43 protein-coding genes are annotated in these 57,671 nt (G+C 40.8%); 37 read left to right on the top strand and 6 right to left on the bottom strand.

Annotated features, from left to right (window positions below):
- Window positions 1-237: 237 nt before the first annotated feature.
- Window positions 238-1,320 (bottom strand): tyrosine-type recombinase/integrase, encoded by a 1,083-nt coding sequence (locus AACU25_RS35520; RefSeq protein ID WP_096585075.1) that lies wholly within the window; start codon window positions 1,318-1,320, stop codon window positions 238-240.
- A 279-nt stretch (window positions 1,321-1,599) separates the two neighbouring features.
- On the opposite strand from AACU25_RS35520, the gene AACU25_RS35515 reads away from it, so the two are divergent.
- The 12 genes from AACU25_RS35515 (at window position 1,600) to AACU25_RS35460 (ending at window position 19,797) form a co-directional block, all read left to right on the top strand.
- Entirely contained in the window at window positions 1,600-2,091 is a 492-nt protein-coding gene (locus AACU25_RS35515) for a hypothetical protein (RefSeq protein WP_096585072.1), read from the top strand.
- A gap of 334 nt (window positions 2,092-2,425) precedes the next feature.
- The gene (locus AACU25_RS35510) at window positions 2,426-2,869 is read left to right on the top strand and encodes a DUF6932 family protein (RefSeq protein WP_096585445.1); all 444 of its coding nucleotides are present in this window, start codon (window positions 2,426-2,428) and stop codon (window positions 2,867-2,869) included.
- A complete protein-coding gene (locus AACU25_RS35505) occupies window positions 2,866-4,329 on the top strand; it encodes a helix-turn-helix domain-containing protein (RefSeq protein ID WP_096585069.1) in 1,464 nt (487 codons plus the stop codon). The genes AACU25_RS35510 and AACU25_RS35505 overlap by 4 nt, the downstream gene beginning before the upstream one ends.
- 13 nt (window positions 4,330-4,342) lie before the next feature.
- Window positions 4,343-4,981, top strand: coding sequence for a DUF4186 family protein (locus AACU25_RS35500; protein WP_096585066.1), 639 nt, complete (start codon window positions 4,343-4,345; stop codon window positions 4,979-4,981).
- Between the two features lie 8 nt (window positions 4,982-4,989).
- Window positions 4,990-6,000, top strand: coding sequence for a radical SAM family protein (locus tag AACU25_RS35495; RefSeq protein ID WP_096585063.1), 1,011 nt, complete (start codon window positions 4,990-4,992; stop codon window positions 5,998-6,000).
- Window positions 5,997-7,298 carry a hypothetical protein gene (locus AACU25_RS35490; protein ID WP_096585060.1) on the top strand — a complete coding sequence of 434 codons (1,302 nt, stop codon included), beginning with the start codon at window positions 5,997-5,999 and terminating at the stop codon, window positions 7,296-7,298. The genes AACU25_RS35495 and AACU25_RS35490 overlap by 4 nt, the downstream gene beginning before the upstream one ends.
- A gap of 61 nt (window positions 7,299-7,359) precedes the next feature.
- Window positions 7,360-7,803: an ASCH domain-containing protein gene (locus tag AACU25_RS35485; protein WP_190445656.1), complete on the top strand. Its 444-nt coding sequence runs from the start codon at window positions 7,360-7,362 to the stop codon at window positions 7,801-7,803.
- Window positions 7,800-8,381, top strand: coding sequence for an AAA family ATPase (locus tag AACU25_RS35480; RefSeq protein WP_096585054.1), 582 nt, complete (start codon window positions 7,800-7,802; stop codon window positions 8,379-8,381). Before AACU25_RS35485 ends, AACU25_RS35480 begins: the two co-directional genes overlap by 4 nt.
- A gap of 256 nt (window positions 8,382-8,637) precedes the next feature.
- Complete coding sequence (locus AACU25_RS35475) at window positions 8,638-11,676, top strand: hypothetical protein (protein ID WP_096585051.1); 3,039 nt, start codon at window positions 8,638-8,640, stop codon at window positions 11,674-11,676.
- The gene (locus AACU25_RS35470) at window positions 11,673-15,344 is read left to right on the top strand and encodes an ATP-binding protein (protein ID WP_096585048.1); all 3,672 of its coding nucleotides are present in this window, start codon (window positions 11,673-11,675) and stop codon (window positions 15,342-15,344) included. Before AACU25_RS35475 ends, AACU25_RS35470 begins: the two co-directional genes overlap by 4 nt.
- A gap of 236 nt (window positions 15,345-15,580) precedes the next feature.
- Entirely contained in the window at window positions 15,581-16,024 is a 444-nt protein-coding gene (locus AACU25_RS35465) for a hypothetical protein (RefSeq protein WP_096585046.1), read from the top strand.
- A 152-nt stretch (window positions 16,025-16,176) separates the two neighbouring features.
- The gene (locus AACU25_RS35460; protein WP_096585043.1) at window positions 16,177-19,797 is read left to right on the top strand and encodes an ATP-binding protein; all 3,621 of its coding nucleotides are present in this window, start codon (window positions 16,177-16,179) and stop codon (window positions 19,795-19,797) included.
- Window positions 19,798-20,034: 237 nt separating this feature from the next.
- Here the strand turns inward: AACU25_RS35460 and AACU25_RS35455 are convergent, their stop codons facing one another.
- From AACU25_RS35455 to AACU25_RS35440, 4 genes are all read right to left on the bottom strand, one after another.
- Window positions 20,035-20,340 carry a DUF3155 domain-containing protein gene (locus AACU25_RS35455; RefSeq protein WP_190445657.1) on the bottom strand — a complete coding sequence of 102 codons (306 nt, stop codon included), beginning with the start codon at window positions 20,338-20,340 and terminating at the stop codon, window positions 20,035-20,037.
- On the bottom strand, window positions 20,309-20,599 hold the full coding sequence (locus AACU25_RS35450; RefSeq protein ID WP_096585040.1) for a GIY-YIG nuclease family protein: 291 nt from the start codon (window positions 20,597-20,599) through the stop codon (window positions 20,309-20,311). The genes AACU25_RS35455 and AACU25_RS35450 overlap by 32 nt, the downstream gene beginning before the upstream one ends.
- A 97-nt stretch (window positions 20,600-20,696) precedes the next feature.
- Window positions 20,697-21,809 (bottom strand): hypothetical protein, encoded by a 1,113-nt coding sequence (locus AACU25_RS35445; RefSeq protein ID WP_096585037.1) that lies wholly within the window; start codon window positions 21,807-21,809, stop codon window positions 20,697-20,699.
- Between the two features lie 72 nt (window positions 21,810-21,881).
- Window positions 21,882-22,469, bottom strand: coding sequence for a hypothetical protein (locus AACU25_RS35440; protein ID WP_096585034.1), 588 nt, complete (start codon window positions 22,467-22,469; stop codon window positions 21,882-21,884).
- A 240-nt stretch (window positions 22,470-22,709) separates the two neighbouring features.
- Here AACU25_RS35440 and AACU25_RS35435 point away from each other — a divergent pair, with 240 nt between their 5' ends.
- From AACU25_RS35435 to AACU25_RS35410, 6 genes are all read left to right on the top strand, one after another.
- Window positions 22,710-22,970, top strand: coding sequence for a hypothetical protein (locus AACU25_RS35435; RefSeq protein WP_010994011.1), 261 nt, complete (start codon window positions 22,710-22,712; stop codon window positions 22,968-22,970).
- A 164-nt stretch (window positions 22,971-23,134) separates the two neighbouring features.
- Window positions 23,135-23,566, top strand: a complete 432-nt coding sequence (locus AACU25_RS35430) for a hypothetical protein (protein WP_096585031.1) — start codon at window positions 23,135-23,137, stop codon at window positions 23,564-23,566.
- Between the two features lie 73 nt (window positions 23,567-23,639).
- Window positions 23,640-24,764 (top strand): RNA-guided endonuclease TnpB family protein, encoded by a 1,125-nt coding sequence (locus tag AACU25_RS35425; protein ID WP_096585029.1) that lies wholly within the window; start codon window positions 23,640-23,642, stop codon window positions 24,762-24,764.
- A gap of 253 nt (window positions 24,765-25,017) precedes the next feature.
- The gene (locus tag AACU25_RS35420) at window positions 25,018-25,434 is read left to right on the top strand and encodes a hypothetical protein (RefSeq protein ID WP_321206604.1); all 417 of its coding nucleotides are present in this window, start codon (window positions 25,018-25,020) and stop codon (window positions 25,432-25,434) included.
- Between the two features lie 399 nt (window positions 25,435-25,833).
- Window positions 25,834-26,808 carry a hypothetical protein gene (locus tag AACU25_RS35415; protein ID WP_096585026.1) on the top strand — a complete coding sequence of 325 codons (975 nt, stop codon included), beginning with the start codon at window positions 25,834-25,836 and terminating at the stop codon, window positions 26,806-26,808.
- A complete protein-coding gene (locus AACU25_RS35410) occupies window positions 26,798-28,786 on the top strand; it encodes a RecQ family ATP-dependent DNA helicase (protein WP_096585024.1) in 1,989 nt (662 codons plus the stop codon). The genes AACU25_RS35415 and AACU25_RS35410 overlap by 11 nt, the downstream gene beginning before the upstream one ends.
- A 107-nt stretch (window positions 28,787-28,893) precedes the next feature.
- Here the strand turns inward: AACU25_RS35410 and AACU25_RS35405 are convergent, their stop codons facing one another.
- Window positions 28,894-31,728, bottom strand: a complete 2,835-nt coding sequence (locus AACU25_RS35405; protein ID WP_096585021.1) for a DEAD/DEAH box helicase — start codon at window positions 31,726-31,728, stop codon at window positions 28,894-28,896.
- A 524-nt stretch (window positions 31,729-32,252) separates the two neighbouring features.
- On the opposite strand from AACU25_RS35405, the gene brxE reads away from it, so the two are divergent.
- The 19 genes from brxE to AACU25_RS35310 all read left to right on the top strand — a co-directional run.
- Complete coding sequence (gene brxE / locus AACU25_RS35400; RefSeq protein ID WP_096585018.1) at window positions 32,253-32,834, top strand: BREX-6 system BrxE protein; 582 nt, start codon at window positions 32,253-32,255, stop codon at window positions 32,832-32,834.
- 5 nt (window positions 32,835-32,839) lie between these two features.
- The gene (locus AACU25_RS35395; protein ID WP_096585016.1) at window positions 32,840-33,697 is read left to right on the top strand and encodes a BrxA family protein; all 858 of its coding nucleotides are present in this window, start codon (window positions 32,840-32,842) and stop codon (window positions 33,695-33,697) included.
- Complete coding sequence (locus AACU25_RS35390) at window positions 33,694-34,326, top strand: BREX protein BrxB domain-containing protein (RefSeq protein ID WP_096585014.1); 633 nt, start codon at window positions 33,694-33,696, stop codon at window positions 34,324-34,326. Before AACU25_RS35395 ends, AACU25_RS35390 begins: the two co-directional genes overlap by 4 nt.
- Before the next feature lie 37 nt (window positions 34,327-34,363).
- Window positions 34,364-37,984 (top strand): BREX system P-loop protein BrxC, encoded by a 3,621-nt coding sequence (brxC, locus tag AACU25_RS35385; protein WP_096585011.1) that lies wholly within the window; start codon window positions 34,364-34,366, stop codon window positions 37,982-37,984.
- A gap of 30 nt (window positions 37,985-38,014) precedes the next feature.
- Window positions 38,015-41,998, top strand: coding sequence for a BREX-6 system adenine-specific DNA-methyltransferase PglX (gene pglX / locus AACU25_RS35380; protein ID WP_096585008.1), 3,984 nt, complete (start codon window positions 38,015-38,017; stop codon window positions 41,996-41,998).
- Window positions 41,995-44,847: a BREX-6 system phosphatase PglZ gene (gene pglZ, locus AACU25_RS35375; RefSeq protein WP_096585005.1), complete on the top strand. Its 2,853-nt coding sequence runs from the start codon at window positions 41,995-41,997 to the stop codon at window positions 44,845-44,847. The genes pglX and pglZ overlap by 4 nt, the downstream gene beginning before the upstream one ends.
- 41 nt (window positions 44,848-44,888) lie before the next feature.
- Window positions 44,889-46,208 carry a BREX system ATP-binding protein BrxD gene (gene brxD, locus AACU25_RS35370; RefSeq protein WP_096585003.1) on the top strand — a complete coding sequence of 440 codons (1,320 nt, stop codon included), beginning with the start codon at window positions 44,889-44,891 and terminating at the stop codon, window positions 46,206-46,208.
- 2 nt (window positions 46,209-46,210) lie between these two features.
- The gene (locus AACU25_RS35365; RefSeq protein ID WP_096585002.1) at window positions 46,211-48,322 is read left to right on the top strand and encodes a DEAD/DEAH box helicase; all 2,112 of its coding nucleotides are present in this window, start codon (window positions 46,211-46,213) and stop codon (window positions 48,320-48,322) included.
- A gap of 172 nt (window positions 48,323-48,494) precedes the next feature.
- The gene (locus AACU25_RS35360; protein ID WP_096584999.1) at window positions 48,495-49,334 is read left to right on the top strand and encodes a hypothetical protein; all 840 of its coding nucleotides are present in this window, start codon (window positions 48,495-48,497) and stop codon (window positions 49,332-49,334) included.
- 1 nt (window position 49,335) lies between these two features.
- The gene (locus AACU25_RS35355; RefSeq protein WP_096584996.1) at window positions 49,336-50,598 is read left to right on the top strand and encodes a BREX system ATP-binding domain-containing protein; all 1,263 of its coding nucleotides are present in this window, start codon (window positions 49,336-49,338) and stop codon (window positions 50,596-50,598) included.
- A 4-nt stretch (window positions 50,599-50,602) separates the two neighbouring features.
- On the top strand, window positions 50,603-51,799 hold the full coding sequence (locus AACU25_RS35350) for a BREX system ATP-binding domain-containing protein (protein WP_096584993.1): 1,197 nt from the start codon (window positions 50,603-50,605) through the stop codon (window positions 51,797-51,799).
- A complete protein-coding gene (locus tag AACU25_RS35345) occupies window positions 51,796-53,889 on the top strand; it encodes a DEAD/DEAH box helicase (RefSeq protein WP_096584990.1) in 2,094 nt (697 codons plus the stop codon). The genes AACU25_RS35350 and AACU25_RS35345 overlap by 4 nt, the downstream gene beginning before the upstream one ends.
- A gap of 465 nt (window positions 53,890-54,354) precedes the next feature.
- The gene (locus tag AACU25_RS35340; RefSeq protein WP_096584987.1) at window positions 54,355-54,753 is read left to right on the top strand and encodes a hypothetical protein; all 399 of its coding nucleotides are present in this window, start codon (window positions 54,355-54,357) and stop codon (window positions 54,751-54,753) included.
- 22 nt (window positions 54,754-54,775) lie between these two features.
- Window positions 54,776-55,327 (top strand): hypothetical protein, encoded by a 552-nt coding sequence (locus AACU25_RS35335; RefSeq protein WP_096584984.1) that lies wholly within the window; start codon window positions 54,776-54,778, stop codon window positions 55,325-55,327.
- A gap of 8 nt (window positions 55,328-55,335) precedes the next feature.
- Window positions 55,336-55,590 carry a hypothetical protein gene (locus AACU25_RS35330; RefSeq protein ID WP_096584980.1) on the top strand — a complete coding sequence of 85 codons (255 nt, stop codon included), beginning with the start codon at window positions 55,336-55,338 and terminating at the stop codon, window positions 55,588-55,590.
- Window positions 55,587-55,805: a hypothetical protein gene (locus tag AACU25_RS35325; protein WP_096584978.1), complete on the top strand. Its 219-nt coding sequence runs from the start codon at window positions 55,587-55,589 to the stop codon at window positions 55,803-55,805. The genes AACU25_RS35330 and AACU25_RS35325 overlap by 4 nt, the downstream gene beginning before the upstream one ends.
- 10 nt (window positions 55,806-55,815) lie before the next feature.
- The gene (locus AACU25_RS35320) at window positions 55,816-56,658 is read left to right on the top strand and encodes a phage terminase large subunit family protein (protein ID WP_096584976.1); all 843 of its coding nucleotides are present in this window, start codon (window positions 55,816-55,818) and stop codon (window positions 56,656-56,658) included.
- 4 nt (window positions 56,659-56,662) lie between these two features.
- Window positions 56,663-57,229, top strand: coding sequence for a hypothetical protein (locus tag AACU25_RS35315; RefSeq protein WP_096584973.1), 567 nt, complete (start codon window positions 56,663-56,665; stop codon window positions 57,227-57,229).
- A 22-nt stretch (window positions 57,230-57,251) separates the two neighbouring features.
- On the top strand, window positions 57,252-57,671 hold a 420-nt coding region (locus AACU25_RS35310), incomplete at its 3' end, for a hypothetical protein (protein ID WP_339382129.1).

Below are 57,671 nucleotides of genomic sequence, written 5' to 3'. Positions count from 1 at the left end.
TCACAGTTGAAAGATGCTAGCTTCTTTGTTCTCCCTGTATTGCTCATATCTAGGTAATGTCTAGGTATTATCTAGGTAAAATTATCCGCGGACAGGAACAACTGAGCGTGTTTCCATCTTGATAACTACCTTGACACTATCATGATGAGCGCATGAGTGCGATGGCCTAACCGCCCGGCGGAGGCGATGCCTTCTGGAGTGGCTTCCCCGTAGGGGTACATTTACGTTTTTTATTTTTTACCGATGTTTGCTTTTTCTACGCAGTGCGTGAGAAGTCCCAACACGCCCAACATGGTGAATGTACTTTGCAGTTGTCGCCGGGGAAGCATGGCCCAAATCTGCTTGCAAGTCAAAATCAGAAGCTCCATTTTTTTTAGCCAGCGTCGCGTGAGTGTGGCGGAGAAAGTGGGCACTGAACTTAATTCCCGCACAAGCAGAAATTTCCTCCATCATCAGTCGCAACCCGCGATCGCTTAAAGGTTTACCCCTATCCCGCCGACTGGGACTAGGAAACACCGGCCGATCATTGCTGGCATCCCCACGATAATCCAGTAACACCTCACTCGTCTCCGGATCGAGACTAATAGTTCTAGTTTTATTTCGTTTCCCCGTCACAGTTAACAACAGACAATCTCCATCCTCCCGAAACTGCCGCCAAAATAACCCCGGCGTAATTACGCGCTTACCATAATCAGAAGTTTGCCGGGCAATTTCTCCCGCCCTCACCCCACTGTAAAAGATGAGAGTAAACAGCAGCCAATGCATCTTATTAGTATTGTGTTGCAAGTCTACTTCAATCGCCGCTTTTTCCAACTTAGCAATCTCGCGTTCCGAGAGAATCCGCTCTGCGAGCTTATCATCCCACTGGATGCTTAAGTCCTTGCCCAAGTCGATAGCAAAATAACCAATAGAAGCTCTAGTACCCCACTCCCACAAACTTTTAATCGCCGCCGTGTATTTAGCCGCAGTATTTTTACTAATTCCATAAGTATTTTTCTTTCCCCGTACTGGCTTTTCATCCTTGAGCCAAGCCAGATAAGCGTGTAGATGGAATAACGTTACCATCCTTAAATCAGATATCCCAAACCGCGACTGCATATAATCGACAAGCTCATAACCAATTTGCCGATATGCCCGTCGCGTTTGGTCGCTTTTGATAGTGACAGAATGTACCCATAGCTCAATTAGCTGTTGTGTCGAATTAATTTTCTGGCGGTTGGGAAAATAATAATCCACAAGCGCGACACGAGCTTCATCAAGCGGTAGAGTCACCACCTCCACAGCAAGTGATTCCACGCTTTTGACGGGTAAATTTTCCATAATAAAATTCCCCAACCCCCACTGATAATTATGATGCCGAGAACTGTAATTCCCGGTATCTTTATGATAGTTGTTTCCCAAGCACCACAAAATTACTCATTGAAAATAATCTATATCGTATATCCGCGGATATCCCATATGCGATGATGGTAGTGAGAAGAGTAGGGGAAGTAGAGGTAGATGGGGAGGTGGGGGGAGTAAGTAAATATTAGAACTTGAAGCAAATGGTTAAAGAACTGGTTAGAAATCACTTCTCCACAACAAAAGCGCGAGGAACTGGTGGAATATCCGCAGATAAATATAAAACTTCTGTCTGAAGAAGACCGGGAGTTGGTGAAGCAGGCCAAGCAGCGTGCTGAGGAGTTGCGCTTAACTTTTAAGGAGTTTGTGCTGGATTGTATTAGAAATGCACTCTTTGAAGAGAGTGCGGATGGTGTAAGTGCAACTGCTGCTGAAATTGAAGCTTTGAAAGCTCAAATCGCCGCCCTGGAAGAGAAGGTGAATATTCCTTCTGCGACCAAATCGGAAGTACATACCCTCCAAGAGCGGTTAAATCAATTGCGGGTGGGGATTTCAAATGAAATTAAGAAAGATAGGGAGCAACTTGCTTCTTTAACGCTGGCGATATCCCGACTTGAAAGCCAAATTGAACAGCTAATACCTTCCTTAAATCTTCAAGTGGATGGCGAAGGTAATGCCGACAGTGATAGCGACTGGCTTTTTGGGGAAGGCTCAGGTAGTTTGGGTGGAGAAGATGTTGAGGGTTTTTGAATGTGCCCTCCATCAGTTGGGCAACTCACTGGAGTTAACCGTGCATCAATACAGGTTAATAGAGTAATATTCTGTGGGATATTTGCTGTACCCATTGAAATTGTCCCAGCCAAACCAAGAGAAGAAATGTTCCTCAGTACTAGTGTCGTTAACTGTAGTGTCAAAAGCATTTAAGTCACTCACAGCACCACACGTCCGATTCTCTTGGGACGGGATTAAAAAGATATAGCCCTTCTTCAGCTATTCGACAAGATAGCTTTGAAATTTTTGCAGTTTTTTGGCAACACAACAAAAAAGTTGTGCTAAATTAAAAACACAACAAAAAAGTTGTGACATGATACCAACGTTTAACTCTGATGGAAACTTGCCTCCAGGAGTGCATTGGACTAAATGGCAAGAATTCGTGGAACGATTTGGCACGACACCACGCCGACAGCAACTTCTCAAGGGACTGAAGTCTGCCATAGATTCACTGTCAAAGGCAGGTTGCCCAGTGATTTATATTGATGGCAGTTTCGTAACGGAGAAGGAAAATCCTAATGATTATGACGGCTGCTGGGATGTTACAGGTGTTGATCCCTACCTACTTGACCCCATTTTGCTTAACTTCGACAATGGTCGAGCTGCCCAAAAAATTAAGTACCAAGGAGAACTCTTCCCAGCGCAAACATCAGAAAGTATTACTGGAAAAACATTTTTAGAGTTTTTTCAGGTTGATAAGAACACTGGCAACCCCAAAGGCATTGTTGCCATAGATTTGCGGAGGGCATGGCTATGATCAAGAACGAGCGGCAGTACCGCATAACAAAGGCCCAAATAGATAAGTTCTCGCGTGCATTAGAAGAACTTGCTAAACAATCACAATCTAACCAAAAGGTGCATCCAATACTGCAAAAGGCTCAAGTGGATGCGTTACAGAGCCAGCTTACCGATCTGCGTAAACAATTAGAGGAATACGAGGCATTAAAGTCAGGTCAGCGAGCAGTACTTGAGATTGAATCATTAGAGGAAATACCACGCGCCCTGATCAAAGCACGCATTGCGGCTGGACTAAGCCAAAAAGATTTGGCTGAACGACTTGGACTCAAAGAGCAGCAGATACAACGTTATGAAGATACCGAATATTCCTCTGCAAGCTTCGGGCGATTAGTCGAGGTAAGTCAGGCGCTTGGAATTAAGGTGCGAGAAGATGTTTTCTTGCGTAGTGTCCAAGGTTCACTAACTACGCTGTTTCAGCGTCTAAATCAAGTTGGAATTGACCGCAATCTTGTGCTGAGACGATTGCTTCCTCAATTAACAGCGGCGAATATACAAACAGAAAAGTTAACTGAAGAAGAAGAAAGTAGCTTAATCTTCCGTATTGCCACACTTTTACAGCGAGTTTTCAAATTGACACCAACTGAAATTTTTAGCTCCAGTCCATTGCAGCTAAACACAGCAGCATTGGGAACGGTTCGTTTTAAAGTTTCTGCACGGACAGATGAACGCCGTCTAAGCGCATATACAGTTTATGCCCATTTTCTGGCTCTCCTCTTACTGGAAGCGACATCAGATTTGCCCAAGAAGCGAATTCCTACAGATGCTAATGAAGTTCGAGAAGCAATTATTTCAACTTATGGAAGCCTAACATTTAAAAATGCGTTGCAGTACCTTTGGAGTCTAGGTGTACCAGTGTTACCCCTGAAAGACCCTAGTGCGTTTCACGGAGCTTTTTGGCGTGTGGGAGGACGCAACGTGATTGTTCTTAAACAACAAACGTCATCTGCTGCACGTTGGCTTTTTGACCTCCTTCATGAACTTTTTCATGCTGCACGGGAACCTGATTTAGATGAACGTACTGTTGTCGAAGCTGAAGAGACGGCTATTGAGCGACGGGAATCTCAAGAAGAGATGGAAGTAAATCTAGAGGCTGGGAATGTTGTGCTAAGTGGCCGTGCTGAGGAACTGGCTCAGATGTGTGTAGAAGCAGCAAACGGTAGCGTTGAGCGATTAAAGAAAGTTGTCCCTCAAATTGCTAACAGAGAGAACGTTCCATCTGATTCACTTGCCAACTATATGGCATTTCGTTTGTCACTTCAGGGTATTAACTGGTGGGGAGCAGCAACAAATCTCCAATCTCTAGATCAAAATCCTTGGCAGATTGCGCGTGACTTCCTTCTTGAACAAACTAATTTCGGACGACTAAATGAAGTGGATCAAAACTTACTTTTGCAAGCACTGTCTGATATAGATAATTGAGTCTAAGCGTTTTATGACACAAAACCAAACAATAACCCTCAAGCCACTCAAAATTTCTTGCACTAGCAGCGACTGTGATAACGGATTGCACTGTTTCAAAAACAGTCAGAAAAAGAAAGTAGCTGACCAAATTGGTCAATGCCATTCATGCGGTGCAGACCTGGTTGATTGGAGCCGAGTCCAAAAACGCGATTTGAGTGATGTAAATTACACTTTTGCGGCTCTCAAGCGTGAACTAATTCGCCACTATTTTTGGCACGTTGAAATTAGCCAAAAAGCTATTAATCATGCCCGCCGCAAAGGAAAAAGCGGGATGCGGGATGCAGTCGAGAAGCGGATTCGCAAATCAGTAGGTTCAGCAGAACCCGCTTATGATGGTCGCCAAACACCGGGAGCCGATTCAGATAAAGCCAATGCCATTCACTATGCCCAACACGCTACAGCTTGTTGCTGCCGTAAATGCATAGAGTATTGGCATAACATTCCTCTCGGTCGGGAGTTAACTGAGGAGGAAATAGGATATTTCTCAGATTTGGTGATGCTTTACATTAACGAGCGATTACCGTTTCTCACAGAAAATGGGGAGGAAGTACCACGACTAAAACCTCTGCGCTGTGAAGAAAGTTCGTCTACAGAAGACGAAGGGGGGTAAAAGTATCAGTGGCAATCAACACAGAAGCTTTGTCAGCTCGTTATCGATCTGCGTCAGTTGATTTAGAAGGTAAGCGCCTCCTAATCACAAACTTTCTTAACACGGAGCAAGAAAAGGATTTAAGCGAACCTCCTAACTGTGGTGGGATCGGACGCATCCGACATTTCCGACGTTCCGCCAGCACAAATTGGCCTTCTAATCCTTTGCCCATTGACCCGGCTTGCAAGGCGCTTAGTCTGCCATCAACTGATACGATTCGAGCGCAGGTTTTTCAATACGCGGCGTGCAACTGGCGCTGTTGGTACTGTTATGTCCCCTTTGACTTGCTTAAAGCCAATCCTGATTACTCGGACTGGTTGAGTCCCGCTAGCTTAATTAACCATTATCTCGACCAGCCTGACCCTCCACCCATCATAGATTTGACTGGTGGACAGCCTGATCTCGTCCCCGAATGGGTGCCTTGGATGATGGCTGAGATTAAAAGCCGTGGGCTTGAAGGCCAAATCTACCTTTGGTCTGATGACAATCTCAGCAACGATTATTTCTGGAAATATCTTTCTGATGCAGACATTGAACTCATCGCCACATACCCCAACTACGGTCGCGTTTGTTGTTTCAAGGGTTTTAACGCCGAGTCATTTGCGTTTAACACCAGTGCAGAGTCTGCGTTGTTCGACCAGCAATTTCATCTAATGAAACGGCTGTTGACACTGGGTATCGACTTATATGCTTACGCCACATTCACAGCGCCGTCGGCAGTTGGGGTAGCAGAAGATATGCGTCGCTTTGTCGATCATCTGCAAATGCTTGATGAGAATCTCCCTTTGCGGACAGTGCCGCTACAGATTCAAAAGTTTACTCCAGTTCAGCAACGTTTGAATCACGACACCTATGGAGCATTGCAGAATCAGCAAATTGCCATTGAGGCTTGGATTCAAGAATTAGAGTCCAGGTATTCCAGCGATCAAAGAGCTTGCAACATTGCCAATATACCGCTTTATGAGGGCAGATATAGATGACAATAACTAAAACTGAAATACAGATATTTGAAGATGCTGTTGATAGTTGGGTGCTTGAGGCGATAGCCTGTGGAGTACGTTCATTTGACCAATTAGTTGTATCACTGCCAGGAGTATATCCCTCTGTTGCCCTCAAATCTGTCCAACGTCTTGTGTATGCCAAAAAAATTTCTAGCGAGATTTTAGCAAACGTATTAAAACCAGCAAAACAAAAACTGCAACTGCCAAATTACTCATACCACCAAATTCCTTTACCAATTCCCCATCCCCTTGATTATGATTGGCGGTTTAGCGATGCATCTGCTAGGCGCTTATTGAATGAGTGTGCAAAAGTAACCAATCTTGATGATACTATTGTACTACTAGGGACACCCAGTTTGCTGCGGATGGGAATTGAAGAATCTTACTCACGCCGTCTGGTACTGCTTGAAGCAAATCACACAGTAACACATAGTCTTGCTCAAGTAGTACCGCAAACCCAGGTAATCCAGTGCGATGTGATGAGAGAGCAACTACCGAGCCTTACAGCTGCGGCTGTTGTTCTCGATCCACCTTGGTATCCGGAGCATATACAATCATTTCTCTGGACTGCTAGCCAACTATGCCAAATTGGTGGCCATATATTACTGAGTATGCCTCCTATCGGAACTCGTCCCGGCATTCAAGAGGAATGGGTACAAATTTTGGACTGGACGCAGCAGATAGGTCTTACTTTAGTAAAGTTAGAGCAATCTGCTTTGTCCTATGTAACACCGCCCTTTGAACTTAACGTACTTAGAGCAGAAGGGTTAAATGTAGTTTCCAGGGAATGGCGACGTGGGAATTTAGCTGTGTTCTTACGCAGCCATCAAGCTGAAATCCCGCGACCAACAATTTCTTCGCTAGACGATGGATGGACTGAGGAAGTACTACTGGGTGTAAGAATACGTGTTCGGCAGCCAAATATACTTGAATTTACCGATCCATCCCTGATATCGATTATTCCAGGAGATGTGCTTCAATCAGTGAGTCGAAGAGATTCGCGACGCCAGTTGGCTGATGTTTGGACTTCTGGAAATCGAATCTTCGCTTGTCAGGGGCGCGGGGTGCTGTTGCAGATTCTACGGGCAATGGAGATTGGGCGATCGCCTTATGAAGCGGTAGCTGTATCTGTACAACGTCCGTTAAATCTTAATGAAACTGAGCTAATATCCCACGCTGCCAATCAAATAGTAAATATTGTTAGTACAGAACAAAAGGAGATTTTACTCTTTGGCGAACAGCGGAACAATACACAACTCTCTCTCGCCGCTGGTTGATGAACTATTGTCAGCTGTGCGAGGTGATATTTTTTGGGAGAGTTACTTGAAGCCATTGCAATTGCTTGAATCACCGACCTTTAGACTTCACTTGGCTATTTTGGTAGAGCCGTATCTCCAATTTATTCTTGATGGAAAAAAAACGGTAGAGTCAAGGTTTTCTACACGCAAATTTGCTCCATACAACCGCGTGGAGAAAGGTGATGTTGTGTTATTAAAACAATCAAGCGGGCCAATTGTAGGCATATGCCAAGTTTCTTATGTTTGGTTTTATCAGCTAGAGCCTGAATCTTGGCAAACTATTAAAGAGGGTTTTGCAACTGCTATATGTGCCCAAGACCCTGATTTTTGGAAACAACGTGAAGCAGCATCATTTGCTACTTTAATGCGAATTCAAAACGTTAAATCCATAGAACCCATCAAATTTGTTAAACGCGATCGCCGAGGTTGGGTGGTCTTGCATGAAACTTCCAGTCAACTACAACTTGATTTAGGAATTCCATGAAATCATTTATTCTTGGCTTCGCTGGCCGTATTGCTAGCGGCAAGTCAACACTTTCAATCGAGGTAGCTTCATCTCTGGGCTGGCAACGTGTCAGTTTTGGGGACTACGTTCGGACTGTAGCACAGCGCCAAGGTCTAAGAGAATCACGAGAAGTATTACAGACTGTTGGTGCAACTCTTGTTAACCAAGGGATGGAACATTTCTGTAAAGCAGTTTTAGCACAAGCGGACTGGGAACCAGGACAACCATTAGTGGTAGATGGCATCCGTCACGCTGAAATACTCTCGACACTGCGTCGGCTCGTTGCACCCTCGGAGTTGCTTCTTGTTTTTCTAGCGGTTAACAACTCAACGCGCGAAGCTCGGTTAATTGAGAGAGGGTTAACCCACCGAGAACAATGGCAGCAGTTTGAGGCGCATTCAACAGAAGCACAAGTGCAAACAGTGTTGCGAACAATCGCTGACTTTACTGTGGATGGTACCCAAAAAATAGAAGAACTTGTTAAAGAGATTGTGATGTGGGTTCAACAACTGAGGGAGGAGAGTACTATTTTTGACGCTGATTTTAATCAGCGTTGACGTTACATTTCCAATTTAAAAATATAGAGTTTTGCGTCTATCGCGTAAAGTGATAACGCAGCAAGCAAATGCATCTCTTGATTGAAATACTTATTGGACAGGGATTTGGCTCATAGATGAGTTTCAGTTATTAAACATTGAAAGTATTGCCCTGCAAAACTTCCAGAATTGAGATGCGTTTGCTCTGCACGAATCGCCACTACCAATTGGGCAAGGACAGCCCGCACTATCTCGACCATTTGTAGGAGAAATTAGGGTGAATATTATTTCTGAAGGTGACAATCATTTAGCTCTCTTAGATTACAGCAGTTTACTCAACAAAATCTTGGAAGTGCTGCCCAGTCAAAACCCATTCCAGTTCTCCCCAGATGACAGTCGATTGCGGATTAATATTGACAAAATCGCCGATCTGGTTGCTAATTCACAAGTGGAAAGCCCTTTGGCATCTGCTAGCGGGATTCGTTGTGCAACTATCAACCTTAGCGATCGCACAAGTAAAAATTTCCCAGAGCAAATCAGGCTAATCCGCGATCGTTTGCAAAACCTCTTGATTGCCGCATTACCACCAAACAAAACAGTAGAATCAGCGATTTCGCAATTACTGACAGATTTACAGTCTTTTCAAGGTACAAAGCCATCTCTGGGATTTACTTATCCTTTCGGAGAGTATACAGGTTTGCAAAAACAGCGGCTCAGTCTTCAGCGCCACCGTTCAGGCAGTGATTCTCTCTTGAAACTTCATAAACTAATCATCACAGTTAAAGATGTCAAGGGATTTGATTCTCAACTTTCTTCCAGTCTTGATAATTATATCCAACAAGAATTTAGCGAAGAAACTGAGAGTGATTTAGAGGAATTAAGCGACACACTAGAAGAACTGATTAAAAATCAAAAATCTGACTTTTACAAGCTCAAACGAGTCATGTATACCGAAGCTATTGGTATGCTCAAACGAGAGGCGAAAATCAGGTATTTAGAGTTTATTTTGGAGAATGTTAACGATAGGGTAGATGGCAAAATATATCTTCAAGATTTGATTCGACGGCTACGATTACTAGAAGAATATATCAATGATATCAACCGAGGGTATGGTCATTACCAAGTAAACTATGCCGGAAAGTCAGTCAACTACAGAGACTTATTTTCTCGTGCCGAAGCTTTAGATATTCTTCCCATTATTCCCTTAATCGAAGGGTATTTAGGAGAAACAAAAGATGATACTAAAGGAGAGCAGCAGTTTATTTTTGGTTTCAAACTAAAATTTGGCGGTACAGTTCAAGCTTACGGAGACAAGCCACTTTCTGTACTAGATTATTACCTCAACCTAATCGACCCAGAAAGTCAGGAACATAAGGCGGGATTAGGGGACTCTTTTAAAAGTGATTATTTCAAAGAAAAAGTATTAAAAATAATATTTTTATACTATTTTATATTTGCTTCTAGGAGTAATCCTTTAGCAGATAACTACCAAGAAAATTCAGAGCTAAATTATGAACCTGTTTCTGTCTTTGAGCAACAGGTATTACCTGTACTCAAAGGTTCTGACGAAGAAGCTAAAAAGAAAATATTTGCCAAAATTAAGGAAGGAATTGAAAAATTTAACGTCAAAATAAAAATTGAAAAACTCAGGCAGTTACTTAAGGATTTGCTCAAAGATAAGCCTATTCTAAAAAGACGAGAGTATCCGCTTTATCTCGGCGTTAAAAGAGGCATTTTAGAGCGCGATTTAGACCGCATTTTAACTGATGTTACATTTTTCAAGCCTGTCTTTGGTGAGAAGTCACGAGAAGCTCTAAAGTATATTGCCATCAGGGAGCCTCATGTTGATAGCAGCTACCTTTGCAATCTTTCTGTCAGTATTGCAGTAGAAGATATTCGCTATTTCCCCACTGATGACCGCCAAATATTTAGCATGGCGTATGATATCACAAATATTAAAGCACTACCAATTCTTTTGGTTCCTTTTACTGAAGAAACCTGTCAGAAAATCTACAATAATTCTTTCAAAGATCAAAAACCAATTTTATTCATCTACAATCATAAAAAGTTACGAGAGCAAATTTTCAACAATCCTGACTCCCCCAAAGCGTTTATTTACCGATTTACTTTTTCTCTGCTTATTTATATCTGCCTGAAAGTACTGCTTGAACCTGTCAAAGATAAACTGTTTATTCCCATTGTGCGGTTACAACTGAATACTAAGCAGAACTCCACACCAGAAGAAGAATTTATGCGCTCGCTCTCTAAAACTTTATCCCACTTATTGAGCGAAGAACATCAATCCAGTACTCAAGGATTCTGTGTCAAAAACCTGAATCCTTACAAAATTGAAAATGGTCTAAGTTCTCTTTACTCTGTACTGCCCAAAAAATTTAAATTCAACGCTTCTTCTTACAACACCCAGCTAGACAAACTAGCAATTATTATAGTCTCCAGCCGTGAGAGTGATGCCAGTTGGCGAGGTGGAGAACGAATATCAAACTTGTTAGGAGAAGTTGTAGGAGTAGAGCGTCTACAGGATGGCACAGTTCGCTTAGAAAGGCTCAACACCTTCGCAGCAAACTATGAACATCAGCAGATGTTTCAAAGACCTACTATTGTCATTGATGAAGTGGACAAATTGTACCGCCAGGGCTATCGGCACTTTATGTATATTGCCAAGTCTCCATATTCTAGCACTCTCAATATGACTCAGAGTGATGAAGATGAATCACTATTTTTCATGTCTACACCTGTACTCAAGGCTTTAAAGGGAGATAGAGACGACATCAAAATATATCCAGTATTTTTTGATAAATATTATGTGGTAAATCTAGGGCAGACTGTTAGTTCTCTGTACATACAAGACACGCTTGAACTAACAGGCTTAGTTGAAGATCCCAGCAAGAAAGCTGTTGTCTTTTTCAATCTCTTCAATGGAATTAAAGTCGGTCAAGATGACGAGCGTTACTACAACGGGGTAATTTCCTACGCCACCTTGCTAAATGTCTATGATGACATTCTAGATGATGAAGATATCCGTAGGGGACTAATTTATGACCGCGAAAACAATCCTATCAAAAATGATATCTTGCAATATCTAACCTTATTCCACTTTTCGCGTTACGAAGCTGTTCCCAGAAAGAATCGGAACATTAGCTTTAAACTTGACCCTTACGAAAACATCATTGGAGATGATGCCGTTGGTAAATTATCAGTTTTCAAGCATACCACTAGGAGTGTAAGCTTTAACTCTTTGGCGTTTTTAACTGAAGTTAGACGTGCCTTGAATGTAGAAGGAGAGGAGCGGAAATGATTGCGGAAGATTTAGGAAGATTATTTGAAATCGGCTTCAATGTTGGCATCCTTGCTTATATTCAGCAAAACCAATTGAATCACCGATTCGGAGATTTATATCAATGTGACTTACAAGCATTGCGGTTTCCACAACTGCATCGACGTATAGTTGACCGCGCTAATGTAATTAATGATAGTGATAGTAAAATCATTGCTAAGTGGAGTATATTTTTTCTCCAAAAGGGGTTTTTATCCGGCTTAAATTTCTTTAGGGAGTACCTGGAATCAACAGGTTGGAAACAGCGAAAGCTGGAAATTTTATACTACCAGTGTAACTTTTGTGATGACAACAGCCTTGGTACTCTTGTTAAGGGTGAGGAACAAGTCTTTAGAGATATCTTGTCACAATTAGGAAATATCAAGGTTGATATCGGTCGCTATAAGCAGCAAGGAGAGTTTCTTAGGGCTGATACTTTAATGCTGCTGCACAACGGCAAACAGTTTCGTATCCTCTCAGTGGATTTATCAGTGTTCTCGATTAAGTCAGCTGAAGATATTAAAGATTTAGATAATGTAGAAGTTATACGGCAATTACTGCTAAGTGAAATTAGTTATTTACGCTCAAAAAGTGTTTTCTCTGGACTTAGTATTGATACGGGAACAGACACCACAAAACTTGGATTAAGCTTTTCTGAAGGGATTGCTCGCTATTTTACAGCTTTCAAGCGCAAGGACAAAGAGAGTGTCAAATTAATCCAAGCAGCCAGTTATGCTCATAGCTTCTATGAGTTTTTACGACAGCACTCTCTTCTCCAAGAAGCTGATCCCGTGATGTTTAGCATTATGGGTTACACTGACCGAGGTGTTAGTGCGATGTCAGTAAATCGAGAAAATTTAGATATCTTAAATACCTGCCACCGCATTTATAAGCAGCAACAAAGTGGTCAAGCGATCGCCGAAGCTCGTCAACAAGTTCTCAGAATTATCAAAAGGAAAGCAGCTGAGAGTTTTGTTAATGGCAAGACATTTATAAACTCTCTTTTAGCAGTACCACCTGATACAACTACTTTGGTTACTCACCAGGAGCGAGTAACAGGGTTTTTCAACTCAAGCGGGGAAGTGCCACCTCAATTAATGGCTCAACTCGGACTGAGTGGTAGTCTAGACCTACGTTCGGCTCACACCGCACTAATTAAAACTGCCCTGACTAATGACAATCCTTATCTTTTCTTAACTGGCAATCCTGGCATTGGTAAAACCACAACCATTGTAGAATTTCTCAAACAGCATCTCGACGATGGCTTTTTGTTCTTCTATGTCAGTCCCAGAAAAAACGTTAACAAGGACGTAATTGAGAAGTTCAAGAGTCAACCGGGAGAATCATTGGGCGGGAGCATTGCAGCACCATTGGAGAATCACGGACTGTTTTGCATCAATACCAATGCAGACATTATTCAAGCTAATGGTGGACACTGTACTGTGCAGTATTTCTCTGATTTACGAGAAGGGGACTTTACAGAACAAGCTGTTCATTTTATCGATGGTCAAGCTCTTATTGAGCGGCGTCCCTCAGCTTCTCAAAGACTCCAGCGCAAAATGGAGGATTTAATTCAGGATGCTGGTGAGCAAACTAAAGGAGTTTTAGATAGCATTTGTGAAGCTATTTACACAATTATAGACCGTCAACTTTCCAATAATATAGTGGCAACAATTTCGCTGCAATCTTTGAAAAAAACGGGTAACGGTCAAGACACTCTCCGCCATTTTGAGAAGATATTTAAGAACGCCTATAACCAAAGTGAAGGTTCAGTCATTCCTGACCAAATGAAGAAAATCTCTCAACGCATTAAACATATATTTATCATGGTTGATGAGATTACAGGAGACCATAGCGGTGTAGAATTCTTAAACCGCATCAGTTCTATCCTTCGCCAATATGATCTGACTAATTCCCAATATGGCTTTAATACCAAAATTATTATAGCTGATGCTTCTATTGTTGACCCAGATGTCATTCAACAACATCTTTCTACTACAGTTTCAGAACCAGACAAAATATTTTATCGGCGAGCTTCAGATAACGACTCCCCCCTTTCAGTACAAATTTTCAAGTTTAAAGGTTTAGGCGCAACTGTCATCAATTCTAACTCTTACCCTGCTCGTAGTTTAAACATTACTTACAAAGTATTTATAGACTCTTTAAAATTTAGCAATTCAGCTTTTTTAGAGAAGAAATATAGCTTAGTTAACCGTGTACAAGCAGAGATAGCTGAAGATATTAATTCTTTCTTGGATAACCCAGAAGCTGGACAGGTAATTGTATATATCCAGGATAAGCAGAGATTAAAAGAACTGACTGAATATCTAAAAAAACATCGACGTACTTTTCAGTTATTTACGGATTACTTAGAAATTCACGCTAATATTTCAGAGCAGGAAAAGGAAGAAATCCAAAAATGTAATACTGAGGTAAAAGTGGTCTTTATGACCGCCTCAGCTAGTCGAGGGTTATCATTTCCTAAAGCTAAACATATTCTGGTTGATATCCCTCGCTTTGCCATTGAGCAAAACTTAATGGAAATTATTCAGGTAATTTACCGGGGTCGCGGTAACTACCTTGAAGATGGAATTACCAAAACCTTAGATAATGAGGAGAAAGATTTAATTCTTTACTTATCAGAGCGGGCTGTATATTACGCTGATGACCCGGAGCTTTCTTTACAAGAAAGTGTGCTGAGTCTTGTGAATATTCTATTAATTTTCAAGACATCTGTCATGACAAGAATTTCTGGGTCTGGGCAGATAGGTAAAGACCATTTTATGATGATTCCTATTGGGGGAAAGTCGGTATTTGCAGCAGGTGAAACATTTACGGGTAAGATATCCGGTTTAATCAAAGAACTGAAGAAAGAGCATATTCGTCGTGGCAGTGACAAGCTCTTGAAAGAGGTTTATACGAGTCTAGAGCAACTGTTAGGTCGTGTAAAGATTATCTTGAGTGATTTAGACAATTCCCCGCCGACACAAACCCTTTCTTATCTGTCAATGCGAGAGTCCTTTGCAGACCAGTTTGTGAAGTTGGTAAGTAGTGGTTTGGATCAGCTATTAAGCTTTGGCCCTGTAGAAGCCAGCCACATTAGTGGCAGTATGCTAGTAGTTTCTTTAGCTAATAAAGCACTTCAAGAAAACTATGAAATGCGTCTAGAGCGAGAACTCAAACCTTATGCCAATAATGAACTTTTAAAAAAGTTATATTCTATTAATTCTAATCAAGCCTATCCAGAAAATTTGCGTTCAGCAAGTTTTGGAGCAATTGAGCTAGTTAATTTACTTGGAAAACAAATGAGGCGGACACAGTGGTTTGAGCAAAATAGTCAGCGTTTTGACCAGTATTATGCAATTCCACTATTTATATTTACCAGCAATGAAGTGATTAAAGACTATTTTTCCAAGGGTGTAGAAGAGCCAGATGGAGAATCATTCCGAGATATTTTAGCTGAATATATCCGTTGTATGTTTCCTGTAGACAACATTTTGCCCATTAGCTCTCAGTACGGAGAATTTCCATTTGTTGTTTTTAGAAGCTATAGTTTAGGCGAAATTAGGGGTAAGTTATTCACAGACAAGCAGCTTTTAACTTCCCGTGAATTGAATATATTAAATTTGATTCTTGCTCAAGAAGACTAAGCAACTTCTGTGATGCGGTTTCTTACTTAAAACTCGAAAGCCTGATACAGTTCGGGATTGGGAAGATAAAACTTTGCACCACTGTTACCCAGCATTGGCTCAAAGTGATTCTTTAGGGTTAGGTTAAAAAAGCCCGTTTTGATAGTATTTCTATTTAGTTGCTACTATAGCAGGGTACTTGGAAATTACATAAATATAACTCTTTTCACATTTACTGTTCAACTGTCGGAGAAAACATGGCAATAGATGTAGCAATATTAACCAAAGAGTTAGTTGATTTCCTGGCTCCCATAATACCTTTTCTTGAAGAAACGACTAAGAGAGTTGTTGCAGGGGAGGCTATTAAGAGATTTGGTACTACAGTATGGGGGCAGGCTCAATCCCTGTGGACAAAACTCCAGCCTAAAATGGAAGCTAAACCCAGCTTGCAGGAAGCTGTAAAGGACTTAGCGCAAGATCCTGCTGACGAAGATGCTCAGGCTGCGTTGCGTCACCAATTGAAAAAACTGTTAACTGAAGATGCAATCTTAGCCGCAGAAGTAGCGCGGTTTTGGCAAGAGGCAAAGCTAGTTAATGTGTCTGTCATTGCTAGTGGTAATAACTCCGTAGCTACCAGTGGTAGCGTAAGTGGCATTATTAACACAGGTGATAATAATACAAACGTTATGGGGACGAAATGAGCAATAATCGATGTTTGTGGCAAGTATACTACAATAATGTAAATACGAACGCTACAACCAAAAGAATTCTAGCGATCGCCCAATAATTCCAAATCATGGTGTTCGCGACAACATAAGAACATCTGTAAGGCTTGAGCCAAAAGGCAGACTCTGTGACAGATATTAATGATCTGAGGAGAATCCTCAACCTACTAGCAGCAAACACTTGTAATAATGCTGACTTTGCGAGACTATGCCAAATCCTTGACAGTAAGCAGATTATCTTCGTTCCAGGTGAACGATCTGTAGGTGTGGGCGGCAGTATAAGTGATTCTGTGATTATTACTGGCGATAACAACGTGGTCTATAAAGGCCCTAATGCTGAAGTCGTTTACCAAATCGTTCAAGATGTTTTGGAATCGTTTAAGGTTTCTGCCTTACTCACACACAGCGAATTTTCCAAATCAGCGGTAATAACAGCGAAAAAGCTAGCTGGCTATTGGGAAGTTTTGGTAGGACGGGACGGATTACTTGCTCAGATTCAATCCCTCCTTGCTGAGTCACCAGATGTGATTGTATTGCATGGACCTGGGGGGATTGGCAAAACTCGTTTTTTGCTAGAGCTTCCTAAAATTATTCCTACTGGAACGTCTATGCGGTACGTTCGCATTCGAGCCGAGTCTATAGAGTATGACCTAGCTTCATTGGATTGTAACAGTCGTCATGTAATTGTTGTAGATGATGCTCACCGCTTTGGACTTTTACACCAATTGGGAGAAATTTTGATAAACCCCGCACTAGCCGGCAAAGTCACACTTGTCTTAGCTACACGTAGTCTTTTCAAAGATTCAGTCATCTACAAATTAGGCTATTTGGCTGGCTATAAAGTCAATGAAATTGAGGTGCAACCTTTAGAAAACATTTATATAGATCAACTCCTACGAACCCCACCCTACGAAATTACTCACGAAGATACACGCCATATTTTAGTTCGTATTGCTAAAGGAGATCCCCTGATTGCTGGTGTCGCTGCTCGTTTAGTTCAACGTGGTGAGTCAGTAATAAATCTCAGCCGCGAACAAGTACTTACCAACCATTGTAATGACATCATCCGCGACCTTAAAGGTGAATTTAAAGATGAGTTTAAAGAGCAGTATTATATTGGCTATCTGGAGATTCTGGCGGCTTTAGGGACAATTGATCTAAATAATCAGGAGTTACGAGAGAAAGTTCAAAAAGTTGTGAATATATCGCAATCTGATGAAGACCGAGTAATTTCTAGATTAGTGGAAGCTGGTATAGTAGAACGTTACTGGAAGACTATAAAAATTACCTCCGAAGTTCTGGCTGACCATATTTTGCTTCACCACTTCTTCCAGACTAAACAAGCAGACTATCAAAAGAAAATTATTGAACCATTTTTTGAATTAAAACCTAAAGAGATTTTGACAACTTTAGCAGAAGCAGAAGTTAAAGGAGAGGCTCAAGCTGGTCTTTTACTAGATTGCAAATTAGATGAATTGCGTAAAATCTTAATTAAAGGAGACTACCTGACTCGACTGTCTGTTTTGGAATGGCTACAAGATTTAGCTTATCTGCGCTCCGATGATGCACTGTCGCTCGTAGCAGATATCGTGGATGAACCTGACAAGCCTACTGAGTTTTATCAGGGTAGTTTTGGTGGGGATAAATGGGAAATTAAACATGATTGGTTGTTAAGTAAAGCTGTAGAAATTCTTCGTTATACCTACCTAGGAAGTCTGCAATATTCTATAGTTTACCTGCACAAACTGGCTAGATATCGACCATTAGCAACAGAGTATGCTAATGTTCGTGATAAAGCAAGTAAAGCATTAGTTGAAATTGCTGAGATTAAAGTTAATAAATTATATGATGTACAGTTAACGCTTCTTAAGAATATAGAAGTGTGGCTAAAACAAGATTTTACAAACAACTTAGAACTGAGCATTTCTTTGATTCAATCTATGCTCAATATGGTGGTTGATAATACAAAACAAGATGCCACCAAGTATATGCGAATAATTATACAGCGTGGTTGTTTACAACCATCTGAATCTTTACGGCAAGTTCGAGAACAAGCTTTAGAGATATTATACCAAGCATATAGTCAAGCATATAGCCTACCAGAGCGATTAAAAATTATCAAATCTCTAGAATTACAAATATTATTACCTCTTTCAACCGATTTTAGAGAAGTAACATCAGAAACTTGGGTTTGGCTAAAACCTGACTGTCAAAATACAGTCAAATTTTTCTTAAACATAGTGATTCCAAATGCTGAACTACCTGTATTGGATGCTGTAGCAAAGTGGATACGCGATGCACTACACTTTAATCGTCACCAATTAGATGAATTGGAACTGTTAAGTCAGCAATTAAAAAATAATAATTTATATCAACTATATCTATCCTTATTTAGGAATAAGCTATGGGATGATTCCGAGGATGATTATCTAGATTGGAAAGCCCTAGAAAAACGCCATCAACAAGCAATTCATCATTATTTAGAAGGATTTTCTCCTACAACAATAGAAAAGGCAATATGGGAATTAGAGTTGATGTTATCCCAATGTACAATTGCTGGGGAAAGTAGTACATCTTGGTTTGAAACTTTGTTTTATAAGGTGGGAGAAAATTATCCCGAACTTGTGCCGCAAATAGTAGAGAAGGCACTGTCTGAGAATTTAATCATTAAACAGCAGCTTGGTCGCTTAATTGGAGGATTATATCGAAATAATCTAGAGGCGGGTTGGTCTTACATACAATCATGGATTGATGGTGATGATCTAGTTTTGTGGCTGGCTGTAGCAGGTAGTTATCATTTTTTAGATTGGAGCGTGTTTCAGGATAAAGAATGGGAAGTTTTATACCGTCTTATAAATAAAAAATCTTCACAAGTTGATTTAAAAATTCTTGAGCTTATATCGCGGTTTGCACCACATAATCCACTACGTTCAATTGAGTTTCTCAAAATAATTGCTAATCGTAGTGATGAAAATGTCCTACTGCGTGTAGCGGAAGTTCTATCTTGGTCTTTTAAATATTCTCAAGATGGATGGGGGAAGCAGTTCATAACATCTGAGGATTTGTTAAACATTGTTCAAAACTTTGAACGCCTTTCACGCCTAGACTATGCTGCTGAAGAGTGTTTAGCTATTATGGGTAAAATTGACCCCATGAATGTTATAGATTTTATAGAACGCCGAATTATAATTCAAGCTGAACAGCATAGAATAACTGAGTATTATGAGGCAATTCACTTACCTTATTCACTTGTTGCAAAAAGCATACAGTCTAGTACTGAATACTCTAATGTACTGCGTCGAGTGCGTGACTGGATGCTACGCGAGGATGTTTGGCTATATAAGGCTCCCAAAGTATTAAAGGAAATTGCTGGTAGTTTATCAGAGCCTTTATACAGTGTTTTAATGGAGTGGGTAAAATCGGGTGACGTTCAGAAACTACATGCAGTAGCTAAAATTTTGCGTGTTTTTAATAGTGGTCAACTTTTCTACTCTTTGAGTCGAGAAATTATTTGTATTACAAATAATGAAATCATACTGAGTTCTATTAGTACTTCTATTAACTCAACTCCGGGAGTAATTGTTGGAGGATTTTCAAATCACCCCAGACAACGCCAAGAAGAAATTTCTTCTTGGTTAGAAGATGAAAATTTCCGCGTTCGGCGCTTTGCAAATAGAATGAAACAATCTCTACAGGAATACTTAGAACGTGAGTTGGAAACAGAAGAATTCGAGGAACGTAATTGGTAGAGACAATCAGCTTTCTGTGAAAATTTATTGTCGGATGAAATCTTAGAAAATTTGGAGAACACTAAGTTTGCAAACACGCGTATTATAATTCCTCAATCACTTTACCTCCTGCGGACTGCCGCCCCATCTTGAGTTTACGAAAGGTGCGTGAGTGAGTCATAATCTAGCTTAGATTCCTGTCTAAGATATTCGCCTGCCATATTTGACAGGCTGTAGTAGATTCAAATTATAGCTGATTTAACTAGCGATTGACGCTATTTCTGGTGAGAATAATTTGTGATTCTCAATGGCATATTTATAGCTAAACAATCCATTGTTTGACAAGAAAAATTTTTCTTCACTACCCGATATCTTGAGTACGGTGATAACGCATGGTGGTTGAATATCATTATTGCGAATGAATTTCCTTGCAGTTGTACAGGTTTTTTCTTGATGGTTTTGTTGATAGCAACTAAAGCTTGTAACTTTTGATAGCAAAACTTTCCCACTTAACTTACGTCTCAAATGGTATCTACCTAGTTTTTGTCGAATTCGTTTTGGCATTTTGCATTCTCCTTAATAATTGTGCATGGTTCTTATATCGTTTAAGTTGAATTTCAAGCTGACGGGCTTCTTGTTTACTTGAGGTTTTCCATACGTAAACAATTTTGAATTCAATGCCGCGTTGTATCGCAGCACGAGTAAATGCTGCTCCAGATCCTTGTAGATGCTGCTGAAATCTTTTCTTGAGGTTCGCGCATGAACCTAAGTAGTAACGAGCTTGATGTTTCTCATTTCCAAGCGGACGAGATAGCTCAATCATGTAGCAGCAAGGAATTGAGGGTATCTTTCCTGACAATTCCATTTATGCTTTTTTTAGGATTATTTTGAAAACTGAGGCGTTAGCTGTTTGTGGTGGTTTACGTAGTTACGCAGTTGAGTCTTTCTTGTTCTTGTACCCAACTAATTACATTTGATTTACTAATGCTTACAGGCTTATCTTCACCTGCAATAAATACTTGAAACCAGCCAGTTTCTAACTCATAGTAGTCAATAATTAAACCTGTTTTTCTGGCTGTTTGTAGAGCTAATACTTCCTGGGGCAACAATTTTTCAATTCTTAACTGATATTCTGGAGAAAGCTGCTTCCAAGCTTCATCTTTAACAGCCAGATGCCTGTAGATAGCACTTCTAATTTGATAATAACTGGTAGCTGATTTGAGTTTTTCTGCCAGCATTAACACTTCTTCCCCAACTGACTGCTGTTCTGTAACGTTACTAGTGCTGGTTTGTTCCTTTTGTTTTAGCCTAGAGTTAACTTCTATAGCTTTTTCGCTCTCTGTTGGGGATATTTCCTCTTGTGGTATTCCTGACTCAACCACAACCACTTCAGATTCAGCAGTCTCTTCTTGCGGCTGCTCTTTTTCTTGAGATTTGATTTTGGCGTGATAATCTGCGATCGCAGCGCGGAGAATTTGCTGGGGAAGTAGTCCATATCCATCAATCAATTCCTGTGTGAGTACTCCTGTTTGGTGATCTTCTTCCCACTGAGGAGGGAACTGACAGTAGCGATCGCCTTTTGGAGTTCTGCGCCAGATTGATATCTGTCTTTGTTGTTCCTGCTTTTGGGTTTTAAGGAGGGCTTTCCTCTCTTCGATTAACTCCAGTACCAGTTTGCAGGTCAATCCCCCAATTGGATAATCCTGTAGCTGGCTGATAATTGGTTTGTATTGAAGAGAACACAATCTGAGAAGTATTGTTACTGGAATTGCGGCTAGGTGTTGAGGACAAGTTAAAAATTGTTGGAAGTTTTCGGCTATTTTGATCGCTCGTTTTTCCTCAGAGCTTCCTTTATCCCAACCGTATGTATCGAGCAAGGTTCGGTATTCTTTCTTGCTGTAGGTGGTTTTGTATTCGTAGAGTAGGAAAGCGGCGTGCAAATATTCTAGACTGCTGGTTTCGATATGTGCGGTTGGATTCGGATCTAATTGATGTTTTTGGAGATAAGAGATTGATGTGATAGTTCCTGGCATGATAAAATTCTCTTTGCATTAATTTCGTTGGTCTTAAAAGACCACTTACCTATTTAATTCACTGCAAATAATTCAGGCTGCTTGTTTGTCCCAAGCTTTTGATGATTTAGAAATAGCAGCCAAGGCATAGCCCAAGGTGTGTTTGTGAATTTTGGGCATTTTGTGAAACGACATATCCTGACCCCAATCTTGGACTGACTTGGTGCCAATATGTAATACTTGCGTGAGAGTTTTGACACAAGTTGCGCGAAAATTGGCGTGAGAGACTGTTTGTAGTACTTGTTCTTCGCTTAACCCTTCGAGGAGTATTTTTTCTAGAAACGTTTGAGCATTTACTTCTGGTGCGTTGTATTCTCCTCTCAAGATGCTCTTTAGCTGCTTTGGCACGATTTCGGCGGCATGAATGTAAGCAAGTGAAATTTTGCAGTAGTTGGGTATTCCGTCAAAGTTGAGATCGCTTCCCCACTTACGAACTGTCGGTCTTTGCACACCTAAGACTGCACATAGTACAGTGATACATTTTTTGCGGTATTGCGAATCTGTTTCTTCTTCGAGAAGTTCTGGGGGGCTGAGTTCGGCTATACCGAAGCAGTAGCGTAGAAATTGTCTGGGTTCTAAGCCTTGAGTTGGGAGGATTTTGAGGGTGTTGTAGTGGTTCATGGCAGAGATTCCATATAGGTCAAAGATTCTTGATATTTAACTTTTTGGCTCAAACCTGAAATTGGATTTTTCCTTGTCTTTCAGGCTTCTTTTCGTTTGTACGTAAATTTTATTCAGATAAATATAACTCTAGAGAATCTCTAGAGAGTCTGTCAAGCAACTTTAACGCTAAAATAACAAAATAGATTCTTTAAAGCATCACTAGACCATCGCCAGAGATAATAAAGAGGATGTACATTAATGAAGACACAGCTAGAAGAAGTATTAGACATGGCAGAGGAAAACGTTCGTTTTTCAATTACCCTATCCCCCTATGACTTTCGGAAGTTAAAGCTTTGGGCAAAGCTTCGGGGGCGTTCCCCTGCTGCGTTTGCTGCCCAAATCATCGCTGCAAGGATAGAAGCAAACTTTGAAACTATTAATCAGCAACTTGCAGAATATGCGCGATATAAAGATATTTCTATCGAAGAATTGGAAGCTAGCCTTGATTCTGATAGTTAGGTAATTCGTTGGGCTGTATAGGTTGGATTATTTTAAAACTGAGTTGCCTAGCGGAAAATGATCTGTGGGGTATTCTCAAACTGAGTTATCTGACGCAAAATAGGCATGTAGTATACATGACCTATCTATGAAAGATGACAAAAAAACGATGATAGGTCGGGATAATGGCGAGAAAGAAAAAAGTAAAAGGTGTTAAATCAGTTACTAAGATTGCCATTGTTGGTACTTTAAAACTAAACAAGTGGAAGTCAGCCGAACTTGATTTAATATCTTCTCGTCTTGGTTCGTTACGGTCTGATTTGTGGAACGAATTTGGTTCACTTAAGGCATGGGGTATCTCAGAATACGTAATAGATAAAGCGTTGCGTCCAAGGAATAGCAAGTATCAGCTACCTGCTAAATTATGGGAAGCTACACTCTACGATGTAATCGGAGATATTCATGCTGTTCAAGCATCTTGCATTGAAAAAGTCCTCGATGCCTTGAACATTAAATATCAAAAAGCTATGGACAAAAAAACTGTAGCTCAACGTATTTTAGAATCGGGTGAATGGGAACTTCATCCTAGGTTACATAAACTTGTTCGCTTCTTCTAGCATCGTGCCGTACAAAGATTTCAAATCAGATTGTTGTGAAACAATCTGATTGCCAAGATGATATCATAAACACATGAAAACCTTGAAGTTTAAACTGTACCAGCACAAAAGAAATAAATACCTTAAGTGCATTATTAATGCGGCTGGGGTAATTTACAATCATTGCATTGCTCTACACAAACGCTACTACAGAATGTGGGACAAGCACTTGAGTTGTGCAAAACTTCAGTCTCATATTGCCAAATTGAGAAAACGTAATCCATTCTGGCAATCGCTAGGTTCTCAAGCAGTACAAGATATCTGTCAACGCATAGAGAAAGCCTATCAACTATTTTTTAAACACAATAAAAAAGGAGTTAGACCACCAGGTTTTAAAAAGGTTAAAAAATACAAATCATTCACTCTCAAACAAGCTGGTTATAAGTTTTTAGGTGGCAACAGGGTGAAAATTGGGCATCGAGTATATCAATTTTGGAAGTCTAGAGACATTGAGGGAACAGTTAAAACCTTAACCATTAAACGCACACCATTAGGTGAATTGTTTATGGTCGTGGTGGTTGACGAAGGTAGTAGACCGGAAGTTGAAGTTAAGACGGGTAAAATCGCTGGTTTTGACTTTGGTTTGTGTACATTTCTCACTTGCTCAGATGGTACAAAAATTGAGTCTCCCCAATTTTTTAAGCAATCGCTGAACGCCATCAAAAAAGCAAGTTCGCATCACTCTAAAAAACTAAAAGGCTCATCCAACAGGGAACGGGCTAGGAGAAATCTAGTACGCAAGCACGAGGATATCTCTAATCGTCGCCGTGATTGGTTTTGGAAGTTAGCGCATGAACTGACGGATAAGTTTGATGTTCTCTGCTTTGAAACCTTAAGCCTCAAGGGAATGCAACGACTTTGGGGAAGAAAAATATCAGATTTGGCGTTTGGTGAGTTTCTGCAAATTTTAAAATGGATTGCTAAAAAGAAGAATAAACTGGTTGTTTTCATCGACCAGTGGTATCCATCCACTAAGACTTGCTCTGGCTGTGGACACGTTCTAGAAGAGTTGGATTTATCTATTAGAGAATGGCGTTGCCCATCTTGCCAATCAGTAAATGGAAGGGATGAAAACGCAAGTCGCAATATTTGTGCAGTCGGGGCATCGACTGTTGGCTTAGGTGATATCAGACTGGCTATGCCAGCAATCGCTGTTTGAAGCTAGAATCCCCCGAATTTAACGAAGCGGATTCGGGGGAGTATGTCAAGACATTGCTACTAATCCGCCAGAAAAGTTTTTAGCTTTACGTAGCCAATACCCAAATCTACATTTAAATTATTTTTGCGATCGCAATTTAGCAGAACTTGAACTGACAAAACTTTACGCTCCTAATAGCCTACGGCTAGTCTCAGTTCATGGAGTCTTAGATTACTTACAACCACATACAGTTACAAGAACATTACTTGATATTGTGAAAGTACAGCCAGAGGCAATATCGATACGCCTATTTTTAATAGGTAACCCGTGGTCGCGGAATTTTGCAAGTATAGAGCAACTGGCAATGGAATTAAATTCAATTGAAATGGCTATAAGTGGCTTAGTTAAGTCGATTGATTTTGATATATTGTGTCGTACAGGTATTGTGCAATTAAATATTTTAGACAAGGATAAAATTGAACATAATTTATTACCAAGTTACGGTGCATCTCATATAATGCCTGATAAATTAGTTGGTTATTTAATTAGTCAAGGTTATCAGCTTGTTGCGGCTGACGTGTACTCACTTTCAAATCAGGATTTACAAGGTGACGGCTCAAAAAATCATAGTAGTAATAAAAATGTATTTTTAAATAATCCACATGGAATGTTGTTATTCTTTAAAAGATAAAATGCTTATTTGAATCGAGCTAATTAATGAAGATAAACTTGTTGACAGTAATAGTTAATAAAATAATGTTATTGCAAAAACGCTACATTGCTCAAAATAAAAGAATTTAACTACATTAACATTGCAGATAATGTAGTGACGAACTGAATCAAAAAATTAAAACTCCTACAAATATAGTATTGCTTTATTCCAAGAAGAGGCATAAAGCAATACTTTTGCTTACCAACTTAAACTTAGCAGCGGGTGTTATATTTACTAAGTTTGTGGGAACACTAAGAATACGGGTTTTAATACCGTTATAAAAATATAAGCACAATTATTATACACAAACGATACGGCAAGTGCAAAAAATGGCCTGTGTAGCCAGAAGAAAATTAACTAAGAGGCAAGATATAGAATATGTATTATCCCAACGATATTGAAGAAATTTGTTACGAGCAAAATCATATTGAAAAGGTATGGGATGAAATGAAACAAGTTATCCCGACTTACTTTCAACAATATATTGATACAGAAAGTGGATACTCAATCCCAGAAAGCGAAATTGAAAAGCTCGCTGTTAAATTTGGTTCTACCTGCAAACCAAAAAGTAAGCCAAAAGATACAAAAAAAATTCTGGAAAGGCTTTTGAAAGAATCAATCAAGGATTATGAAAAAGACCGCCAACGTTATCAAGATATTCTTGATTTAGAATCATTGGCAGAATACAAAATCGATGTAAGTGCCTTCAAGAATACAATTTTAAGAAATCAAATTCCGATTATTAATAAAACACTGAAAAATATACATGCAAAGGAACTTGACAAGTTCCGTGCTGCATTTAATACTACACAACCGGGAGACTTGTTTAAAGTAATTTATAACATTGTTCAATTAGCAAATGAATGGCATAATGAGTGGTATAAAGAAAAAGAATTTGAAGAAATTGATACCTGCGATGGCTTGGAATATTATGAGTTAGATAAAGAAGCCTACATAGCATATGGAGTAATTGGCGGGGGAATTAAAAGTCATTTCATTTACAAGCTTTTTCCTGAAATGTATCCAAATAGAAGCAGAGAAGCTGTTTGGGCATTATATTATTTAAGCAGTAAGAAAAAGTTTGGTTGTAAAGAAGACTCTCAGTTTCTTATGATCAATGCGAGAGAAGGAACAACTCAGCAAAATTATTTTTATCCGTATGCCTTGTTTTCATTTTACGCTGTTAGAATTTATCGGCAACTAAAAGAGCTTTATGCAAAGCATGGAGTAAGCTTACCTATTGAATATAGATTTGTTCTAGTGGATAGCTTTCTCTCATTTGTCGCAAGAACTCATCAGTCTGAAATTGACGATTTAAAGAAGAAAGCAGAAAGCTATCATTATGAATACTAAAGCAAAAGAAGTTTTTGAAAAAGAGTTTCCTGCTTTAGCAGGTGTGTTTTCTTTAAAACCATTTCAAGAGAAAGTAATTAACCATCTTATAGAGAATGGTTCAACATTAGCAGTAATGCCGACAGGTGGTGGAAAATCCCTCATTTATTGGGTTACTGCAAAAGCACTAAAAGGAACTTGTTTAGTTATTTCACCATTGATAGCACTTATTGACGAACAGGCAGAAAAACTTGAAAAAGAAGGTTTTGAAGTCTTAGCTATTCACAGTGGTATGGGAGCTTCAGAACAAATGAAGCAATTAAAAAAATTTGCTCAAGGTGAATCTAAACCTGATTTCATTTTTGCTAGTCCAGAAAGGATGGCGACAGACGGATTTTTTGAATACTGTATTTCATTGCAGATAAATAAAATCAAATTAGTCGTTATTGATGAAGTCCATTGTATAAGCCAATGGGGATTTGATTTCCGACCATTTTACAAGCATATACCAACTTTTCTTAATTCAGTCTTTTCAGATAAATGGCCAACAATTTTAGGTTTGACAGCCACAATAAATCCAAAAGAGCTTATCGATATTACTACTGATTTTAAAATTAAAAAAAGTTCTATCATCAAAGATGATGTATTGTTAAGATTTGATATTGATTTGAAAGTTGAGAAGCTATCAAACGAAGAAGAAAAGAAAGCTCGTCTTTGGCAAATAATAGATAACCACACCAACGAGAAAGTATTGGTTTATTTATATCGTAAATACCACAAAGGTGGTGTGGAAGATTTGTGTGAAACTGCAAATCAAAAGGGACTAAAGGCATTATCATTTCATGGAGATATGAGTAGCTCCGAACGGCAAAGTGTTCTAAACGAATTTAGAGATGGTTCAACCAATTTAGTTTTTGCAACAAATGCCTTTGGAATGGGTATTGATATTCCCAATATTCGAGTTGTAATTCATTTTATGATACCCGAATCTATTGAGCAATATTATCAAGAAATTGGACGTTCAGGAAGAGACAAAAATGGTGCTATTTCCTATATGCTTTATTCTAATAAAAATGTTCAGGTAAGAAAAACACACTTTATCGACAAATCATTTCCTCCAGGGGATCAAATCAAAGAATTGTTCAAAAAGGCAACTAACAATGAAGTTGGTAAAAAGACTTTGCAATATTTTGCAGAAGAAGAATTACAATCGGCTCTACCTTATTTTTTGAATTGCGGTGCAATTACGATAGAAGGCAAAGGCTTTACAGGCTTAAAAGTTTTCAAAACTAACTCAAACCCTATGTTGAAGTCAATAATTGAATCTTCAAGAACGGGAATGGTTGTTCCTGTATTGTTAAAACCCGAATTTTCAAAACTTACTTGTCGAGAATTTTTCAACATAACCTATAAAGCATTAGTTGATAATGAGGCAAAATTAGCTAAAAATCTTGACAAATGCTTAATTATTGAAGCAACAGAAGAATATCTTACTGATGAGCAAATTGAAACAATTAGTAATGAGACTGCAAGTAAAAGAGAGTATAAACATAATCTATTAGATTATCTCGTTTATCTCCTTGATAACTTTGACAGTTCAATTTCAATGCACCAAGATATTGGAAGATATTTAGGCGTAAGTAAGCATTCACTAAATAAGATACATCAAACTGAAAATGGGATTTGGGTTCGTTCAAAATCAGAAGTGATAATTGCAAATATTCTTTATCGTTCAAATATTGATTTTCAATATGAAGAAAAACTTTTTTATAATGAAACTCAATGGAAAGAACCTGACTTTACAATAAGACATAATAACAATGTTTGGTATTGGGAACACCTTGGGCTTTTGGGTAACGAGCAATATAACGAAAATTGGCAGGAGAAAAAGCAAATTTACAAAAAACTCGGAGTACTTGACAAAGTATTAACGACAAAAGAAAGTACAGTTTTGAGCAATCAAGTGAATGAGTTAATTAAAAAAATTAAAATGTCATAATAACAAAACCTAAAATTATATTTGGTAAATTTCTATATTTAGAAATGGTGGATTATGTGGTAAAACTAAATTTGTTTTTTGTCAAATCATATTAGTGGAATAGCTCTTTAGGTGTTCTGCGTTGCTTGGCTTATCGCATCCAACAAAAACAAACCTAAATCTTTATGCAGTGCTTCATTATGCTGCGGACAACCAGTTGAATGTAGACACCTTGGACAACCAGCTTCACAATCACATTCAACTGCTAGCGCATATGCTTTAGCAGCGAAATTGGTCAAGTCAGAAAAGATAGCTTCTGCTGCTCCATTACCACCTTCACAAGTGTCAAAAAAGTAGCCAATTGTTCTAGTTTCTTTTTGCGTAACTATTCCATCTACATCTAGGCTAGAGGACAAAACTACCAGGGGTACAGCTTTTACTATCTGGTGTTGGATGCTATGGACTGCTGTAAAATCAGCACTACTAGTCCATAGTGTTTGATATTGTTCAGGAACTTCACCTCCTGTGGATGTTATAATTTCTTGTTTGTATTTGTTGACTTGTACTTGTATCGCTTTTTGTAAGGGTTCATTTATTTCCACCAGTACACAGGGCGCTTGGTATTTTGTAACATATGGCTCCTCAAATGCTACTTCTGACTGAAGTTTTGTTACTTCAGCTGCTCCTAGAGGATGCCTACATAAGGAGCAAGTTTTCCCGTCAAGCGGTTTTTTGTAGTTACCACAACGCTGATTTTTACAAGTCATCCCGTAAGTGCGTTTCATCAACCGATAACCTGTAACAGAATTAGTAATTTCTCCCCAAACAAGGGTTAAACGCAACCGAGCATCTTTGATTTTGGTGGGGATAATTTTGGACTCTGCCAGTGTAGAAAGTGGTTGAATATCTAATTCTGATTCGGCTTCAGTAAATAAATCTGTATCTTTACCTAAATAAGCTAGTAATGCTTCTCCTTTCTCTTCATTTAGACTTTCGCTGCGGTAGGCTATTAACTCGCCGCTATCATCTTGTACCATATATACTGCTTGCGGAAATACTTCCCGATGGGCAAGCGAAAGTGACATAATTTCTAAAATTTCGCCTGTGTGCTTCTCAATTAAGGAAATCGAGGTTTGAGGGCTGCTTCTGAGGTTGATGTCTTTGTGCGGATAACCCCTTCCCCAAAGTTTGCCATTATTACTCAGAAAAATTTTGTTTTGTTGTAAAAGAGAACCTGCAACTGCGTCGGCGGCTTTTCCGAAACGGCTATTGAGTTCCTTTAAAGCCAGGCTACTTTCAATGCAGCCGCATTCTAAATGTTTGCCTAGAATTGTGGGATAGTCTGGGTTAAAAGCAGCAGATTCAACTTCTCCCGATAGTAACTGTTCGCTATGCCGAGCGTAGAATACATCAATAGGATTTTGTCCCAAGGGTAGATAAATTACAAGTCCATGCTGCTTGCGTCCGGCTCTTCCTACTCGTTGCCAAAATGACATTAAACTACCCGGAAACCCACGCAGCAAACAGCAGTCTAGCTCAGGTAGATCAATTCCCGCTTCCAAGCTAGAGGTTGAGATAATTACTTTAATTTGTCCAGCTTGCAGTTTTTGAATAATCTCTCGGCGGCGATCGCCTGTCAAAGAACTGTAGAACACCGCCACCTTGCTTGTTAAATAACCTAATCCAAGTCGTTGTGTTTCTCTTTGAATTAAGCCGAGTAAACCTTTGACAGCAGCACGGGAATTACAGAAGACAATACCACTGAGATTATGCTGCAACCAGGAAATCACAATTTTGGAAGCTTCAACATTAGCTGCACTATTTGGAGCAAGACATAATAAGGTGCGTCCTGCACTAGCAGCGCCACTACGTTCAATTAAGTGTAGTCTTTGGGGTTGATGGGTTCTGCCACTAAAGCGCAATGCCATCTCTTGGGGATTACCAATTGTGGCACTTGAACAGATAAATTGCAATTTTTGAGAATTACCGCCAACTGCATCAACTGCTAATCTGAGCCGCCGCATCAAATTGGCAAAGTGTGCGCCAAAAGCACCAATATAGGTGTGGCTTTCGTCAATTACACAGTAACGCAACTGTCTTAAAAACTGCCGCCATCCTTCTCCCTGATCTCGACGGCGCATATTGTAAAGGTAGTGGTGCAACAAGTCGGGACTGACTGCCAAGATGTTTGGTGGATTAGGAATAAAAAAGCGCTGCCGTTCGGATGTAGGTGTATCCCCAGTCATTAATGCGAGTTTGATGCGGTTGTTGGGCATTACCTTAACAAGCGATTGTAACTTTCGCATTTGGTCGAGGGCTAATGCCTTAAGTGGGAAAATATATAATGCCGTTGTTTGCGGTTGCTTGATACACGATTCGAGGATGGCGAGATTGTAGCACAGCGTCTTTCCGCTTGCAGTGGGCGTGGTAATACTTAGGTCAAACCCAGCACGTAATTTTGTCAGAGCTTCTAGTTGATGAGAATAAATTCTGTCGATACCATTATTTTGCAACGCCAAACGTAAAGCAGGCGGTAAATCGCTGGGTACGGTGTGAACTATCCCTTGGTTGGGATTTTTGATATCCACCGCCGTGATGCTTGCAATCAATTCTTGAGCTACAGACTGAAATGCCAGGTGGGGGATTTGGTGAATGCGTTCGGAAACTGTTGCAGCTCTTGTATTAGCTTCTTCAATCAACGTTGTGGAAGAAACCAAGTTAGCGTTACTTGATTGAATTGAGCCAATGGCGATCGCTTCTTCCCAATCGCCAAATTGAGTTGGAGTAACCTCTTCAACAAACTTAACAATTAACCGCCTGCCCAATAATGCCATGACTTCGCCTACTCCATACTCTGGGGAGTAAACTTGTTTACCCACACTTAACCATTGGGGAGGTTCTGGAACAGTTTGGTTGGCAGCGCGGATAATGGCGGCATAATCGGTGGGTTTGTTGTCAGTCACAACACTAGGTTTTTGCTACTGGTGCTACCCACCAGTATAAAGCTAACGAGATTAGACCAAGCTTCAGTATATGCCTAGTATCAGTCCTGTAACTAATATCAAGAGGTCTTTCGATCATATTTTTAGCCATGTCTGCGTTAGTGAAACTCCTGCCAAATGGAGGCTTGCATACATTCCTGTTTTATTTTCTGATTTTCAAATCAGCGTTCCATTAGCAGCTATATCTTTTACATAACTGAATATTTATATCTTTCTTAGATTTATGTGTAACATAATATACTTTATTTTTGAAAAAAATTTTTTTGAAAAATTAATTTACGTGTTATTACTGGGGTAATTCGAGAGATATCAAGTTAGTGTGTGCTAAATATTGCAACAAATATTACTTATTATAAATTAAAAATTTCAAGATTTTTAATGCCATTTAATCAATAGGAGGGCTGGCAATAACTAATGTTGTCTAAGTTTATGAAAAAGCTTAAATCTAAATAGTATTAAGTAATACACTAAAATTTTATAATTCAATGCTAGTTAATAAAGTTACTAAAGATACACTAGACAAGATTTTAGCCCTTCAAATAGTAGTTGCTTGGGCTGGAGAGGGAGTTTGTGACCCCAAGCGCCTTGACTGGTGGCGTACAGACTTAATTGATGAAAATGGTGGCGGTGACTTATTGCAGCGGCTCTTTCCCAAGACGCATCAGTGGGCATCCTTACAAGCAGTACGACAGGCGGCAATCCAGCAAGATCGGCGTAAACGCTTAGATATGGCGAAGCCTGATGCTGTAAGAACGCTGTTTTTTTGGGGGTTTTCCGTTGATGAACAGTTAACAGAACGACTCGCTTTCCACAAGCAGAGCGGGGCCAAACCTTTAGATGTTTTACCTTTTCTTTTGGATATTTATCAACCCTTTTCTCAGGCTGACTTTGAAGAAGCTATTAGTATTCCGCAGCAAAAGGTGGATTTTAAAGTAGTTCCTAGTGGACGGGAAATTTTTGGTGAAATGCTCAAGGCATTAGACGAATGTGCTAAGAAGCTGGCATTTGCACTTTTGCCAATTGTAGAGAGCTATCCCATGCCGTTTTACCGTGTGGAGGAGCAGTAAATTCGATGGCTACTAAAGTCATTCAGCGACAGCGGCAACTCCCCCATCCAGTAGCAGCCCCATCTATGTTTCATGGCAAAGAAGTCAGTCAATTTCATACTAGATTACTACGTACATCTTTAGCACTTGAAGAAAGCCGCGCCTACTGGGAACACTTCAGAATAGATATACCTAGAGAACAACGGGCAGTTATTGCTTTTGAAGAACGTTGGTTTGGTAGTAAAAGCATGGCGCGTGTTCGCAGCCTACTAGTAGAATTCAGCCATCGCTTTGAAGCCTATCCAATGTCCTTGGCAGTTCTTAAACATTGGCAACCTAACGATCCCACAACTCGCCAAAATATCTGCCATTGGCATATGCAATTGAGCGATCCCATCTACCGGAATTTTACTGGTGTTTTTTTAGAACAGCGCCGTCTACAACCTAACTCTGATATTGACCGAGACATAGTGGCACGTTGGGTAACTCAGCAGCTGGAAAGTGAGTGGTCTGCTGCAACAACCTTTCGTATGGCGACTGGTTTAATCGCTACGGCGGCGGCGGCGGGGCTTTGCTCGGAAAACTCAGGGATGCGTAGCCTCAAATATCCCAAGGTGACTGATGAAGCTCTAGCCTACTGGTTGTATTTTTTACGTGATTTATACTTTGAAGGTTCGCTCCTTAGTAATCCTTATTTCAACTCTGTTGGTTTATTTGACAGCTTTTTAGAACAGAGGTTGAGCCGTCTGCCAGGGTTATCATTTACCCGCATGGGAGATCTTTATGATTTTGGCTGGCATTATGTTGACCTGAAATCTTGGGCAATGCAAATCCTCTCTGGAAGAGACTACGCCAATGAAGCGAAGTGGGAGGAACAGGCATGATTGGTACTTTGCTTGACCTGCAAATGTCTGCGGTGCAGGCATTACGCAACGACTTGCTCGATGAAGGTGGCCCCAAAATTAGCACAATGCGGAACTACCGATTTGCTATTCTCCTTTACGACCCCCGTGAAGAATTTAAACTTCGCGCTCAGATTCGGATACTAACAGATGACCTAAAGGGACAAGGTTGGAATGTCTTAGGAGTATCCCTTCAGCGCTTGTTTTTAGACAGACTCAAGCGAGAAGAACCAAGGATTTTAGAAAGTATTATTCGCACAGAGTATCGTCTCTATGCCAAAGACCCAAACCGGGCGCTGAATCATTTAAAAGACAAAATTGCACTTTACATTGAAGGGGCTGAGGGGATTGCCAAAGATGTGATTGCCTTAATTGATGATTTTTCAGATAAACATCCAGGTGAAACCAATCGCACCTTAATTTTTTTGGGACGTGCTGGAGGGCTGTATCCTTTTTTTCGCTCATCAGCACTGCTTAAACATATTGATGGTAAGACAAACAACTTGCCTGTTGTTCTCCTTTATCCAGGGGAGAGAAGGGATTTGAATGCCCTGTCCTTTATGGACGAACTGCCTTCTGACCGGGACTATCGGCCTCGAATTTACTCATGACTGACTTTATTACTACAACTACTAAAGAGGTGATGACATGCTAATTAAGGAAATCTTTGCTGCTGATGTCACCCGTAATATTGCCCCAGTCATTTATTTCCATGAGCAAAAACCTGCCAAGGTCTTAGAAGAAGTCTCGGAATATATCATCACAGGCGGTTACCCAGAAACTGACCCCCGGCACAAGCGTGTGCAGTCAGGAATTCACGAGCAGTTTGTGAAGCTGCTCAATTCTATGGCAGAAGAATTACAGAAACCTGGTGGCGCTGAACTACCAGCATCCTGGATTTCGGGCTTCTACGGCTCCGGAAAATCGAGCTTTGCCAAACTTTTAGGGCTGGCTCTCAATGATATGGTATTACCGGATAATCGAACGGTGGCAAGTGCATTGCTAGCGCGGGATGATTCTCCTAAAGCCCAAGAGTTTCGAGATGCTTGGAATCGAGTTCGCGGTCAAATCGATCCTTTGGCTGTGGTCTTTGATATTGGTGCCGTAGCAAGAGATGACGAGCATATCCATTCAGCTGTCAAGCGAGAAGTACAAGCACATCTGGGCTACTGCACTATTAGTAATTACGTCGCTGATTTAGAACTGAAGCTTGAATTAGATGGTAAATGGCAGGAGTTCTTAATTTGTGTAGAGCAGACTTTGGGAGAACCTTGGTCAAAAGCGAAGGGCGATCAGTTGGCTGAAGAAGCTTTCTCTGAAGTTATGCACGCTATGTACCCTACTCGTTATACTGACCCCATGAGTTGGTTTGATAGTCGTGCTGGTGCCCAAACGGGAATGGGAACTTCGCCCTCGGAAACGACTAAAGCCATCATTAATATGCTCAATCACCGCGCTTCTGGTAAAACCTTGTTCGTTGTAGTAGATGAGGTAAGCCAATATATACACCAGAATACGGAGCGAATGCTCAAACTTCAGTCGTTTGTTTCTGATTTAGGGCAAAAACTGAAAGGACAGGTATGGTTACTGGCAACAGGGCAGCAAAAGCTGGAAGACAGTGAGGATGAAAGCAACATTGGTAAGCTCAAGGATCGTTTTCCACCGAAGCTCAGAGTTCACCTTGCACCTACCAACATTCGAGATGTTGTGCATAAGCGGCTTTTGAAAAAAGCTGCCTCAAAAGAAGCCGAACTGCGATCGCTTTTTGCCCAGCACCGTAGCGACCTCAAACTCTATGGCTATAAGTGCGATGCCATCACTGAAGAGGATTTTCTTGAAGTATATCCCATGCTGCCTGGTTACGTAGATTTACTGATGCAAATCACGTCAAATCTGCGTACTCGTTCCAGCCGTGCTAAGGGAGATGACCATGCCATTCGCGGGCTACTACAACTGTTGGGAGAATTGTTTCGAGAACAGAAATTAGGAGAACAAGAACTGGGTGCGTTGGTCACTCTCGATAGTATTTATGAAGTGCAACAGTCAGCTTTAGATGCTGATGTGCAAACTACGCTAGCACGGTTGTTTAGCCATGAAGAAGTTATTCAAGACGAAATGGCGATCAAAGTGGCAAAAGCCGTAGCACTTTTGGAGTTGATTCAGGAACAAGAACCAACAACTGTAACTTTAGTTAGTCAATGTCTTTATTCGCAGTTGGGAATGGGCAACAATGAGCCAAAAATTACAGCAGCCTTAGAAAAACTGCGGGGATTAGGGCTACTTTCCTACTCTGACAAACTCGGTTATAAAATTCAAAGTTCTGCGGGGCAAGAATGGCAGCGAGAGCGAGATAATCACAGCGTAATTCCTGATGCTATTAGTTCGATTGTGGCAGACAAGTTGAAGTCATTGTTAGGCAATGTAGAACGCCCCCGCTACAAAAACAAGCCGTTTCCTTGGTTGGCTATTTATAGCGATGGTCGTCAGCGACAGGATGAACGTATTCAAGGTTCAAACGATCCAGCAGTGCTGACGATTGATTTCCGCTATTTGACTAATAAAGACGAGCGAAACCCTACATCTTGGATACAAACTAGCGATCGCTCAAATTTCCGCGATCGCCTAATTTGGGTAGTAGGTAATTGTGATAATGTAGCAGCCCAAGCACGAGAACTGGCTAAATCCCGGCACATCATCAGTAAATATGAAAGTCGCAAACAATCTCTTGCTAAAGATAAGCAGAACTTACTTTTCGAGGAGCAAAGCCGCTGTGAAAAGCTAGAGACGGACGTGCAAAAAGCGATCGCTCAATCCTTTATAGATGGTGAAATCTTCTTCCGAGGGCGACAAATCGACAAGCAGCAACATGGTACAACTTTCACCACTATGCTGGGACGCTTAGGGGAAACCATTCTGCCGGATCTTTACAGCCATTATGTAGATGTAGCGGTTACTCCCGGTGAATTAGCGCAACTTTTAGAGCCGAACTTATCAGGCCCATCCCACAAATTTATGAAAGATGGGCTGGGCATACTCGAACTAGATGCAGGTAAATATATGCCCACCTGTAGCGGTGAAGTTCCTTCTCGGATTGGGCAGTATATTCAAGACCAAAATGGGGTTTCTGGTAATGTGTTGCTAACTCACTTTGGCGGGCCGCCCTACGGCTATCCCGCAGATGTGGTGAAGGCTTGCTTGGTGGGTTTACTCCGGGCTGCTAAGGTGCGGATTCGACCCGAAACTGGCCCAGAAATTACATCAGTGCGTGACCCTGGTGCTAAGGATATGTTCACTAAAGACAGGGACATCAAACGGGCTGATTTGCTACCTCCCAATGAAACCAGCATTACCCCGCGTGACAAAATTGCTATTTGCAAGTTCTTCAAAGACTCATTAGATGTTGAACTGGATCGGGAAAATGATGCGATCGCCGATGCAGTTTTCCAGCAGTTCCCCGGTCAGGTCAAACGATTACAAGAATTAGAACGACGGTACAATCGACTACCAAACCGACCAAATTTACCCCCAGCTTTAGTCAAGTTACGCGAATCCCTGGAAAAGTGTACCCGTTCTCGCCAAGTTGAAGACACTGTAATTGCAGTTAAGAAAAATCTCGATGCACTGCGAGATGGGATTCAAGAACTGGGTATTTCCTTGACAGATTTGACAGATAGTGCTGTAGATGCCGTAACTAAGGCAGTTAATATTCGGGATAACCAAGTAGCGCAACTCAAGCAGATTGAGCGTTCGGCAGAAATTACCGAAGCGATCGCAGCTTTGGCAGAACAGCTAAATAGCGATCGCCCTTGGCGAGACATTAGCAGCTTAGAACCTCACTTACAAGCAATTGAACAGCACTACAAAGTCGTGCGTTTGAGCTTGATTGAAACGCAAGAACAGCAAGCAAAAGCCATTCAAGGGCAGATCAAGCAACGCCAAGGCTTTCTCAAACTGAATGAAAAACAAGGAGAATACGTGTTGCGTTCTATCCAAGAAGCGACCTATGACACAACTCAGGATGCACTCTACCCCAGCTTGCTAGAACTCAAAGATTCAGCATTGATTAAGCTGCAAAAAGCTGAAAAGGCTGCAAATACAAGCCTTGATAATGTTTTGTCCGAAGTTACTGAAGAACAAGTAGTGCAGCTACCCCTAAATCTTAGTGGTCGTGAAGTCAGCACAGAAGCAGAAGTTGATGCACTAGTTAACCAGTTACGAGAGCGGCTGTTGGCTCAACTCAAACCCAATACTCGCATTCGCTTGTCCTAAACCTTCCTCATTATCCAGCCAGCAACCCCAATGTCTTATCTCACTCCTGAAGCTAAATCCAAATTATCCAGTACAATTCGTGCTTTAAGAGAACGTTTGCTCACTGATTTGCAAAACGCTATAGAAAGCACCTATCGATTATCAATTAAAACCTTAAATAAGGCGGGATTAGCAGAAGAGCAACAGGTAAAACGACAACGCTTAGAACAATGGCTGGATGAGCAATCCCGTAGTCAGGGTAAAAGTAAGAAACAAGAGTCGGAGATACGCGATCGCTATTTGAAAACAGCAGTCAAACTCGCAGCTGCAACCTTGCTCAATCGGCTGGTAGTAATTAAGCAGATGGAAGCGCAGAGCTTAATTAAACCTGCTGTATTAACAGGAGGTTGGCAGAGTCGGAGTTATCGGGAGTTTAGAGATTTTGCACCAGACTTGTGCAAGGATGAAACCGAAGGATACGGAACACTGCTGCAATTACTCTACGATGAACTGGCACAGGAGTTGCCAGGTTTATTTGGCAATGTCGGAGTTACAGCACTATTCCCAATTCCCGCCAGTACCTTGAGAGCAGCAATTGAGGCTTTGGATGCTGCTGAATTAAAAGATGTTTGGCTCGATGATACAACTTTGGGGTGGGTTTACCAATACTGGAACGACCCAGAACGAGAAGCCTTAGATGCCAAGCTAAATGGGGGTGGGAAAGTAGAACCCCATGAAATTGCTAGTAAAACCCAAATGTTTACAGAGCGTTACATGGTGGAGTGGTTACTCCATAACAGTTTGGGGCAGATGTGGCTAGCAATATGCAAAAAGCACGGTTGGACGGCTGAGGTTGAAGCTGATGGAACTTTAGCTCGTTTGGAAGCAAGGCGCAAAGAGTGGCGAGAAAAGCGCGAACGAGGAGAAGTGGCTTTAGATGCGTTAATGCCAATTGAACCGGGAATTGAAGAAAATTGGAAATATTGGGTTCCCCAGCCATTAACCGCAGATGCAGTCACTCATGCACCAGAGACTGTGCGATCGCTCAAAATTTTAGACCCTGCCACCGGCTCGGCTCATTTCCTGGTAATTGCCTTTGGGTTGTTATTTACACTTTACCAGGAAGAGGCCAGGCATCGGGGGGAAAATTGGAGCGATCGCCAAATTGTTGAGTCGATTTTAGAGAATAATTTATATGGTGTTGATATCGACCCCAGAGCAATACAAATTGCGGCGGCGGCGTTGATACTGAAGGCGCGGCTACTTTCTCCCCAAGCAAGTCCTAAACATCTGAATTTGGTTGCATCTAATCTTCAGTTGGCTTCTTTACCAGCAGATGACCCAGCGTTGGTGGAGTTGCGGCGAGAGGTGACAGAAGCCACGGGGATTCCAGAAAAGTTGACAAATCAGATTGTATATGCTTTGCAGGGAGCAGATTATTTAGGAACGCTGTTGAAGGTAGATACCGCGGTAGATGCAGCAATTAGCGAGTATGAAAGCCAGTTTAAACAGGTGATTCAGGGGGATATTTTTACAGGCTTTGGTGAACAAAAATCAGACTTCAATTTTCAGCAGACGAAAGCTTCTTTACTCGATAAGCTTGAGCAATTTCTCTCAAGGTGTACTAGTGGCGATGATTTGGGCTTGCGGTTGCGAGGTGAGCAGTTAGCAGCAGGTATCAGATTTATCCGCATAGTACGTGAGAATAGTTACGATTTAGTGATTGGTAATCCGCCGTATCAGGGAACGAGTAAGATGGCGGATGCTGGATATATTACGAAGAATTACCCAAAAGGAAAGGCGGATTTGTATGCAGCTTTTTTGGAACGGGGTTTGCAATTAGCAAGAGTTGGGGGTGTGTCTGCGTTGTTGACGATGCGGAATTGGATGTTTATTCAGCAGTTTACGCAGATTCGGGAATATTTACTCAGCAATTTTGATTTGAGATTACTAGGAGATGTAGATAGAGGTGCATTTGAGGAAGTAGTTGATGAAGTAGTTGCAACAGTTATGAGTCTGTTTCAAAAAGCAACACCAAATAAAGCATGTAGTATAGCAATTCAGCCAACTCCATTAGATGATAATTCACGAGATAGCGGACGAACAAAGCGGAAGCGGGCAGCAGTTTTATTACAAATAGGGCGGTTTGAATTTTGGAGCGATCGCTTTGAGGTTATCAAAGAAAAACCTCTTATTTATTGGTGGAAACAAGATTTTCTTAAAGACTATGCTGAAGCACTTAAGCTGTCAGAAGCTGCTCCTGTTAGAGCAGGAATGCAAACGTCTAACAATATTAGATATCTCAGAACTCCTTGGGAAGTTGCTTTTGCTAGTTTTGATAAAAGGATGGAATCAGACTTAAGTGGTGAACTGTTTACCTACAAGTGGGTTGGATACATAAAAGGTGCAGCAGGAAAAAGTTGGTTTGAACCATTAGATACGCTTATCTTATGGCAAAATTCAGCTCTTGAAAAACAAGTTGCTTACGATCATTTAGGTTCAAAGGGAGGTGGTAACGGAACCCCAAGTCGTCAATTCTACTTCACTATTGGAATTGCATTTTCCATGATTGGAAGTTATTTCTTAGCACGTAAGCATCGGTTTAGAAGTGTTATTGGGGATAAAGGAGCTTCTGTTTTTCCAAATAATCCATCTGCGGTTACCTGTTTACTAAACAGTAAGTTAAGCCGTAATATTATGGCTTCTCTTAATCCTTCAGTTAGCTTTCAAGTTGGCGATGTTAACCGCCTTCCTCTCTTCCCCATTGAATCAGCAGACGAAATCTTTACCCAACTTGACACAGCCTTCACTGAACACGAAGCCGCTCGCGAAACATCTGTAGAATTCAAAAAACCAGGTGCATCCGCTTGGAAATATGCTCAAGAGTGGGCACAAACAGCAGTAGACCGTCAATCGGGTACACCTTTACCAAACTATGAACCCGTCTACGAACAACCACCCGCAACCAATTTTATATCCTATTCCATCGGCGTAGCATTAGCGCGATTTAGTGCAAATGGCGAAGGTATCCTCAACCAAGCCCCCGCAACTGCACTCCCTCACGGCATCTTTTATCTTTCCGCCTACTCTGAAAAAGACAGCTTAGAACATCCAGCTTGTAAACCCATTCAAGAAACTTGGCACGAGTACGGCTCAATTATTGCTAAAGGAACCCAACTTCGCAAATGGTTGCGGTTATCCTTCTTTAAAGATGTTCACTTGGGGATGTACGAAAACCACCCAATTTACTTTCCCCTTTCATCCCAACGGAAAAATTTTGTTGCTTTTATCAGCATTCATCGCTGGGCTGACAACACATTGCAAACCTTATTAGCAGATTACCTCATCCCCGAACTCAGCCAACTAGAAGGCGAACTCAACGACTTGACCACAGCCAGACATCAAGGCGATAAAAAAACACAAACAAAAGCTGAAGAACGTTACAGCGAAGTCCAAAAACTCCACGAAGAACTCAAAGCATTTATCGACTTAGTGAGACAGTGCGCGGAACAAGGGCCATCCCCAGCCAATGCAAAAGATATTAAGCGCGAAGTTGATGCTCGTTTCAAAATGGATTTAGACGATGGTGTGATGGTCAATAGTGCAGCCCTCTGGCCTTTACTTGAACCCCAGTGGAACCAACCTAAGAAATGGTGGTCAGAACTCTGCAACGCCCAAGGTAAAAAAGATTATGACTGGTCACATTTAGCCGCCCGTTATTTTCCTCAACGGGTTGATGGTAAATGTAAAGTAGATCCTTCCCTCGCCGTAGCCCACGGCTGCTTTTGGAAATATCACTCAGCTAAAGCTTACGAGTGGGAACTGCGTTTGCAAGATGAAATTTCTGAGGATTTCACTATTGATGAACAAAATTCTGATAGTCTGCGCCAAGCCTTTGCTAAAGAAAATCCTCAGCTAGTGCAAGAAATTATCGAGAAAGAAGAGAAGCGACGGGAACGCAAACGTAAAAAAGAAGAAACCCAAGAAGAAGATTTCGGCCCTCTGTTTGAGCAAGAAGAGGAGGAAGCCGCATGAGTCAATTAAGTCCAATTACCACAGTTTTAGAAGCAGAACTGAAACGGGAACTGCGTCAACGTGGTATCGTTATTTGGCTAGATAAAGACGGGTATTACAACAGTTATGTTGATGAATTAATCACCCGTTATCACCGAGGTGATTTTTTTGCCCCAGTCGTTGCTTTTCGCGGCAGTTACTTAGAGATGGTACTTGCCCTGGAACCCTATGGCAATGGGCTTGATCCCGAACCGTTGTTAATTCATATGCCCGGCCATACGGAAGAAACCATCCGCAAAACTCCTATTCTGGAACTTTACCGCGCTGGCTACCGTTTCCGCAAAGCCTTTGACACATTAATTCGAGAAGCTGTCACAGGGCGCATTAACCCTGCTAGTATCGAAAACTACCTTAACAATGGTATCACTGATTTACAATCTGCCGAAGTGTGGCTGCAAAATCACCTTTCCCAACCCCAAGACGGACTAGCGGCTTATTTAACAAATCTTAGTTTAGAGTGGATTGTAGACGGTATCCTGGGCGAAGACAAAGTACTGCTATCAAGAATCAGCGACCAAACTGCCCTCAATACCTTAACAGAACATCTTTACCGTCACACAGGGATGAACACAGCCTTTGTGTGCTTCTTTCACGGCGACACTCCGCTATCTTTCCTCGACCTGGGCGAAACCTTTGCAGCTTGGTTAATGTGTGTTGAGTATGTCCATGACCTCAACCGCCCACCTCATCTTGAAGCACTTCAACCCCTGACCCAACTTTCTCTACCCTTGCGAAAAACCTGCAAGCAACTGGTGGAATATCTGCGAAAACGCCATCCAGATATTTATGCAGCCAAAGCAGCAATTGTAGAATCCCATTTGGAACAAGAACTGAATCAAATTAGCCCCGAAGACTTGGGACAATTTGAAACCTTCCAATGGGAAGAAACAGCCATTTTACAGAGTGCTGTACAAGCACTGCTGAGTGGGGAATTTCAGAAAGCCTTACAATGGTCACAATCTCGCACCGAGTCTGCTTCATTTTGGCTAGAACGCGATCGCACTGCGAGGTTAGAATGGTCATTAATCAAAGATGCAGCCACTTTGGGCTATATGATTCAAGGTTCAGGGCGGCTGAAGAGCAAACAAACCCTGCGAGAAGCTTTAGACTACTATACACAAACTGGCTGTGAAGTAGACAAAGCACACCGTCGCTTTGAGCAGCAGCGGTTAAAACTCCTAGAACCCACCTTACCCCACTTCGCCCAACTCCTAGAAGCTGCGGATAAACTTCGTTTTCAGTACCGCAATTGGGCAGATACGCTGGCGCAAGACTTTGCCCTTATCTGCACCACAGAAAGCTTTTTACCCGATGCTGAACTCCAGCAACGCACTCTCTACGAGCAAATAATACACCCCCTCACCCAAAGTAACAAAAAAGTTGCTTACTTCCTTATTGATGCCTTCCGCTACGAAATGGCAACAGAACTTATCCAGGAATTTGAGGGTGCTGGTACTACCGTAACGCTGAAAGGGAGATATGCCGAATTACCCAGCATCACCGCCGTTGGCATGAACATCCTGGCCCCTGTTACCCAAAATGGTCGGGTAATATTAGCGGGTAATGATGGTTTCAAAGGTTTTAAAACAGGTGAGTATACTGTACGCAAGCCTGATGAGCGAGTCCGGGCAATGAGTGAGAAAAGTACTGATAATATCAGTGCAGGTCGTAGACGAGTTCGGGGGCTGACTTTGGCAGAGGTCTGCAATTGGTCAACCACCAGCCTCAAACAAAGCTGTGCTAATACCAATCTTGTAGTTGTTCACAGTCGAGAAATTGACGATGCAGGCGAAGCTAATGTAGGTTTAGCAACTTTTGAAACCTGGCTGCAACAAATCAAGTCAGCCTGGAACCACCTCAAAAGTATTGGTATAAATGAGTTTGTATTTACCGCCGACCACGGATTTCTCTTGCAAGACCAAACCACCCAAGAAAAACCCTACCGTGACTCTAACCGCCGTTATATTCTTGCCAAAGAACCGCGATCGGAAGAAGAAATGGTAACGGTTTCTTTAAACGCCCTCAAATACGAGGGGCAAGAAGGATACTTACTATTCCGTAAAGATACTGCTGTTTTTAGCACAGGCATTCCTGGTGCTAGCTTTGTACATGGTGGCAATAGCCTGCAAGAGCGAGTAATTCCTGTACTCACAGTATCCCATCGCCATCAATCTCATTTGGCAATGGTGAAATATCTCATCGAAGCCAAACCAGAGCCAAGTATTTTAGATTGTAGCCGTATTCGAGTGAGGGTTAAGCCCGCGCCTGTTGCCCAAGGTGTTCTTAGCTTCGTAGGGGCCAGGGAAATTAATGTCGCCTTGCGCGTGCCAGAGCGACCTGATATCCAAGTTACGATTAAGGATGCCCCTGGTGCAGAAGTCAAAAACCAGCAACTCCAAATTGCTGTTGAGGGAGGCTGGGTTGAGGTACTTTTTGACCTCAAGGGACAGCGAGATGAGCGTGTCCGCTTGGAAATTTACCACCCAGACGGTATTGAAGATGTAGAGTCAGTAGTTCCTCAAACTTATTTCAATGTATCTGGGTCGTTCCAGGGTGAGGTTGCTGCGGCTACCGAATTACCCAAAAATACTGACTGGCAAGATAGCTTTGCGGATGAAACCGTTCGGCGTGTGTTCCTCCACTTGCAACAACACGGCTCAATTACAGAACCAGAGCTAAATCAGATTCTGGGTTCAGCTAGAATGGTGCGGCGCTTCTCCTTAGATTTTGAGGAACACCTCAAGAAAGTTCCTTTTTCAGTCAGGATTGAAACTACTAGTAATGGTAAGCGCTACGTCAAGCAAAATTAAGAAATTAATGTATAAAAGTAAACGTATTAATTAAAATAACTATGGCAATTAGTGAACGAGATATTGAGCATATCTTTGAGCGTCTTCGCTCAGGTGTTGTTCCCGAACGAGGTTTGGAAGCCTTTGCCGTCGGTATTGACAAACAGCGAACTGAAATTCATCGCCAATTTCAACTAGCAGCTAATGGCGAAGGTGTGTTCAAGTTCTTACGCGGTGGCTACGGTTGTGGTAAAACTTTTATGTCCCGTCTAGCCATCCTCGATGCTCAAGCTCAAGGCTTTGCTACTAGCTTTGTTGTCGTCTCTGATAACGATTTACACTTTTACAAATTCGATGACGTTTACCGTAAAGTCGTTCAAGAATTAGGCACTAGCTCCTGTCCCAGAGGTGCTTTAAGCGATATTATCGATCGCTGGATTGCGCGTGTAGAAGATGCCCTAATTGCTGCTGGAGCAGATGAAAACAGCGACGAGTTCGATACTCTAGTGCAGCAACGTATGGAAGAAGAACTTGCCTCCCTGACAGGAGGTAAAGCTCCAGAAGATATGGCACGAGTTCTTCGTGCTATTTTTACTTTTAAACAGCAAGGTGAAATTGCTGAAGCCAGTGCCTTGCTTTCTTGGCTGGCTGGTAGTGAAAATGTGGCTGCTACTGCGAAAAAAGCCGCTGGTATTAAGGGAGATATTGCTAGCCGAGATGCCTTAGACTACTTGCACGGTATTCTCGAAATTGTTAAGGCCGCAGGTTACAAGGGACTGGTTATTGTCATTGATGAAGTAGAAACAGTATTGCGAATGCGGCATGATAGCCGTGGTAAATCTTTAAACGGGATTCGCCAAATCTGTGATGCCTCTGACCGTTACAAAGGATTATTGTGGATTTATACGGGAACACCTGAATTTTTTGATACTAAACGGGGAGTCGCTGGACTAGAACCGTTGCATGACCGTATCCAGTTTCTGGCTCCTGGTGGCTTTGCTAACCCCCGCCAACCCCAGCTAGAACTCAAACCCTTTGATGCACGCCGTCTAAAAGAAGTGGCACTCAAGTTGCGAGAAATTTATCCCACAGCTAATCGAACGGGAATTGTCAATAAAGTCACTTCAGAGTTTATTGAACGGCTAGTTACCAAAGTTACTGCTGGCTTCAAGGGTGATGTGGGAGTGGTTCCTCGCCAATTTCTGCGCCAGTTTGTCAACATCCTAGATTTAGCAGCAGAAAATGATGAATTTGACCCAATGATTGCAGAAGGTTTTGAACCCACAGATTTGAATGAAGTAGAATTGCTCATCCGAGAAGGTCGTGCTTACTTTGACGAAGAACCTGCGGATATTCAAGGTTACGCAGCAGTGGAGTTCTAGCCATGACTTCAGCCTTTGCTCGCTTTCCTCCCCGTTTACAAGCCGCTATTGTCTCCAATTTAGGCTGGTCTTCACTGCGTCCTGTCCAAGAACTAGCAGGACATGCACTGCTCGACGGTAATAATGCAATTATTCTAGCTCCTACTGCTGGTGGCAAAACGGAAGCTTCTATCTTTCCATTATTAGCAACGCTAATGGAACGCGAGCCTGAAGGAGTTGGGTTAATATACATTGCACCAATAAAAGCTTTGTTGAATAATCAAGCTGAACGCCTGGGTCATTACACTGAAATGGTTGGTCTCAGGCGCTTTCTTTGGCATGGGGATATTAAAGATTCCCAAAAGCGTGCCTTTATCAAAGAGCCGACAGCACTATTGATGACCACGCCTGAGTCTTTAGAGGTGATGCTGTTATCCGCCAAAGTTCCTCACAGTAAAATCTTTGGCGATATGCGTGCTTTAGTTATTGATGAAGTTCATGCCCTAGCAGGTACAGATCGGGGTACTCATTTGATGTCAGTTGTGGAACGGCTAGTACGTTACACCAATAACGATGTGCAGCGCGTTGGACTCAGTGCCACTGTTGGTAATCCGGTAGATATTCTGCATTGGCTCCAAGGTACATCAAAACGTTCTTTTTGCGTTGTCGATCCGCCCAAAGTTCCCTCAAAAAAGGATTTGCGCGTTTACCTGCGTGATACACTAGGCGCGATCGCTCAAGATGCCAGTCATTTAGCGCAAAGTAAGAAAAGCCTGTTTTTCTGTCAGAGTCGGTCATTGGCTGAAGAAATTGCTGAACGGATGCGTAACCGAGGTACAGATGTCTTTGTTCATCATAGTTCTGTTTCGCTAGAAGAACGAACAGCGGCTGAAGAGCGTTTTCATAAAGGATCAAATACCAGCATTATTTGTACTTCGACTTTAGAGTTAGGCATTGATGTTGGCGACCTCGATTTAGTATTGCAAGCTAATGCACCTTCTACTGTCTCATCCTTTCTTCAAAGGCTGGGGCGTACTGGCCGAAGGACGGGGCAACAAGCTAATACGACATTTTTCTGTGAAAATATAGAGACAGTATTGCAAGCGATCGCCATCATTGAACTAGCTAGAAAAGGCTGGGTTGAATCCATACCAAATCAAACACGCGCATGGCCCGTACTTGTACATCAGCTACTAGCACTTACCCTACAATTCGGTGGCATTAGCCCAGAACGTTGCTGGGAGCAACTCTCAGTAGTTCCTGATTTTTCTGGCATAACCCACTCAGAATTTGAAATCTTGATCAAATACATGATTCAGGAGGATTACCTGTTTCTAGCTGGCGGACTACTATCAATGGGGGAAAAAGCAGAACGAGTATTTGGGCGCAAAAACTTTATGGAACTCTACGCAGTTTTTAGCAGCCCAGTAATGTACAAAGTACAAACACCAGCAGGTTACACTATTGGCTCCCTAGAGCAATCGTTCGTTGATAAATTAGTTGCAGACATGAGTTCATTCCTGCTCAGTGGTCGAGCTTGGACAGTTATGCACATTAACCATGAAGAACGCACAGTTAGAGTTGTTCCTGCTCCCCGTGGTAAAAAACCAAGCTGGGGTGGCTTTGCTCCACAACTACTAGGTTTTGAACTATGTCAGCAAATTGCGGAAATACTGCAATCAGAAAGTACTATTCCTTACATTGATGCTAAAACACAAGTTGTGTTAGATGAGTACCGTTGTGACCTCAGATCATTAATAGCAGGAGCTACATCAAGCATTCAGCTAGAAACAGATCGGGCGCTGTGGTGGACTTTTGCAGGTGGACAAATTAATCACACCCTCAAGTACGGCTTGCAATTTCACCATGATTGGAAGATTATCTCTGATAACTTCAAGTTAAAAATTGAAGGCGATAGCGTTGGTCATGCCACTTTAAGTTTAGCGATCGCCCAGATGAGTACTCCTGCCTTCTGGGAAAATTCAGCTACCCAACATTTCATTCTTTCGCAGTTACCAGAATATCGTTTAAGTAAGTTTCAGCGGGCGTTACCAGAAGTATATTCTCTCGAGATGGTTAGCAATTATTTGCTAGATACGCCAGGAGTAATTAAATTTTTCGGCTTTTCTGATTAATGGAATAAATTTTGGTTCCTATGAAGGGATAAAAAATTAAGTAAATGTACGTTTAAAGTCATAATACTGCCAAAATACGTAACTTGGCTGTAAATGTTGCGACTTAAATGGGAACAATAGATACAGATGTTCAGATAAACTACTGTGGCATACAGCTTATGAAGATTGACCCATGACAAAAGAGAATTTTTTTTCAGACCATTTATTTCATCTAGCCGAAGAGCAAACAATCAACACAGCCCAGAAAGCCAAAGAACTTAAAGCTCAAGCGGAGGAAGCAGCCAATATCCAAAAACTATGGGAAGATATTACCACTTTTATGCAACATGGATGGCTGTTCCATATTTTGGACATTATGGACAAGCAAGATTTGCTCTTGAAAAAGATGAAAGTTGATAACCATCCTACTATTTCATACTTAGAAGAAATTTACCAGTTTACTCAAGAACAAGCTACGAAAATAAAGCCTTACAACTTTCCTCGCGATTTACAAAATGCTTGCGATGCTGCTAATCTACCTTTAGATCGTGATAGTGCTCATCCAAACTACAAATTTGAAAATGGGTTTTTTCAGCTTCACATAAACGATCAAAAAAGAACTGCACGGTTAGGCAATTATGAATCTGCAAAACTTTGGGAATTACCTGCTGATATTGAAGCCATAGTTGAAGCAATAAAACGCGAGCATAAAAGAGTTTTTGGAAGAGAATTTGACCCGAAAGCTTTTTTAAAAAAACTACGAAAGCAATATTTGGAAATTATTAAGAAGGATAAATTTTCAGATGGAAGTAGTATTCCTGTTCGACATATAACACGTCAGCTATCAAGAAATGAAAAAGGATTTCGTACTGATGAATTTTTGATAGATTTATCGCGTTTAGTTGAAAAAGGTTTAATAGAAATTGGTGGTGTAAGGCTGGAACTACAACATACAAAGGACACTAACCAAGGGCTACTTCTTCATATAGAAACTAAACGTTATATAGGCTTTATATTATTTAACAAGATATAATATGCAAAGACAGATTGCTACCCAAATCGTTGAATCTTTACGTAAAGGTATTCCTCCTGTACGAGGTGTAGATAAATATTCAGTAGGTCATGAAAAATTAATTGAAGGTATAAAAAAGTATCACTTCAATGGCATAACAGAGCGAGGTATTATCCGTTTCATAAGCGGCTCTTGGGGTACTGGAAAAACTCATTTTTTTAGATTACTAAGAGAAATTGCTTTTCAAAACGAATGCTTAGTTTCTAATGTACAGTTAAATGCAGATGATACCGCATTAAATAAATTTGAGAGAGTTTTTTATTCAATTATTCGTAGTATTTCTACACCAGACTATTTTTCTGAAAATACTTTTTATGAAAATGCTCCTTTTGGGAGGGTGCTGCAAGAATCTCTAGCTTATCTTGCTACTGGTAAGCGCTCGAGTAGCAATATATTTTCTTATGAAGAGTATGTCAAAGCTAGAGAACTTCTCATGCTAGAGCGCAGTATCGATATAGATTTTAAGAAAATGGTTCAAAAATATTGGGAAACTTTTTTACCTGAAGCACCCGATATAGCACTCCAAGAGCAAAATCGGTCTGAAATTCTCCAATGGTTTAGTGGAGAAGGTAGCCTTGCTATGTATCGCAGGCGATTTGAAGTCAACAAAATAGTAAGTAAAGAGAATGCAAAAATTATCTTGCAATCTTTAGCTGGATTTGTGAGGCTTTCTGGCTACAAGGGTTTAGTAATTTTATTTGATGAGGCAGAACAAGCATATTCTATAATGAGAAAATCTTCGTTAAGAGATGCTCATAATAACCTCTTATCTTTAATAAATAATATTGAGTCTCTTAACGGTTTATTTCTTGTATATGCAACAACACCAGACTTCTTTGTAGATGCAAAACATGGGATTATTATTTACGGTGCTTTGCAAGGAAGGATTGGCAAACCAGAGCAACGCAAACCACGAGCTTTAGACTCTATCTGGAATTTAGATGAAGTAGACACAGACTTATCTAATTACCAAACGGCTGCGGAAAAAATTTGTAATATTTATGCAACTGCATATCCAGAAGCCGCAGCGGAATTACCTTCTGAACCAGAAATTGATATTTTTGTTAAAGACTTGTTTGATATCCATCCTACTTATAGTAGTGTACGTTTCTGGCGAGTTCTTGTGACCGCTTTAATTGCCCACTTGGATGATTATCAGGATGGAGAAATCAGAACAGTAGAAACCATTCATGGCGATGTCATGGATCGGCTGCGGGAGGATTAATTTAATGAATGTAGAGGTGCAGCGAGTTATTGAATCTCTTCGTTTAGGAATTCCTCCTGATGGCTATGTGCGTTATTTTACAGTAGGCAGGATATCAGAGATTGCTGAACTTACAGTAAGGCTTCAACAAAGTAAATCCGGCGCACTGTTATTAAAAGCCAATTATGGCTCCGGTAAAAGCCACCTATTAAGATTTATCCGTGAAACTGCTTTAAAAGAAGGTTTTGCAATTAGTTCAGTGACGTTGGATGCAAAATCATCTGTTCGCTTCAATCGTATGGATCAAATTTTGGGCGCAGTATGGCGGGGTTTGGAAATACCTCATGCTAGTGGTAAAGGTGCTCGTCCATTTTTTGATTTTGTTTGTGAGCAAGTGTATGGAAGCAAAGGTGTAGCAGGAGAACAATGGCAAAGAATAACAAATAAAGATAAATGGGATTTTTCTCAAGTTCTTGATTCGCCTGCTAATTTTATTGCTTTACGTGCTTGGATTAGTGGCAGATGCGACAAGAATATTGTTGAAGATTGGTTATTTCAAACAGGAAAATATACAACAAAACAAATTTACCAAGAATTAGTTTATAAAACTCGAATGTGTTTTAGGCATGAACTTGCACTTACTAATACTGTTAAGTGGCAGAACTATACAACTAATTCAATAATATTTAACTTTAAATCTGATGCTTATGCACAATGCTGGTTTACACTAAGAGATATTCATACCCTTGCTTGTGCTGCTGGGTTAAAAGGATTAATTATACTTTTTGATGAATTTGAAGATGTACTATCTAATATTAGTAGCATTGAGCATCAAAAAGCAGCTTTTCAGAATCTATTCCAATTTTTTTCTGGTAATCGCTTTCAAGGTATGAGCTTTTTTGCTGTTACACCAGAATTTGTATATAAGTGCAAACAACGCCTCTTAAATAAAGGACATTGGGATTACGATTATTCTCAATTTGACAGACTACCTACCTTTGAGATGAGTCCACTTGAAGAGGATAATTTACAAGAATTATGCCGGAAAATTAGCGCAATACATGGTATCGCTTATGGTTGGGATGTAAACTCAGAAACTATTGAATTAGGGCTTAATTCTGTAGTTAAGAGAGTAGCCTCAATAGCAGTTCAAGACCGTACTCGTCAAACAATTAAAGCAATTGTTCAATTTCTAGACGAACAGCTAGAGGAAAATGAATGAGTGGAATTGAAATATTAGAACGAGTAGTTGCTTCTGCTTTTTACGGACGTTTTGCTACACTTCGCCCAGTTCAGGAAGCTGCTATTGAGCCGTTAATTAAGGGTAGAAACGTTGTATTATCTTCAGGTACAGGTTCTGGTAAAACAGAAGCTGTTTTAGCACCGTTACTAAGCCGTTATTGGAGACAAGCTGCTAAAACTGGAGCTTTGACAATACTCTATATTGCACCAACTAAAGCACTTGTTAATGATTTAGAGAAAAGACTTCTTCCTCCATTAGATAGGCTAGGACTTCGCATAGGGATACGCCACGGCGATCGCGATGATTTGGCATCTGGGCATACACCGCACGTTTTAGTAACAACTCCTGAATCGTTAGAAGTTTTACTTTTCCGCAAAGATATCGCTTTGCAAACTGTTCAAGCTGTTGTTATTGACGAAGTACATCTTCTATACAACACACAACGAGGTTTACAATTATCTATTCTTCTGCAACGACTCAAAAAAACTTTAGAGCACGATTTGCAATTGGCAGCGTTATCGGCGACAGTTGGACGACTACAAGATGTGCGGGACTTCTTATTTGGTTCTGAGAAAAGTGCCGATTTTCTTGAATTTCCATCTCATCGTTTAATTGATGCCTATGTTCAACATATTGTTGATGAAACAAGTTTCTTACAGTTAATCCGCAAGCTAATCAAAGGAAGTTCAACTAAACTTTTGATTTTTGTGAACTCACGCCGAGAATGCGAAAGATTAGCGAGCCTTTTAAAATATGAAGAACGTTTATGCCCTTTTATATTTACTCACTACTCGTCACTTTCATCAGAAGTGAGGATTGAGACAGAGCAACAGTTTTTAGCTGCAAGAACGGCAATATGTATAACAACAAGTACACTAGAACTAGGTATAGATATTGGTAATATTGATGCAGTCATTCTTTGGGGTGTTCCAGGTGGAGTTGAATCTTTTTTGCAAAGAATTGGCCGTAGTAACCGTCGTCAAAATAAAACAAACGTTATCTGTTTAATACCAGATGATTCTCAGAATGTAACAATTGATACGTTGCGTTTTCTAGCATTAATTGACGCAGCTAAGAAGGGAGAATTACCAATTCGCGCTCCTTATGAATTATTTGGAGCTATAGGTCAACAATGTCTAAGCGTTATTGGAGCTGATCAAGGTAGGTTTACACGTATTGCAGATTTGTGTAAATTATTTGAACACAGAAATTATCTTACACGTTCTACTATCGAACCTATCTTGGCAGAACTTGCAGATAACAATTATCTCCAGCGTCATGGTTTTAAAAACCAGTACGGTGCTGCTGAAAACCTTTATAAACTTATAGATTATCGAATGATCTATGGTAATTTTGGTTTAAGCTCTCGAATGCTAGAGCTATGTTATGGTTCACAAGTATTAGGAGAAGTGCCTGTTGATAACTTACTGAGACTTAGGCAAGGAGTTTTAGTGCGTTTTGCAGGTCAAATCTGGCGTGTACGTAAGCTATCTACAGAATGTATTATTGTTGAGCCAACGCAAGAAAAAGGCAGCATTATTGACTTTACCTATTCTGGTAAAGGTATTGCTTGTGACGCTTTTATTTGCAATCGGATGTGGGAAATTATTCACAATGAAGAACTAAGTTTTGATGTTTTATCCTCATGCTTTAAAAATAGCATAGAAGAAATGGTGATTAGTCTACGAAGGGTGTGTACATTTGAGAGTATTCCTTATAACAGTTCGCTAACAGGAATTCGCTATTTTACATTTGCAGGATACTTTATAAATAAAGCTGTAGCACTTATTACGGGGCAGAGAAATTACCAAGTAGATGATATTTCATTGTTAGTTAAATCACCTATTAATTGGCAATCAATACCAATTCATCCTCAAGGATATGAAGCTATTTTTTATTCTTTATTTGAAGTTTCTTCTGAGCAATCTATTTATCAAAATTTACTACCGTTACATCTTCAACGGCATGAATATATTCAAACATGGCTAAAGGATGATACTGTTATCAAAATATTAAATAGATTAGTTAGCTCTAGAGTAATAGAAGTTAACTTAAATATAAGTAACTGAGGTTATATAGTTGCTTTAATATATGCGGTAATTAGACTGCTGTGTTGCCATATTTTTACATAATTCAATTGAATTATGTAAAAATATTATTAGTTTATAACACGCTGACTATTCTTGATAAGCGTATTATTTAAGATTTAATTGTTGTTTTTAAAACATAAATTGTTAGTAATTTTATTTTTGCCTATATGTTTCTGTAAGAGCAGTTTCTTACCTAAACAGTTATTTTTTTCCATTTTTCACTTATATATACAAACGTGCTTGCATTATCAACAGGCAGTATGTAACTTGGCTAGTGTGTAGTTTATTTGGAGATAGGTTGAAATATAGATGTATTTGAGTTGAGCTATACCTGTACTAAACTGGCATATTTGGTAAATTATTTTTTAATTTATAAACAGTTTAGTAATACGCTAGTTTAATTCGCTTTTTATTGATGTTGTATTTCACTTGGAATTGAGTTTGATGATATGTGAAAACGTTATCTACACCCAAAAAACACTTGCCGAAAGATATGGGATTTCAATCTCTGCTTTACAAAAGTGGTATCCCTATGCCGGTATAGTAAAACCGCGAAAGCGGGGAGGATATTTTGATGCAGCAACAGTTGAGATTGCTGATGTTTTTTACGTTGCTACCAAAATTCGGCGGTTGACGTATAAGGAATATTTACAGCAAGTAATTCCTGCTGGTGGCTTAGATGCTTATTTACAAAAAGTTAATGGCTTAACCCTTTATAACTTTTTGACCAAGCATATATCTGATGAAGAAAAAAACAACCCAATTGTGCAAGCAGTAATTAGGAGAATTGAACGCAATGAAGCATATCAACAAAGTGGCAGAGACTTTGCAGGTGTCGCCTGATGTAGTACGTACCTGCTGTCGGTTGTTAGATTTAGCTTTGCAACCAAATGATACGCTTGACGAAACAATTGAACAGCAATTAGTTCAACTCAAAGAGATAGCTTCTCGTGAAGGTATGTCCCTTGAAGAAGCTGCCCAGCACTTGATTGCAATGCGCGATCGCAAATCAGAAGTAGGCGAACATAAGTTCGACAAGCGCGAGTATATTAAACAGCGATTTGGCGTAGATCCAGAACAAGCTTCTCCTGATAGCTTTGTAGGAATACTGTACCGGGATGCAGACAGGGGTATTCAGTTAGGAGAATTACGCCATAAAGTGGTGCTTGAATCTTCCACACTTGCTCTAGAAGAATTTGTTTTTCATGGCAGTAGTTCGCTTGCTGAAGGTAATACTTCCGTTGCGGCTGGTTACGACCAGGCGCAAGAGCGAATCAATTCGCGTATTGATAACGATTTTTTCGGCAAGGTGAACTGGGGGGAAGAGATTCATCCTCTGTTGGTCGGTACATCGACACCGCAGCCGAGACAGTTGAAGTCCTCGCAGCCGAAAACCGGGCAATCTCCGAAGAAATAGTAGCTCAGATGTTACCCATCTGCTATCGAATACGGGATGAGAGTTTACTTAATTTGAGAAAAACATCTACCCAAGCAGTTGGTATAAATTTACTTTCAGTAGTAGCTGGTACTGTAGTTGGGACATGGGTAGCGATTCCCCCAACGCAGGATAAACAGGAGATTTACAGCATCCAGCCAATTTTGGTAGGTGTAAGCATAGGTGAATTAGTTGGTTTGACTCTGGCACTAGTAGTTATTTGGTTTACCAGGGAGGATGTATGAGTGCAGCATTTGACTTTTTGGTTAACACTGCGGGTGGTTTGTTAATGAACTTGGGTGTTTCCGGGATGGTAGGACAGCTATTGGGAGTGGGGGCCACGCTTGCCCTGCATCCTCTGTTGCTACTTACCGGGATAGTTGTGGGTGGTGCGGGAATTGCGATCGCACGCGAGTTAAACAAGCGCCCTCAGTTGCTGTTGGTTGTTGATAATACGTGAGGGGTAAATTATGTTTACTCCTACACCTGTGCGAAATAAACAACCAAGTCGAAGAAGACAAAAGGTAAATGTCACCCTGTGGACGGTTTGTTCGACTGTTAGTGCGTTGTCTGTGATTGGAGCAGTTGCATTAATGGTTGGATGGAAGCAACAAATTCCAGGTAATCAGATATCGGAGGTACAGCAAGTAAAGGCGCAAGTTGCCCAAATTCGAGAAGTGTACTTAGAAAAGCTTTCCCGTACTGACTACAATATAGACCATCTATCCAGTTACTCCTCAGTAGAAGGTGCGCCTACTCTTACAGGCTGGCGACAGTTGGCGGCGGCATTGTGGGGACAGCAATTGCGGGGTGAAATATCCAGAATGCAAGCTAATGAGAAATCTGGGTTTTACCGCCTGCACTATATGCCAGCACTAGAGATAGTTAAGTTCAACTCGCTGGATGTTTTATTAGAAGCGGCTTCTGGAAATAATAGTTTTTACTGGGGATACCGCAAAACTGATGGTACGAAAGTTGAGGAGAAGATACCAACTGGGGCTGCTGCTGTTTTGATCTTGGGTAAATTAGAGGCGATTGATTACGCCCAGAATTTGGAATCTCAACCATCGGTCGATCTGAATCAAATGCTAATTCAGATTAGGAATGCTCAAGAACCATACTCGCTTGCACAGGCGCAGCTATTACGGGCACGGGGGTATTTAGATCCAGTAGAACAGATGGCACAGGTGGCAGACATCCGCGAGAAAATACGCCAGAAAGAGGAGGAAAGGCGAATATATCTCCAACACATGAAGAAGCAATTACCTAATCTAATTCCTAATAGAAAGCCTGTTAATAAATCAGGGGAGTGATGTCATGTATGTTAAGTTTGCTGCTGCGATAATTTGCATAGCTTTGTGTTCGCTCAATGTTGTAGCGGCAGTCAAACGTACCCCTATTCGTACTACCCTGGAAGGTTCAACTCGGACAACGGTTGAAATGATGCCATCTCCCAATTCAGAAGTGCATTGGATGAGTGCAGTTATATTTCTGGCTGGGTTTGCTTGTTTCTTGAGTTGGGGAATTTCTGACTATAACAATGCAGTTGAAGAAACAGATGAAGTTTCTGATAACTTAGGAAATTCTGGCAATCAACAACTTCATGTTGGTGTTTCTAATACTGATATTCAGCCTTCTTTAATCCCCCCAGTTTCGCCTCCTGGGATGAGATTTAATAACGAGTTTTCTGCTAAAAATGTCGTTCAATTTTCTCCTCGTTCTACTGTTTCTGGATTAGGGCGAGTAGATAGTAGTCAGTTTGTTGAAGATGGAGTGCAAAATCAACCTGGAATGTTATCTCCAGAAGAGTTTTACGCCCAACTTCAAGATGAAGATTTTTGGGAAGATACTAACTCCCAAATAAATAATAAACCCGCCAGCTAGTTAGTTAATTTGAGGTCATATTATGAGTAGAAATCAACGCCGTAATTTTGATGTTGATTATTCTGAAGGTGGAGCAATTGTGCCTGCCAATCGGTTGCAAAATATGTTGCAGCAGGTACAGCAAGGAGGAATGGTAAATCAGCAACCTAGCGTTTCTCCTATGACCACTTATGATACTCAACCAGTAGAAGTTAGGTATATTAATGCACCTACTGCTTATAAGCCGAGAGTTCCTCAGATAGAAATTCCCTATATTGAGACTTGGAAAGCACATAGGTTGCATCCACAGAATCCCTGGAGATTTGGCTGGTATCCAGTATATTTTTTATCTGATGTAATTAAATCTCCTGTGGGTGTTGCTGCTGTAGGAGTGTGGTTATTAATAATGCTGTTGAATTTTCTCCTTAATGGCAGTTACACCGGGCCAGGATATGCAGCTGGG

Source organism: Tolypothrix tenuis PCC 7101, assembly GCF_963874875.1.
Classification (GTDB): domain Bacteria; phylum Cyanobacteriota; class Cyanobacteriia; order Cyanobacteriales; family Nostocaceae; genus Aulosira; species Aulosira tenue.
Note: the sequence above shows the minus strand (reverse complement) of the source record. Positions and strands in the feature narration are given on the sequence as shown.

What these genes read in the sequence shown, in the direction of transcription:
- AACU25_RS35360 (WP_096584999.1), top strand. Translation starts at nt 48,495, where the DNA reads ATGACAAAAGAGAATTTTTTTTCAGACCATTTATTTCATCTAGCCGAA.
- AACU25_RS35345 (WP_096584990.1), top strand. Translation starts at nt 51,796, where the DNA reads ATGAGTGGAATTGAAATATTAGAACGAGTAGTTGCTTCTGCTTTTTAC.
- AACU25_RS35480 (WP_096585054.1), top strand. Translation starts at nt 7,800, where the DNA reads ATGAAATCATTTATTCTTGGCTTCGCTGGCCGTATTGCTAGCGGCAAG.
- AACU25_RS35465 (WP_096585046.1), top strand. Translation starts at nt 15,581, where the DNA reads ATGGCAATAGATGTAGCAATATTAACCAAAGAGTTAGTTGATTTCCTG.
- AACU25_RS35500 (WP_096585066.1), top strand. Translation starts at nt 4,343, where the DNA reads ATGACACAAAACCAAACAATAACCCTCAAGCCACTCAAAATTTCTTGC.
- AACU25_RS35450 (WP_096585040.1), bottom strand. Translation starts at nt 20,599, where the DNA reads ATGATTGAGCTATCTCGTCCGCTTGGAAATGAGAAACATCAAGCTCGT.
- AACU25_RS35425 (WP_096585029.1), top strand. Translation starts at nt 23,640, where the DNA reads ATGAAAACCTTGAAGTTTAAACTGTACCAGCACAAAAGAAATAAATAC.
- AACU25_RS35330 (WP_096584980.1), top strand. Translation starts at nt 55,336, where the DNA reads ATGTTACCCATCTGCTATCGAATACGGGATGAGAGTTTACTTAATTTG.
- AACU25_RS35505 (WP_096585069.1), top strand. Translation starts at nt 2,866, where the DNA reads ATGATCAAGAACGAGCGGCAGTACCGCATAACAAAGGCCCAAATAGAT.
- AACU25_RS35365 (WP_096585002.1), top strand. Translation starts at nt 46,211, where the DNA reads ATGACTTCAGCCTTTGCTCGCTTTCCTCCCCGTTTACAAGCCGCTATT.
- AACU25_RS35320 (WP_096584976.1), top strand. Translation starts at nt 55,816, where the DNA reads ATGTTTACTCCTACACCTGTGCGAAATAAACAACCAAGTCGAAGAAGA.
- brxC (WP_096585011.1), top strand. Translation starts at nt 34,364, where the DNA reads ATGCTAATTAAGGAAATCTTTGCTGCTGATGTCACCCGTAATATTGCC.
- AACU25_RS35430 (WP_096585031.1), top strand. Translation starts at nt 23,135, where the DNA reads ATGGCGAGAAAGAAAAAAGTAAAAGGTGTTAAATCAGTTACTAAGATT.
- AACU25_RS35490 (WP_096585060.1), top strand. Translation starts at nt 5,997, where the DNA reads ATGACAATAACTAAAACTGAAATACAGATATTTGAAGATGCTGTTGAT.
- AACU25_RS35350 (WP_096584993.1), top strand. Translation starts at nt 50,603, where the DNA reads ATGAATGTAGAGGTGCAGCGAGTTATTGAATCTCTTCGTTTAGGAATT.
- AACU25_RS35435 (WP_010994011.1), top strand. Translation starts at nt 22,710, where the DNA reads ATGAAGACACAGCTAGAAGAAGTATTAGACATGGCAGAGGAAAACGTT.
- brxE (WP_096585018.1), top strand. Translation starts at nt 32,253, where the DNA reads ATGCTAGTTAATAAAGTTACTAAAGATACACTAGACAAGATTTTAGCC.
- AACU25_RS35415 (WP_096585026.1), top strand. Translation starts at nt 25,834, where the DNA reads ATGTATTATCCCAACGATATTGAAGAAATTTGTTACGAGCAAAATCAT.
- AACU25_RS35395 (WP_096585016.1), top strand. Translation starts at nt 32,840, where the DNA reads ATGGCTACTAAAGTCATTCAGCGACAGCGGCAACTCCCCCATCCAGTA.
- AACU25_RS35510 (WP_096585445.1), top strand. Translation starts at nt 2,426, where the DNA reads ATGATACCAACGTTTAACTCTGATGGAAACTTGCCTCCAGGAGTGCAT.
- pglZ (WP_096585005.1), top strand. Translation starts at nt 41,995, where the DNA reads ATGAGTCAATTAAGTCCAATTACCACAGTTTTAGAAGCAGAACTGAAA.
- AACU25_RS35440 (WP_096585034.1), bottom strand. Translation starts at nt 22,469, where the DNA reads ATGAACCACTACAACACCCTCAAAATCCTCCCAACTCAAGGCTTAGAA.
- AACU25_RS35445 (WP_096585037.1), bottom strand. Translation starts at nt 21,809, where the DNA reads ATGCCAGGAACTATCACATCAATCTCTTATCTCCAAAAACATCAATTA.
- AACU25_RS35315 (WP_096584973.1), top strand. Translation starts at nt 56,663, where the DNA reads ATGTATGTTAAGTTTGCTGCTGCGATAATTTGCATAGCTTTGTGTTCG.
- AACU25_RS35340 (WP_096584987.1), top strand. Translation starts at nt 54,355, where the DNA reads ATGATATGTGAAAACGTTATCTACACCCAAAAAACACTTGCCGAAAGA.
- AACU25_RS35390 (WP_096585014.1), top strand. Translation starts at nt 33,694, where the DNA reads ATGATTGGTACTTTGCTTGACCTGCAAATGTCTGCGGTGCAGGCATTA.
- AACU25_RS35520 (WP_096585075.1), bottom strand. Translation starts at nt 1,320, where the DNA reads ATGGAAAATTTACCCGTCAAAAGCGTGGAATCACTTGCTGTGGAGGTG.
- AACU25_RS35410 (WP_096585024.1), top strand. Translation starts at nt 26,798, where the DNA reads ATGAATACTAAAGCAAAAGAAGTTTTTGAAAAAGAGTTTCCTGCTTTA.
- AACU25_RS35470 (WP_096585048.1), top strand. Translation starts at nt 11,673, where the DNA reads ATGATTGCGGAAGATTTAGGAAGATTATTTGAAATCGGCTTCAATGTT.
- AACU25_RS35325 (WP_096584978.1), top strand. Translation starts at nt 55,587, where the DNA reads ATGAGTGCAGCATTTGACTTTTTGGTTAACACTGCGGGTGGTTTGTTA.
- AACU25_RS35355 (WP_096584996.1), top strand. Translation starts at nt 49,336, where the DNA reads ATGCAAAGACAGATTGCTACCCAAATCGTTGAATCTTTACGTAAAGGT.
- pglX (WP_096585008.1), top strand. Translation starts at nt 38,015, where the DNA reads ATGTCTTATCTCACTCCTGAAGCTAAATCCAAATTATCCAGTACAATT.
- AACU25_RS35455 (WP_190445657.1), bottom strand. Translation starts at nt 20,340, where the DNA reads ATGCCAAAACGAATTCGACAAAAACTAGGTAGATACCATTTGAGACGT.
- brxD (WP_096585003.1), top strand. Translation starts at nt 44,889, where the DNA reads ATGGCAATTAGTGAACGAGATATTGAGCATATCTTTGAGCGTCTTCGC.